The organism is Halodurantibacterium flavum (assembly GCF_042681825.1).
Taxonomy (GTDB): domain Bacteria; phylum Pseudomonadota; class Alphaproteobacteria; order Rhodobacterales; family Rhodobacteraceae; genus Halodurantibacterium; species Halodurantibacterium flavum.
The window spans coordinates 1-49,765 of record NZ_JBHUGH010000035.1 but is presented as its reverse complement, the minus strand read 5'-3'; the positions used below and the strand labels follow the sequence as shown (position 1 = coordinate 49,765).

Genomic DNA, 49,765 nt, shown 5'->3' with positions numbered 1-49,765 from the left:
GTCCATGCGCAAAGCGATGGCAATTTACACACTTTAAGTTTATCAACTATAGTATGTAATTGACGATTGGAGGACTGATGAGGCTCGTGCGCTCGGCACGGACCGAATAGAGAAGCCGTAGTTCTGGAATGCGCGCCGGTCGCGATGGGAGGTGATCATGCATGATCACCGCTCGACAGTCGCGGGCCGCACGCGCGTTGCTGGGTTGGACGCAGGAGACGCTTGCTGACAAGGCCCGAATATCGCTGACTGCCCTGAAGCGCCTCGAGTCCGAGAACCGGCTCGAGGTGTATGAGACAACGCGGGATCAGGTGCGCCGGGCGCTTGAAGCAGCAGGGATTGTTCTCCTGTCCACGGATCGCGGGCAAGGAGTATTGCTGGTTCATGACCAAGACGAGAAGAGATACCGAGAGATCCGTGACGCCTGACCGGCGCCGGCGACATCATCAATCCGCTGCGGCGGCCTGCGCCCTGCGGCGGCCCTCGACATGACATTCGCAGTCGTCCCCTTTGACGACATCGCGCCTGTCGCCGACGAGCTGACCGAATATGATCGCGCGCACGTCAAACTCTACATGCGGCTGCTTGATGCTGACGCCGATGGTGCGGAATGGACCGAAGCCGTCAACATTCTGTTCGGTATCGACCCCGCCCTGGAACCAGTGCGCGCCCGGCAGGTCCATGACAGCCATCTGGCCCGCGCGCGCTGGATGACACAGAGCGGCTATCGCCAGCTGCTCCGCCGTCCGACAGATCGGACCTGACCTCGGCGCCATCGCACCAGTGATGCCCTCAGAGCATCACCCCATGTCTTTGTCCCGGCTTCCATCTCGGTAGATGCGCCGCAATTCTCTCACGCTCCACCTGTGCAGTTTCAACCAGGAGCGGAGCAATGAAGCCGGATACATCCCGCTGGCGAGACCAGGAGCAGTATGAATTCTACGATGCGCTGCCCGTTGAGGGCGTCGCCTGGGAATGCCTGCGCCGTAACGCCTCCTATCAGGCCAGTTTCGATGATCTTGTAGCGCAAGGCGCCGGGCATCTTCCCTTTGCGGATGACGTCCAAAATCGCTGGGGGTTGCGATTTCCCGGCAGACCCCGGCTTTTCCGCGCTCGACCAACCGGTCATCTGGTCGCCTGTTGCCAATCCGGACATGCTGCTGCTCGGGGCAGCGCCCGGTTTTTTTCCGCCTTCTCCGTCCGCCTTATCGGTCGATCTTGCTGATGCCATCTGCGGACCAGAGGGGACATATGGTGTCTGTGACGCCAGAGACGGCGTTCAATATCTGATCCTCGCCGATACCGATGCCAATTCGCAGCCGGCGCTCATCCTGCCCCTTGACGAAAATCTGCCGGATCGGCTCGAAGCCACTCTCAGGCTCTGGCACATGCTGGCCGGGAAACCCGCGCGCCGCGACCCCAGGATGACGCCGTATCAGCGCCGGCGGTTCCGCCTGATGATGCAAGCCGCTGACGGAAACGCCAACCAAGCGACCTATCGTGAGATTGCCATCGCCATCTATGGAGAGGCGCGCGTTCGGGCCGAACCGTGGAAGACATCGGCTTTGCGCGCCTCTGTCATCGCCCTTGTCCGATCTGCCGCCGCGCTGATCGACGGCGGTTATCTGGACCTTTTGCGCCATCGTCGCAAACCCTGACGCTGACGTCTGATCGAGGGTGAGGATTTTACCCCTTCGATCTTCCTCATCCCCCATGCCGCCGCGCCTTCGCCACCGTGCGCATGTCATGCCGTTGATCGTCAGCGGCATCCTGCACAACCACGGAGGCCACCCCATGCGACCTGATCTCGCCGCCTTGCCGCCACGCTACCTGCGCACCAAGGAAGCCGCCGATTTCCTCAGCCTGTCCGCGCGCACGCTGGAAAAGCACAGAACCTACGGAACGGGACCTGCCTATCACAAGCTCGGCGGCCGCGTTGTCTATTCGGTCGAGGATCTCGCGGCCTGGGTTGCGCGCGGATCGGTTACCTCCACGTCGGACCCACGCGGACAGGTTCTCCCGGCCAAACCTCTGCCGCCGACCGCATTCACCTCGCCCAAGCGCATTACGCGCTGAACACGGCGGTCAGCCCTTGATGGCAGCGCAGCACCCATCCGCCTCGGAACGCGGGCAACTCGATCTGTTTCGGGCGCTTCCCGGTGAACTCGCGCCACGAGACGCGCAGGATCTCATGGCCTATCCTTTCTTTTCCCTTTCCAAATCGCACCGTATCCGCCCGATTGACTTTGCACTGGGCAACGTCTCGATCCGTGTCGAAGCTGTTCCCGATCACGGCATGGCGACGATCTGGGATGCCGATATTCTGATCTGGGCGGCCAGTCAGATTGTTGAAGCGCGGGACGCCGGTCTGCGCACATCGCGCCTGATGGCGGCAACGCCCTATGAGATCCTGACATTCACAGGGCGCGGAACCTCCCTGCGGGACTATCAGCGCCTGAAAGCGGCGCTGGACCGCCTGCAATCGACCACGGTTGCGACGTCGATCCGCCAGCGCGCCAACGGACGACGCCATCGCTTTTCGTGGATCAACGAATGGCATGAGCGGACCGATGCCAACGGCCGCCCGGACGGCATCGAGATGATCGTGCCCGACTGGTTCTACAGTGCGGTTCTGGATGACGCCCTGATCCTCACCATCGACCGGGCCTATTTCAATCTGACCGGCGGGCTGGATCGCTGGCTCTATCGCCTGGTGCGCAAGCATGGTGGGCGGCAAAGAAACGGTTGGCGGTTCGACTTCCGTCACCTGCACCAGAAATCGGGCAGTCTCTCGCCGTTCAAGCGCTTCGCCTTCGAGCTGCGCGACATTATCCGCCGCCAACCGCTGCCCGGCTACACCCTGTTCGCCGAGGTCGAAACCGGCGGCCGGATGCTGCTCGCTTTCGAGCCTGTCCCGGCCTGTGGAAAACCTGTGGATAGCCTCGTGCTATCGGGAACCCGGACTATCGTGCCATCAGGAACCGGAGGCTCGTGCTATCGGGAACCCAAACACCTCCTATCCTTCGGTAATAAAAGCGAAAATTGCGCCCTTAACTTAAAGTCTAACACAGAATCTAACTTTGAAGAGCGGCGGCGCGATGTGGAAAAGCTCATCGCGAAGGCTGGTGCGGCCCTCAGATCGGGTGCCCATAAAGGCAAGCTGACGCCCCCAAAGCAGGGATCGCCCGCGTCAACAAGCACGCCTGAACTTCCTCTCGGCAAACCGGGAGGACGGCGATGATTGTTGCGCTCCTCAATCAGAAAGGCGGCGTGGGCAAGACGACGCTGGCGCTGCATCTCGCCGGAGCCTGGGCTGCGCAAGGCAAGCGGGTCATCCTGATCGATGCCGATCCGCAAGGCTCCGCACTCGATTGGTCGGAGCGGCGCAGCCATGAAGGGCTGCCAAGGCTGTTCACCGTCATCGGCCTTGCCCGCGATACCCTGCACAGGGAAGCGCCGGAGCTGGCGCGTGACGCCGATCATGTCGTTATTGATGGTCCGCCCCGTGTCGCTGGCCTGATGCGCTCTGCGCTGCTTGCAGTCGATCTGGTGCTGATCCCGGCGCAGCCATCTCCTTTCGACGGCTGGGCCTCCGCCGAGATGCTGGCGCTTCTGAACGAAGCCCGCATCTATCGCCCTGAACTGGCCTCCCGTTTTCTGCTGAACCGATGCGGTGCGCGCGCCGTCATCGCCCGCGAAACGGCAGAGACACTGGCCGAACATGATCCGCCCTTGCTGGCCACGACGGTCGGCCAGCGTGTCGCCTTCGCCGAAGCCGCACAGACCGGACGGCTGGTCTTGGAGACAGATGGCGGCGAACGGGCCGCACAGGAGGTCACAGCGCTGGCGGCCGAGATCAATGGCCTCGGTGTCGGGAGGATCGTGCCATGACACGTCCGCCCGTCAAATCCGGCTTCGCATCGCGTCCGGGCAATCCCGATAGCTGGGTCAGAGCCGCCGATGCGCCGGCAACCGGCAAGACGGCTACGGAGGCGTTCACCGCCCGCCTGACCATCGACATCGCGCCCGAACTGCGCGGGCGCATCAAGGTTGCCGCTTTCCGGCGTGGCGTCACCGTCGCCGTGATGCTGCGCGAGCTGCTGGTCCGCGAGTTTCCACCCATCGAAGGAGATCAGCCATGACCGGCAAAACCGTGCGCGCTGCGCATGAACATCCGCAGGCGGACGGGCCTGCACCGTTCACCACATTGGTCGAACTGACCTTCCAGAAGAAGAAGGTCGAGCGCTGGATACGCTTTGGCCGCAAGAGCTTTGAGCAGATTATCGACCGCCGCCGCAGTCTGATCGGTTTTGCGCCCGAAAGCATCTTCGCCTTCGTCCGTTGGGCCTCCAACGATTACGGCACCATCGTTTCGCGGCTCGACATCCTGCGCGCTGTCGGGCGTGGCGAACCGTACCAGACCGTGCCCTTCGTTCGTCCTGGCGGCGAGATCCTGCTGCGTATCGACGGCTGGCGACAAGTCCAGCGGGTGCTGGCCCTGATTGATGCCGTGGACGCGCTTGGCGTCGATCCGGCGGATGTTGCGCCGGATCATTGGCGGCACGTCCACAACCGTTTGAGTGCCGGCCAGGAACCCAATCCCTACACCCCGGAGCGCCATGCCGCATGGGTCAGCCGCCGGAGGATTGCACCATGAGCCGCCGTCATATCCTCGCCGTGACAATGATAGCCGTTGGCACGCTTGTCGTCACGGCTGTCGCCGATCTGCCAACCCGGCTGATCTGGAATGCGACCGCCAGCGCGCCCATCGGCCTCTACACGGTTGCTCCCGCCGATGCGCTCGAAATTCCCGAACTCGTCGCCATCATGCCGCCTGAACCGCTGGAGCGGTTCATGGTTGAGCGCGGCTATATCGGGCGCGGCGTGCCGCTGCTGAAGCGTGTCCTCGGCCTGCCGGGACAGCGCGTCTGCCGCCACGGTGCGACCATTGCCGTCGATAATGTCGAGATGGGGGACGCGCTGGAGCGCGACCGCATGGGCCGCGATCTGCCGGTCTGGCAGGGCTGCCGCATCATCGGCGACGGTGAACTCTTCCTCATGAATTGGGACATCCGGGACAGCCTCGACGGCCGTTACTTCGGACCTGTTCCCGCCAGTTCCGTCATCGGCCGGGCGCTTCCGCTCTGGACCGATGAGGAAGGCGATGGCCGCTACGAATGGCGGGCGGTCACGCATTGAACTCACGCCAAATCCACCAACACAGTAGAGTAGAGATGAAGCGCTACGCCCCCTTTCGGAGACAAGTTTCTCCATCCCTCTCCCCGAACCGGACGTGCAAGTTTCCAAGCATCCGGCTCTCCATGCATGGGCGAGAGATCGCCCACGGGTGGGCCTCAGGTGTAGCTGAGGCGGTTGAACGCCTGCCAGAAGTCACGGGTATCATCACGACGCTTGTGCTTCATTTCGGCATTCCATCCGTTCGGTTTCGCAAGTTCCCGGTGCGGGTAGTGCATGGTTCCGCCTTCGCGGAGATACCGCAGGCGCGAGCGCCCGTCGATCCATCGCTTTCGTTCCCCACGGACGTTGAGGGTGAAGCGGAACCGCAGCGTTCGCCACGATGCCTTTCTGTGCTTCTTCCTCAGCCAGCGTCCGACACGCTGCCATATCCACCAGTCGAGCTTGTGGAAGTCCCGGCATGCCCATGTGGCGTACCGGTAGTAATTCCGCCACCCAAGGAGGACAGGGTTGAGCCTGTCGATGAGGTCGGCGAGGGCGTATCCGGTCGGGATCGCCTTCACCAGAACCTTGACCTTGTAGCGCAGGTCATTCAGCTTCCCCTTCGGGATGAAGAGATTGCCGACCCAGCGTCCCGTATGGAACGCCTTGGTCTGTGCCACCCGGTAGCCAAGGAAGTCGAAGCCCTCCCGGACGCCGGTGATGCGGGTCTTTTCCATCGACAGTTCCATGCGAAGCTCCGTTTTCAGGAACTCCGCCAGCGCGAGCTTTTCCGCTTCTGCCTGCTCCCGCGTGCCCGATACGCACACGACGAAGTCGTCCGCATATCGCACCATGTAGAAGACGGGCCGTCCTTTGTTGCGGTCATAGTGCCGCCGGTCGGCCGCATTCTGCGGGCGTTCACGCGGGCGCATGGACCAACGTCCGTATCGCTCGTCGATGGCCGTCAGGTAGATGTTCGACAGCATCGGCGATATGATCCCGCCTTGCGGCGAGCCCGTGACCGGGTGACGGACATTGCCCTCGATCATCACGCCGGCCTTCAGGAAGGCGAGGATCAGCCGCAGTACCTTTCGGTCGCTGACGCGGCGTCGCACCCGCTCCATCAGGACGTGATGGTCGATGGCGTCGAAACAGCCCTTGATGTCGCCTTCGATCACGTAGCTGTAGATGGATGGTCCGCTACGTGTCGGATGAAGGCACTGCTGGATTTTCACCAGCGCATCGTGGGTGTTCCGTCCTTTTCGGAACCCGTAGGAGGTCGGATAGAAATCCGCCTCGAAGATGGGTTCCAGGACCAGCTTCAAAGCCATTTGCACCAGTCGGTCGGTGAGCGTGGGAATGCCGAGCGGGCGGAACTTTCCCGGCTTGCCGGGCTTTGGGATCAACCGTTGCCTGACAGGTTCGGGCCGGTAGGTTCCGCTGCGAAGCGCCTCGCGTATCTCATCGAGGTAGCCTGCTGCGCCGCCGGGACGCTCTTCGACCGTGCGCCGCGTCATCCCGTCCGTGCCCGGCGTCTGGCTGCCGCGATTGCGGGCGAGCCTCTTCCAAGCTTCCGTCAGGGTTCTGCGGTCGCATACGAGATTGAACAGATCAGCGAACACCCGGTCAGGCGTTTCGCTGCTCCACCGATACAACTTGCGCTGCATGTCGAGGACGAACGAGGTATTCACCGCGCCGGGCATGCGCCCACCTCCTGCCTGCAAGCCGTATCCACTGCCGCCCTTCGCCATGTGGACGGTTTTCCCGCCCTCGGACTACTACGGCGGCTCCGCCCCCTGTCACCGCGATCGCCGGTCGCTTCGGTCATCCGACGCCCGAGAGCGCCGGAAGCGATGACAAGGTTCTTGGGTTCCGCAACTGATCTCTCGCCTGTGTTAGGCGCCGACTTTACCCCGTGTGGAATCCGGCCACGGCGCAACGCAAGCACGCGCCGAGGCTGGCATGCGGCACGCCGCATGCCTCCAGTCCGCAGGTCTCCAGAGCGGACCAACACTCCACCGGCCTGTGGCATGCGCCACCGGCCGCTCCGCCCACTTCCGAGTTGGCGGAGGTCATTTTCTGACGAGGCGTCCACCATCGGTTCGGTTTCCCTCGCCATGGCAGGCTCGCACGCCGGACCGCTCACGGGATCGGAAGTTCCCGCCCGTCCGGCTTCAATGGGTTCTGCTGATTTATGGCTCCCCGGAAGCACCCGGTTCGCCTCACCCATCTGCTCATCGCCGCATGTTGCGTCACACGGCGTGCGGGGTCTTCCACCCCGCGAGATCAGTAACGACGCAAAAGTCAAAGCACTCCTTTCTTCAACCTAATACCCAACGCACGGAGACATACCATGCCACAGATCGGTCAATTCGCGCGTGACGCATCCGGCTTCGCCGGTCAGCTCGTCACGCTCACCATGAAGCGCGATCTCGTCATCGTGCCCGCCGAACATTCCGATGCGGAGAATGCGCCGGACTATCGCGTCCATTTCATTGAACATGACGGGCCGGAGGTCGGTGCTGCATGGAAACGCACCGGCGAAAAGGCTGGCGAATATCTCTCGGTACTGCTTGACGATCCCGCCTTGCCGCAGCCGATCCGCGCCAACCTGTTCCGCGATGACGATGCAGGCTCGTCATGGTCGCTACACTGGAGCCGTCCAAAGCCCCGCGAAGATCGGGACTGAGATCATGCGATCCTGCGCCCTCCTTCTCTTCACGGCCCTGCTGACGGCTGGCAGCGGCTCGATGCCGGCCATCGCGCAGATCACGCCGCAACCCGCGCCTGTCACCGTGCATCCCCATGCTGCTTTCATTGCCGAGGCGTCACAGCGCTTCGGCATTCCAGAGCACTGGATTCTGGCCGTGCTGCGCGTGGAAAGCGCGGGCGATATGCGCGCCATCTCATCGGCGGGCGCAATGGGGCTGATGCAGGTCATGCCCGATACCTGGGCGGGCCTGCGCAGCCGCCATGATCTCGGGCGCGATCCTTACGATCCGCGCGATAACATCCTCGCAGGTACGGCGTATCTGCGCGAGATGTGGGACCGCTATGGCAATGTCGCGGCCATGCTCGCCGCCTACAATGCCGGTCCCGGTCGCTATGACGCGCATCTGGCGACGGGCCGCGCTTTGCCCGCAGAGACGCGCGCGTATGTCGCCACGCTCGCGCCGGTTCTCGGGCGTGCGACTGCGCCTGATGTGCCGACGATCGTGCCGCCGCCACCGCCGGATTGGCGCGAAGCTCCGCTCTTCGTTGCGCAATCCAGCGGCAATTCGGCGGCGGCCAATCAGCCGTCGAACGGCGCCCGCGCAACCCTTCCTCTGCGCGTTTCCGTCGATCAGGAGCCGCAGGACGGCGGCATATTCGTGGCCCGTGTGAGCAATGGAGATGCGCCATGAACATGGCGTCTCCACCCGCTTTCGGTCCGCTTCCGGTGTGCAGTCAGGCAAGGGGTCGCCTGGCTGCATTCCCGGCAGGACGGGCAAAAAGGGAAAGAAAGGCGGAGGGCAAGATAAAGGAAACCGGCACCCTGTCAGGCCGGTTTCTGGGCAAGCCCTTGTCTGCACACTGTTTTGGGGCGCGGCGCACGGCACCTTGCTTTTGGGCCTCGCGTGCCGCGATATGGTGCAAAGCCTTAGCTTTGCAGGGTTTTGACCGGCACTCCCGCCGAATATTGACCGACTTGCCGCCTTCACGGCGTGGGGCGCGTTCATGAGCGCCGACGATGAGAACCGCTTTCGCCCCAAGCCAGGTCGGATCAAATCCGACGTGTCGAAGGCGGGTAAGGCGAAGAGCTTTCTGACGCAGGCGAAGAAGCTGGCGCATCAGCATAGCAACAGCCCCGGCAGATCATCGTCATCCGCATCACGGACTTCATCGCGCTCCGCATCCGGTTCTGCCGGAAGGAGTGGGAAGGCGTCGCAGGCTGGCAAAGGTCCGGGCATAAAACGTGGCCGTGGCGCGGCCTTTGTCCGCGCCCGAACCCTGTCGGGCGGTTGGCGTCACAGTGCGGCCGGAGTGCGCCGCGTCGTCGTCAAAACCCGGTACGTCCAGAGCGCGGGGAAGAACGGCAAAGGGGCTGCCCATCTGCGCTACATCCAACGAGACGGGACATCCCGTGATGGCGAGCGCGGTCAGCTTTATTCTGCGACCGAGGACCGGGCCGATGGTGATGCGTTTCTCGACCGCGGCAAGGATGATCGCCACCAGTTCCGCTTCATCGTTTCGCCTGAGGATGCCGCCGATCTTTCCGATCTCACCGAACACACCCGCGATTTGATGAGCCGCATCGAGGCGGATCTCGGAACGAAGCTCGACTGGGTGGCGGTCAATCACCACAATACCGGCCATCCCCATGTCCATGTCATCGTTCGAGGCAAGGACGATCTGGGTGAGAACCTGGTCATCAATGGCGACTATCTCGCCAATGGTATTCGTGAGCGGGCGAGCGAGCTGACCACGCTGGAACTCGGTCCCGTGACCGAGATCGAGCAGAGCCGCAAGCTCTCTGCCGAAATCGATCAGGACCGCTTCACGCGTATCGACCGCGCCATGGCCGAGGAGGCCGACGAACGGTTCCTCGATCTGCGCCATGAACCCGACGACTCGCGCCGCCAGTTCAACCGCACGCTTCGCCTGCGCCGTCTCGCCAAACTGGAGAAGATGGGGCTGGCGACCGAACATGCACCCGGCGTCTGGGAGCTTGGCGCGAAGATGGAACCGGCGTTGCGTGAACTCGGCGAGCGCGGTGACATCATCCGCAACATGCATAGGGCGCTGAAGGCTGATGGGCAGGAACGTGATCCGATGACCTTCCAGCTTCACGATGCAGCACCCGCGGCACCCATCACCGGTCGCGTCGTGGACAAATATCTCACCGACGAGATGGGCGAGAACCTGACCATCGTGGTGGACGGCATCGACGGGCGAACACACCATCTTCCCGGCATTGATTCGGCCCGCGTCGAAGACGCCCGGATTGGCAGCATCGTGGAAGTCGGCCCCGCCGACACGGCACAACGTCCCTCTGATCGGACCATCGCTGCGATCTCCGAGAATGGTATCTACCGACCGAGCCGCCACCTCGAACAGGCAAAGTTCGAAGGGCGTGTGCCGGGCGGTGATTATGAGGGCTATGTCGATGCCCATGTCCGGCGACTGGAGGCGCTGCGCCGCGCCGGGATCGCTGAACGGATCGACGCTGACCAGTGGCGCATCCCCGAGGACTTCGATAGCCGCGCCGCCGCCTATGATGCCGGCCGCAACCGGCAGGCCAGCATCCGTGTCGTCTCGACCTTCGATCTGAAAAAGCAGATCGGCGCCGATGGTGCGACCTGGCTGGACCGGAGACTAGTTACGCCGGACGCTTCGGATATTACCCCGGCAGGGTTTGGGCAGCAGGTGCGCGATGCCATGGATCAGCGCCGTGAACATCATGTCACCCACGGCGATGCGACGCGGCAGCAGAATGGCCGCATCCTCTATCGGCGAGACCTGCTCGCCAACCTGCGCGAGCGGGAAGTGACGCGAGTTGGTGCGGAAATGGTCGAGAGCAAGGGGCTGCCGTTCCGGGCGGCTGCCGATGGCGAGACTATCAGTGGCAAGTTTACCGGAACAATGCAGCTCTCGAGCGGCAAGTTCGCCGTGGTCGAAAAGAGCCATGAGTTCACTCTTGTTCCATGGAGGCCGGTCATCGACCGCCAGCTCGGCCGTGAGGTGATGGGTGTCGTGCAGGGCGGATCGGTATCCTGGCAGTTGGGACGGGGCCGAGGGCTGGGGATATGAGTCTTCGCTGCTCCTGTGCCGCGCGAATTGTTCTCGCGAGGTCGGAATGTGGACGGCTCTTGAGCGAACCTGTCCGATGTGCCGCCGCTGCTATCCGGCAGCGCTGCGGCTTGGCCTTTCCTGTTGCCACTCGCCAAAATGCCTATTCTCTGATCGGCTCCGACTCTTTTGCCGATTGGAGCTTGTATGCGTGGAGGCCGAATACTCTGGGGCCAGATCATTGTCGTGTTCACCATCGTCCTGGTGATGGTCTGGACTTCGACGCAGTGGGTCGCCTTTCGGCTCGGGTTCCAGCCCCTGCTCGGGAATCCATGGTTCGATATCGCGGGATGGCCAGTCTATTATCCTCCGGCCTTTTTCTGGTGGTGGTTTTCCTTCGACGCTTATGCGCCGGGCATTTTCACCGAGGGCGCAATCATCGCCACGTCCGGGGCGGCGCTCGCCATCGCAGCCGCCTTCTTCATGTCGATTATCCGGGCGCGCGAGGCGCGCAACGTCGCCACCTATGGTTCGGCCCGATGGGCCGAGGACAAGGAAATCCGTGCCGCCGGTCTGCTTGATCCCGATGGCGTGGTCCTGGGCAGGCACAGCAAGGACTATCTACGACACGACGGACCTGAGCATGTCCTTTGTTTCGCGCCCACCCGATCGGGCAAGGGTGTCGGCCTCGTTGTGCCGACGCTGCTGACCTGGCCGGGAAGCTGCATCGTCCATGACATCAAAGGCGAGAACTGGAATCTGACGGCCGGCTTCCGGTCCCATCACGGCCGCGTTCTGCTGTTCGATCCGACCAATGTCCATTCCGCAGCTTACAATCCGCTGCTGGAAGTCCGGCAGGGAGAGTGGGAAGTACGCGATGTCCAGAACATCGCGGATATTCTGGTCGATCCCGAAGGCAGCCTCGACAAGCGTAACCATTGGGAAAAGACCAGCCATTCGCTGCTGGTCGGCGCCATCCTGCATGTGCTCTATGCCGAGAAGGACAAGACTCTGGCGGGGGTCGCGAGCTTTCTGTCCGATCCGCGCCGTCCGGTTGAGGCAACCTTGCGCGCCATGATGGACACGCCGCATCTGGGTGAAGCCGGTGTGCATCCCGTCATCGCTTCGTCGGCACGCGAGCTGCTGAACAAATCCGAGAACGAACGCTCCGGCGTGCTGTCCACGGCGATGTCCTTTCTCGGCCTCTACCGAGATCCGGTCGTGGCCCGCGTGACGGCCCGTTGCGACTGGCGCATTGCTGATCTGGTCGGAGCAAAAGAACCCGTCAGCCTCTACCTCGTCGTACCGCCATCGGACATCAATCGCACAAAACCGCTGATCCGCCTCATCCTCAATCAGGTCGGGCGGCGGCTGACCGAGGAGCTGGAAACCTCCGGCAAGCGCCATCGCCTGCTGTTGATGCTGGACGAGTTCCCCGCGCTCGGGCGGTTGGACTTCTTTGAATCGGCGCTCGCCTTCATGGCCGGTTATGGCCTCAAAGCGTTCCTGATCGCGCAGTCGCTCAACCAGATCGAGCGCGCCTATGGGCAGAACAACGCCATTCTCGACAACTGCCATGTGCGTGTCGCCTTTGCTGCCAATGATGAACGTACCGCCAAACGGATCAGTGATGCGCTCGGCACGGCCACGGAAATGCGCGATTCCACCAACTATGCGGGCCATCGCCTCGCGCCATGGCTGGGGCATCTCATGGTGTCGCGGCAGGAAACAGCGCGGCCGCTCCTGACACCGGGCGAGATCATGCAACTCCCGCCCACCGACGAGATCGTCATGGTAGCGGGCGTGCCGCCGATTCGGGCCGCCAAGGCGCGCTACTATGCCGATGCCCGGTTTCAGGAACGGGTGTTGCCGCCGCCCGATCTGCGCAAGCCGTCGGTGAAGATGGTAACATCGGCGCCAGACGACTGGACGAGCCGTGTTGTTGCGGCCGCGGCCGGCCACGGACCCACGTCGAACACATCCGACGACGATCCTGCCAATGCCGGTATCCGTCGTGAGCCGGAGCTTCCCGAACATGAGGAAATCATCCCGCCACCACCGCCGCCATCGCAGGAGTTCGACTTTCTCGATGATGTGCCCGACGTCGATGCCGGCAAAGCCCGTGCCATGCGTCAGCGGATGCGCATGGTCGCGCGGCAGGCGTCACTCGACCCAAATGACGGCATCGAGCTTTGAGAAGGAAGACAGGCATGACGAGTCGCACCCGCATGAATGTCTACTTCTCCCCGGATCTGCTGAAGCAGGTCGAGGGTCTGGCGCTGCGTCGCAATGTTTCAAAATCCGCAGTGATCGAGGCGGCGGTCGCATCCTTCCTGTCCGGTGACACGACCGAACGGCTGGAAGCCGCAATGTCGCGACGCCTGGACAAGCTTGGCCGCCAGTTCGACATGCTGGACGAAGATATCGCCATCCTCGGCGAGACGCTTTCGCTGTTCGTGCAATTCTGGCTCACTATGACGCCGCCGCTGTCAGACAGCGCGAAACAGTCGGCACGTATCAAGGGCAACGAGCGCTTCGAAGGCTTCATGCAGACACTCGGCAAGCGCCTGGCTTCCGGAGACAGGTTCCTGAAAGAGTTGTCGCGGGATATGGATTCGCTTCACGATCTTTCGTCGCAAGGCCAGTCTGAAGCCGATGGAAATCGGCCCTGAAAATTCGATCTATCCGATTTACCGCCCTGCGCCGCCGATGCCCGCACGCGCATAAACATCTGTTGAAACGGCCCTAAATCAGGTTCTTTTAATCGACCCCAATCCGGGGTCCGTCTTTTGCGCGTCCCGCCATGAACGGGGCCGCTATGACCACATCACATCAGAAACCCGAGACGATTGCGCGTGGTGCGCGGATGCTGCGCACCGCACTCGGGGCATCGATTGCCCGGCTTCTGGAAGATCCGGCTGTGGTCGAGGTGATGCTGAATCCCGATGGCCGCATCTGGGTGGATCGGCTCTCCGAAGGTCTGGCCGATACGGGAGAGAGGCTGTCTGCGGCTGATGGCGAGCGGATCGTCCGGTTGGTCGCCCATCATGTTGGCGTCGAAGTTCATACCCGAAGTCCGCGTGTATCGGCCGAACTGCCTGAGACCGGAGAGCGCTTCGAAGGGTTGCTGCCGCCTGTTGTCACGGCGCCGACCTTTGCCATCCGCAAGCCCGCCGTCGCGGTGTTTACGCTCGACGACTATGTAAGCGCCGGAATTATGACCAGCGCTCAGGCCGAGGTGTTGCGCCTGAACGTCGCCACGCGCGCCAATATCCTTGTCGCGGGCGGCACCTCGACCGGAAAAACCACGCTGACCAACGCGCTGCTGGCAGAAGTCGCCAAGACTTCGGATCGCGTCGTGATCATTGAAGACACGCGCGAACTGCAATGCGCCGCGCCTAATCTCGTCGCCATGCGCACCAAGGATGGCGTGGCGACGCTCTCCGATCTGGTGCGCTCCTCGCTGCGCCTGCGTCCTGATCGCATCCCGGTCGGGGAGGTGCGCGGCTCCGAAGCCCTCGATCTCCTTAAAGCATGGGGCACAGGCCATCCGGGCGGGATCGGCACCATCCATGCCGGTTCCGGTATTGGCGCGCTGCGACGCCTCGAACAGCTCATCCAGGAAGCCGTCATCACCGTCCCGCGCGCCCTGATCGCCGAAACCATCGACCTTGTCGCCGTTCTTGCCGGACGTGGATCGTCCCGCCGCCTGGTCGAACTCGCCCGCGTCGATGGGCTGGGTCCGGACGGTGACTACGCCATCACGCATCCCATTACTTTGGCCACCACCCCGAAAGGAAACCCTTCATGATCCGCACGATTTCGCGCGGCTGCCGCATCATGGCAACCGCCGCTGCCACTGTTTCCATCAGCCTGATGCTGGCGCCCGCCGCACACGCATCCGGCTCTTCCATGCCCTGGGAGGCACCGCTTCAGAGCATCCTGCAGTCGATCGAGGGGCCGGTCGCCAAGATCATCGCGGTGATCGTCATCATCGCCACCGGCCTGGCGCTGGCCTTCGGTGACACATCTGGCGGTTTCCGCCGCCTGATCCAGATCGTCTTCGGCCTGTCCATCGCCTTCGCCGCGTCGAGCTTCTTCCTGTCGTTCTTCTCGTTCGGCGGCGGGGCGCTCATCTGATGGCGGGCGGCCTCGAACAGCTCGATGCGGTGCCGGGCTTCTCCATCCCGGTTCACCGGGCGCTGACCGAGCATATCCTGCTCGGCGGCGCACCGCGTTCGATTGCCATCGTCAACGGCACGCTGGCCGGCGCCGTCGGCCTCGGCCTCCGTCTCTGGCTGGTTGGCATCGCCATCTGGGCAGTCGGTCATTTCCTCGCGGTATGGGCTGCCAAACGCGATCCGCTCTTCGTCGAGGTCGGGCGTAGGCATCTGCGCATCCCCGGTCATCTGTCGGTGTGAGGGCGCGGCCATGATGAACCTCACCGAATATCGCCGTACCGCCACCCGCCTCGCGGATTTCTTGCCCTGGGCCGCGCTGGTTGGCTCGGGCGTCGTACTGAACAAGGACGGCAGTTTCCAGAGGACTGCGAAGTTTCGCGGGCCGGATCTGGATTCCGCTGTTGCCGCCGAACTGGTCGCGGTCGCCGGGCGTATCAACAACGCTGTGCGCCGCCTCGGCTCCGGCTGGTCGATCTTTGTTGAGGCACAACGAAGCGAAGCCGCGACCTATCCCGGCAGCCAATTTCCTGATCCGGCCTCCGCTCTGGTCGATGCCGAGCGCAAAGCTGCCTTCGAGGAAGCCGGCACGCATTTCGTGTCAGGCTACTTCCTGACCTTCCTCTGGCTGCCACCCGCCGAAGATGCGGCTCGCGCCGAGACCTGGCTCTACGAGGGCCGTGAGCAATCCGGCGTCAATCCATGGGAGCTGATGCGCGGCTTCATCGACCGCACCGACCGCGTGCTGGCGCTGCTCGACGGCTTCATGCCCGAATGCCACTGGATCGATGACGCGGGCACGCTGACCTATCTCCATTCCACGATTTCCACGAACCGCCATCGCGTCCGCGTGCCCGAGGTGCCGATGCACATCGACGCGCTGCTGGCCGATCAGCCGCTGACCGGCGGGCTGGAGCCACGCCTGGGCTTGTCGCATCTGCGCATCCTGACCATCACAGGCTTTCCGACTGCGACGACGCCCGGCCTGCTCGACGAGATGAACCGGCTGGCTTTTCCCTATCGCTGGTCCACCCGCGCGATCCTGATGGACAAGACCGACGCAACGAAGTTGCTGACCAGGATCAGGCGGCAATGGTTCGCCAAGCGCAAGAGCATCGCCGCGATCCTGAAAGAGGTGATGACCAACGAGCAATCTGCGCTCGTGGACACCGATGCGTCGAACAAGGCGCTCGATGCCGACATGGCCTTGCAGGAACTTGGGGCCGACATGGCAGGCATGGCCTATGTCACGGCGACCGTCACCGTCTGGGATGCCGATCCGCGCATCGCCGACGAGAAGCTGCGACTGGTCGAAAAGATCATTCAGGGCCGCGATTTCACTGCCATGCCGGAAACCGTCAATGCCGTCGATGCCTGGCTCGGCTCGATCCCCGGACATGCCTATGCCAATGTCCGGCAGCCGCCGGTCTCGACGCTCAACCTTGCCCACATGATCCCGCTTTCGGCCGTGTGGGCGGGGCCGGAACGGAACGAACATCTCGGAGCGCCCCCCTTGCTGTACGGCAAGACCGAAGGTTCGACGCCGTTCCGGCTTTCCCTTCATGTCGGTGACGTGGGCCATACCCTCGTCGTCGGCCCCACCGGCGCAGGCAAGTCCGTGCTGCTGGCGCTGATGGCGCTGCAATTCCGCCGCTATGACAGCAGCCAGATATTCGCCTTCGATTTCGGCGGCTCGATCCGGGCATCCGCGCTCGCCATGGGCGGCGATTGGCATGACCTCGGCGGCGGGTTGACCGAGGGATCGGAGGTTTCCGTTTCCCTGCAACCGCTCGCGCGGATTGATGACGCTTATGAGCGGTCATGGGCCGCTGACTGGACTGCCGCCATCCTGATGCGTGAAGGCATGACCATCACGCCGGAGGTGAAGGAGCATATCTGGACGGCTCTGACATCGCTGGCATCCGCACCCGTCGGCGAGCGCACCATCACCGGTCTTGCGGTCCTGTTGCAATCCAATGACCTGAAGCAGGCGCTGCGACCCTATTGCATCGGCGGTGCCTATGGCCGGTTGCTCGATGCCGAGGTTGAACATCTCGGCCACGCCGATGTGCAAGCCTTCGAGATCGAGGGACTTGTCGGAACTGGCGCTGCGCCGGCTGTGCTGGCCTATCTGTTTCATCGGATCGGCGACCGGCTCGACGGTCGGCCGACGCTGCTCATCATCGACGAGGGCTGGCTGGCGCTGGATGACGAGGGGTTCGCCAACCAGCTGCGCGAATGGCTGAAGACGCTCCGCAAAAAAAACGCCAGCGTCATCTTCGCCACGCAGTCACTCTCGGACATCGACGGCAGCAATATCGCGCCTGCCATCATCGAAAGCTGCCCGACACGACTGCTCCTGCCGAACGAACGCGCGATCGAGCCGCAGATCACTGCGATCTATCGGCGCTTCGGTCTCAATGATCGGCAGATCGAGATCCTCGCACGGGCTACGCCCAAGCGGGATTATTACTGCCAGTCGCGCCGCGGCAATCGCCTGTTCGAGTTGGGCCTGTCCGAAGTCAGCCTCGCGCTCTGCGCCGCATCATCCAAAACCGATCAGACCCGGATCGCCGATCTCGTCGCCGAGCATGGGCAGGACGGCTTCCTCGCCGCCTGGCTGCGCGATCGCGGCGTCGAATGGGCGGCCGAGCTGATCCCCGATCTCACCAATCTTGCCGAACAGCCCTAGCCCGCCCAGCCGGTCAGGCCAGATCCAATCCACCCCGACGACATCCACAAAGAGGAGACCTTGCCATGATCCGTATCCCTATTGCCCGTTTTGCCAGTGCGTCCATGCTGGCGTTAACCCTCGCCATGCCGGTTGCATTGTCACCAATGCTGACAAGCCCGGCTCACGCTTTTGGCTTTGGTCGCATCGTCTATGACCCGACCAACTATGCGCAGAACCTGCTCACGGCCGCGCGCACGCTGGAGCAGATCAACAACCAGATCACCTCGCTTCAGAACGAAGCGCAGATGCTCATCAATCAGGCGCGTAACCTGACCAGCCTGCCATATTCCTCGCTCCAGACCTTGCAGCAGAACGTCCAGCGCACCCAGCAGCTTCTGGCCCAGGCTCAGAACATCGCCTTCGACGTGCAGAACGTCGATCAGATGTTCCAACAGAAATACGGCAATGTCTCGCTCTCTGCCACCGACACCCAGCTTGTCGCCGATGCCCGTTCGCGCTGGCAGAACACAGTTGGCGGTTTGCAGGATGCCATGCGTGTACAGGCCGGTGTTGTCGGCAATATCGATACCAACCGCGCCGAGATGTCCGCCTTGGTCGGCCAGAGCCAGAACGCGACGGGCGCCTTGCAGGCCACGCAGGCGGGCAATCAGCTTCTCGCCCTCCAGTCGCAACAGCTTTCCGACCTGATCGCGCTGATGTCGGCCAATGGCCGCTCGGAAGCGCTGATCGAGGCCGAGCGTGCCATCGCCGCCGAACAGGGCCGTGTCCAGCGCGAGCGCTTCCTGACGCCCGGATCGGGCTACCAGCCCGGCAATGCCCGGATGTTCGGCAACGGCAACAACTGACCGGACAGGAGGGGCGCGACATGGACGGCAAGATGCTGGCACGACTGGGCGCGATCATTTTCGTGGCCATCGCCATCACCGCGACGGTGATCGAAATGACACGCGAGGACGAACCAGCACAGCCCCGTGCGGCGCCGGCGCTTCAGGCGCCTGCCGATCCGCTGCGCCAGAGCCTGCGCCACTGCCAGCAGTTAGGCGAGGCCGCCGTGAACGATCCCGGCTGCCTCGCCACCTGGGCCGAGAACCGCGACCGGTTCCTCGGCCGGACGCCGGTGCCCGCCGCTCCGCATCAGAACGGGGGACAGTGAACCATGGGCGGCACCGGCGTCATCGACAACTTTCTGGGTGTTTTCACCAGCTATATCGACAGCGGCTTCGGCCTGCTCGGTGGCGAGGTCGCCTTCATTGCCACCACGCTGATCGTCATCGACGTAACGCTGGCGGCATTGTTCTGGTCCTGGGGTGCGGATGACGACATCATCGCACGCCTCGTCAAGAAGACGCTCTTCGTCGGTGTCTTCGCATACCTGATCGGCAACTGGAACAATCTCGCCCAGATCATCTTCGACAGCTTCGCAGGTCTTGGCCTGAAAGGTTCGGGCACAGGCTTTTCTGCCGCCGATCTGCTTCGGCCCGGCAAGGTGGCGCAGACCGGCCTCGATGCCGGTCGCCCGCTGCTCGAATCCATCTCGGACATGATGGGTTATTGGTCGTTCTTCGAGAACTTCATCCAGATCGCCTGTCTGATGTTCGCCTGGGCGCTGGTGCTGCTGGCCTTCTTCATTCTCGCCGTGCAGCTCTTCGTCACGCTGATCGAGTTCAAGCTGACTACGCTGGCGGGCTTTGTCCTCATTCCCTTTGGCCTATTCGGCAAGACCGCCTTCATGGCCGAGCGCGTGCTCGGCAACGTCGTCTCTTCCGGCATCAAGGTTCTCGTGCTGGCCGTTATCATCGGCATCGGCTCGTCGCTGTTTTCCCAGTTCACCGCAGGTTTTGGTGGCGCAACGCCGACCATCGACGACGCCATGGCGATCGTGCTGGCCGCGCTGTCGCTTCTCGGCCTCGGCATTTTCGGACCCGGCATCGCCTCCGGTCTTGTTTCCGGCGGTCCGCAGCTTGGTGCAGGTGCCGCCGTTGGAACTGGCCTTGCCGCAGGCGGCATGATGCTCGCCGGCGGCGCTGCCGCAGGCATGGCCGCAAAGGGAGGAGCTGCGGCGCTGTCGGGTGGAGTTGCTGCCGTCCGTGGCGGTGCTGCTGCCGCAGGTGCTGCGAGCGCCGCCTATAGTGTCGGATCGCTCGGTCAGTCAGGCGCTGCCGGTGTTGCCTCCGGCCTCGGCGGTGTTGCCCGCGCGGCAGGCTCAGCCGCCGCATCGCCCCTGAAACGGACGGCCTCGAAAGCAGCGGAAAGCGTCAAATCCAGCTTCTCCGATGGCGCGCGCGCCGGGCTCGGCGTCACCGGTGGATCGTCCTCGCAGGGAACAATCGGCGGTGCGAGCGTGGCCGGCGCTACCGCACCCGCCTCGGCACCGGCGGGCGGCCCGCCTGCATGGGCGCAGCAGATGCACCGCCGCCAGGCTCTCAATCACGGCACGACCATGGCCGCCCATGCCGTCCGCTCCGGTGACAGCCACGGCGGCGGCTCTTCCGTCAACATCTCCGAAAGTGACCGCTCATGAACATCTTCAGACGTCCAGCGACCCATTACGGCAAATCGCCCGAACCCGAGACGCCTTACCAGAAAGCCGCACAAGTCTGGGACGAGCGCATCGGCTCGGCTCGCGTGCAGGCCAAGAACTGGCGCTATATGGCCTTCGGCTCGCTGATCCTCTCGGCGGGCTTCGCTGCCGCGCTCGTTCTGCAATCGGCGCGAGGGACCGTCGTGCCCTGGGTGGTGCAGGTCGATAATCTCGGCCAAGCCCAGACCGTCGCCGCAGCCACCGCCGATTACCGTCCGACCGATCCGCAGATCGCCTTCCATCTTGGCCGTTTCATCGAGCAGACGCGCTCGATCCCGGCGGATGCCATCATCGTGCGCCAGAACTGGCTGCGCGCCTATGAGTTCACCACGGATAGGGGAGCGGCCGCGCTCAACGACTATGCCCGCGCCAATGATCCGTTCACCCGTGTCGGCCGCCAGCAGATCGCAGTCGAGGTTTCCAGCGTCATACGCGCCTCGAACGACAGCTTCCGCGTCGCCTGGACCGAGCGTCACTATGAGAACGGGCAGCTTTCCACGACCGAGCGCTGGACCGCGATCCTGACCATCGTGATCCAGACGCCGCGCGATGCCGAGCGTCTGCGCGCCAATCCGCTCGGCATCTACGTCAATGCAATTTCATGGTCGCGGGAGATGAGCCAATGACCATCGCGTCTTCCCGCAATTCCGCCTTGCCGGTTTTCCGTAAACCCGCCTTTGCAGCTTTGTTGCTTTCGGTCACCATGCTGGCAGGCTGCGCCACCAACAAGACGCCGCAGTTCAGCTATGATGCCGATGTGCCAGCGTTGCCCGTCGTGCCGACCGCTGTCACCGATGACCGGCCTCGGCCGCTTCACACGCCGCCGGCCTGGGCGGTCGCACGCGGCGGAACCGCTGCCGGAACACCGGCAGGCCGGGTTGAGAACGCCAATGCCGCCGCCCGCGTCGAGCCGCGCCGCGAGGGTTACTATAACGCCATCCAGATCTATCCCTGGTCGGAAGGCGCGCTCTATCAGGTCTATGCCGCACCGGGCCAGATCACCAATATTGCGCTGGAGCCGGGCGAAAGCCTGACCGGCGCGGGACCGATCGCGGCAGGAGACACCGCCCGCTGGATCATTGGCGATACCGAGAGCGGGAGCGGTACGTCGCGCCGGGTCCATATTCTCGTCAAACCATCCCGATCCGACATCTCAACCAATCTCGTGGTGACGACTGATCGGCGCACCTATATGATCGAGCTGCGCGCCCGCGAGGCGCTCTATATGCCGTCCGTATCCTGGTCTTATCCGGCGCTGCCTGCCGGTCAGCGCCAGACCGTTCCCGCAGCACCCATCATCCCGATCGAGGCGGCACGCAACTATCGTTACGGCCTGACCGGAGATACGCCGCCATGGCGGCCGATTTCCGTCTTCGATGATGGCCGCCGTGTCTATGTCGTTTTCCCGCGCGGCATCGTGCAGGGAGAGATGCCACCGATTTTCGTCATCGGTTCCGAGGGCGAGACCCAGATCGTCAATTCCCGCGTTCACCAGAACATCTTGATCGTTGATCGGCTGTTCGGAGCGGCTGAGTTGCGTCTTGGTAGCGGCAAGCAGCAGCAGATGGTCAGGATCGTTCGCATCGAGCAAAGGCAAGCTGCCCAGCCCGCCAAAACCAGGGAGCAACCGTCATGAGCGAAGAGGCTACCACCAATCCAACGCCGATGCGTCTGCGTGCCGAGTCGCCGCGCGTCACGCGCCTGTCGCGCAAAATGCTGGCCGGTGTTGGCGCCGTCGCGCTCCTCGGCATCGGCGGGGCGCTGATCTATGCGCTCCAGACGCGCGATATGAGCGGAAACGGTGAAGAACTCTATTCGACCGAGAACCGCGCCACGGCAGATGGACTGGCAGGTCTGCCGAAGGATTATACCGGGCCGGTCCTGGGGCCGGCATTGCCGGGCGATCTCGGTGGCCCGATCCTGGATGCCCAGAACAGGGGGCAACCCGTTACGCCGCCCACTATGGTAACACCAACCCGTGATCCTGCCGAGGAGCGACGTCTTGCCGAGGAAGAAGCCGCACGTCTTAGCACCGTGTTCTTCCAGTCGGGGCAGAGATCAGCGACGACGCCTGGCTCCAATATGCCGGGCCTTGCTGGCCTTGACCTTGGTGGCCAGCCCGCAACACAGGACCGCCACACGGCATTTCTGAATGGGCCGGTGGATCGCCAGACCGTTGCCATGGATCGGATCATGGCGCCAGCCTCGCCCTACATCCTTCAGGCAGGGGCCGTAATCCCGGCGGCGATGATTACCGGCATCCGCTCGGACCTTCCCGGCCAGATCACCGCGCAGGTCACGGAAAATGTCTATGACAGCCCGACCGGCAGTCTGCTGCTGATCCCGCAGGGAACGCGCATCATCGGTCAGTATGACGCCGGTGTGCAATTCGGTCAGCGCCGCGTGCTGCTGGTCTGGAACCGCCTGATCCTGCCCAACGGCCGCTCCATCGTGCTGGAGCGCCAGCCCGGTGCGGACGCTTCCGGCTATGCCGGGCTGGAAGATGGCGTTGATTACCACTGGTGGGATCTGATGAAAGCGGCGGGGCTGTCCACGCTGCTCGGCATCGGCACGGAACTGGCGACCGACGACGAGGATCGTCTGATCCGCGCCATCCGCGACGGAGCGCAGGATACCATCAATCAGGCCGGGCAACAGATCGTCCAGCGCCAGTTGCAGGTCGCGCCGACCCTGACGATCCGGCCGGGCTACCCGGTCAGGGTCATCGTTACCCGCGATCTCGTACTCGAACCTTATAGGAACTGACCATGACGAAGCTGAAACTCGGCCCCCTCATCGAAGACAAGCCCGTGAAGGTGACGGTGGAACTGCCGGGGCCGCTGCACCGCGATCTTGCCGCCTATGCAGAAGTGCTGGCTCGCGAAACCGGCCAGCCCGCTGCCGATCCTGTCAGGTTGATTGTGCCGATGCTGGAACGGTTCATTGCGACAGATCGGGGCTTTGCCAGCGCCCGAAGGTTTCGCTCATGAGGTGCCGAGCGAGTCATGGCACGTCGCGGCGATGATTTCCATCAACGTATCGACGGCCTTTCGTGTCGCATCCCATTTGGCGGTCTGATCCATTTTCCGGTTCTGAAGGGTGAGGCTCACCGCGCCGTGTACCGTTGACCAGAACATGAAGCTGTAACGGCCCAGATCCATGCCGGGCAAAAAGCCTTGGTCCTGAGAGCAGCGAAGTCCCGCCAGCAATAGATTTAGTATCTGTCTTCCAGCTTCGCCCGACCATGGATCATCGCTGACTCCGAGCCGTGGCGGCGGTGTGAACATCAGTCGGTACAGCGTGGGGTTTTCGAGGGCAAAGCGGACATAGGCATAGCTGCCATCACGCAAATAGCCGAATGGATTGCCGCGCATCTGCTGGAAGACCGCCAGCTTTTCCCTGTAGAGCTGGTTGAAACCTTCGTCCCGAACGGCGCGCAACAAGGCGCTTTTGTTGCGGAAATGGCCGTAAAGCGCTGGCGCTGTGCAACCGATGGCGTGCGCGACCGCAGTCAGCGGTACGTCGAGGTCGCCACGTTCTGACAGCAGCCGGATCGTTTCGTCGATCGCGCGACGAGCAATATCAAGTTCTTGCTCTTTCCGGGGACGGGCCATTCGGATGCCTGTTGCAACTTGTCGTGAAAACTAAACGACATTTACTTTTTTCGTTGACGGGCCGGAAGTCAAGAAGCAGCATTCGGTAACTGAACGTCGTTTAGTTTGAGGATGTGCGGAGAGCCGATGAACGCACACAGATCGATTTTCGCGTTGATGATGGCGGGGTGCCCGTCAGAAACCGAACGCTGTTTCGGATGATGCACCATGGCTGTGATCGGGAACAATCAGACCTCGCCTGATGATAGCCTCACAAAGGTCGTTGAGGGGAAACCCGGCACATCTGCGGTCCGGCTGAACCAGTTGCGATATTTTGTGGCCGCCGTCGATTATGGGAGTTTTCGCAAGGCTGCTGCCGCGCTTTCTGTGCAGGAATCCTCCATCAGCCGACGAATCCGTGATCTCGAAGATGAACTCGGGGCGTCGCTTTTCATGCGCCATGCTGGCGGGGTGCGGTTGACCGTTGCCGGGCGGGAATTCCTGCGCAACGCTCGCCATGCTCTTCGCCAGATCGACATTGGGGTGACCAAGGTGGCGGCGGTTGGCCGGGCGGAGCAAGGGCTGATCAAGGTCGGGATATTTTCGTCCCTTGCGTCAGGATTTCTGTTCGATCTGTTGCGTGCCTTCGGCACGCGCCACCCGAACGTGCAGGTCGACCTTATTGACGGCAATCCGCCCGAGCACATCGCGGCTGTCCGGAAACTTTGTCTGGACGTCGCATTCATCACGGGAACCGCGGCATGGGATGGCTGTGAGGCGGAGCATTTATGGTGCGAGAAGGTTTTCGTGGTGCTGCCCGATAACCACCCTTTGACGGGCAAGCCGGAACTTGGATGGGGCGATTTGGTCTCCGAGCGGTTCATTGTGAGTGACGTTGCGCCGGGTCAGGAGATCCACGACTATTTGGTTGCTCACCTTGCCGGTCTCGGCCGCCACCTCGATATTCAGTCTCAGCAGGTCGGCCGCGACAATATCCTATCGCTGGTCGCTCTCGGTCGCGGCCTCACTCTGACGAGCGAAGCAACGACCGTCGCCCAGTTTCCAGGGATCACCTACCGGGAACTTGCGGATGAGGTGCTGCCGTTCAGCATGGTCTGGTCCGCGCAAAACGACAATCCGGCGTCTCGGCGGCTGTTGAGCCTGGCACGATCGCTGACAGGGCTGGCCCGGCGAAAATAGGGTTTGACGGCACTGTACGATCACGCCGTAGCATTGGCTGCAATCGACATCGACCGTGTCGGTATCGAAGATGTCGTGGCCCTGCCCACGTCCAGGCTGACCGACTTCGATAGCGCTTTTGCCCCGCCGTGTTTGTGCACGGTGACACGGTGCGCATCCGGCCTTCCTCGGGCTTGACAGTTTGAGGTTTGTTAGAATAGAAAATATACGGACATCACAAGGTGTCCCATATACTTTTTATCCTTTCAAGTGCGGCGGGACGAGCAATGCTGAAATGGGGTGTCGAGAGGCGGTTGGAGTTCATCGAATTCCGCCTGTTCTGGGAGGGGGGTGTCAATCGCTCTGACCTGATCGATACGTTTGGCGTCTCCGTTCCGCAGGCGTCAAAGGACTTGACCCATTATCAGGAGCGTGCGCCGCAGAATGCGGTCTATGACAAAAGCGCTCGCCGCTACGTAGCCGGCCCGGAATTTCAGCCGGTGTTTCTAGACCCGGACCCGGACGCCTATCTCATGCGGCTCCGATCGATGGCGGAAGGTTTCGCCGACGCGGGGGCGAACTGGCTCGCTGCCCCGCCTGACATGGATATCGCTCTGACTTTGCGCCGTAAGGTCGATACCGAAGTTCTGCGTTCAGTTCTGGCGGCAGTGCGGGAGGAAAGGTCGCTGGACCTTCACTACCAATCCATGAACCGCGATCGGCCCGATCCGGCATGGCGGCGTATCACCCCGCATGCCTTCGGCTTTGATGGTCTGCGCTGGCATGTGCGGGCTTGGTGCCATGAGACGGAGCGCTTCAAGGATTTCCTGCTCTCGCGTGTCCTTGGATTCGGCGAGTTCGGCGAGCCAGGTGCTGCTGCGGCACAGGACCGGCTGTGGCAGGAAACCTTCGATATCACCCTTGTGCCGCATCCTGATCTGTCGGTCGGTCAGCAGGCGGTGGTCGCAAAGGATTACAACATGGCGGACGGGCGCGCTGTGCTGACAGTTCGCTACGCCATGCTGTTCTATGTGCTCAAGCGGCTAGGACTCCTTGATGGGGCTAGGCTGCGTGATCCCCGGACCCAGCATATCGTTGCGGCTGACGAAGACGAGGTTGCCGCCGCCCTTGAGCGTGCGCAGCATGAGTTCGATGAGGCTGACACAGCAAGCGGGGCGGTACCTAAATGATGGTGGCCGCAGCGAAATATCGGATGTCCTTTGGCGTGGGCGGGCTGATGCTCAATGAGAGCATCGTGATTGCTCAAGCTTATCAACCCGGTGAGAACTGGGCATCTGCTCGTGAGCGGTTGCTGGCCCAGGGCGCGTCATCCTTACCCAAACTGGCCTCGCAAACCCGCGCGCTTCGTGAAGTGTACGACCGGATAGGCCATCTCTCCGATGCCGAACGTCATTACCTGTCGGTAGAGGCTGACCGCGCCGAGCAGCAGGCGATGATGTGGCTGGCGGTCTGCCGGACCTATCGTTTTGTCCACGAATTCGCAGTCGAGGTGATCAGCGAACGCTACCAATCATGGCGGCTCGACCTGGGCCATGAGGTTTTTGACCGCTTTCTCGCGGAGAAGGCTGAAAGCGATCCCGGCCTCGCCGCTCTTTCAGCTTCAACCTGCGCAAAATTGCGTCAGGTCTTGTTTCGGATACTACGTGAAGTTGGTTTGATAAGCGTCGAGGGTAGAATTCAGCCGATTTGGTTATCGGGGCGCATGAAGCGGCTGATTGAGGAGAGTAATCCGGCGGACTTGCAGGTCTTTCCCGGAAATGGGGGGTAATGGTGGGCACGAAAACTGATCGGCGCGCCCGCGCCGAGCACCTATTCAGGGTAGTTTCCAGCGATCGGTTCTTGCAAAAGCAAGGGCTGGGAAACGAGGTTCCCTTTTTTATCTGCGCTTTTGATGCCGAAGACGGACTGAGCCTGGGCGAGGATCGCGAGGATCTGATCGCCCGGCTGAGCCACGCCGGTGTGCGCGTACTTGATATTGATCTCTATGACCTTTCGATCAGGATCCTCGAAGACCGGGGTATCTTCGAGCAGATCCTTGAGGTTGAAGCCGAAACGGAAAAGGCGGAGCTCAAGGAACTGTTGCAGGGGGTTCTGGACCCGCAGGCACACCTCATTCCAGAGATTGCGCGGCACATCGAAGAAGTCCCGCACGACGTGATCTTCCTGTCAGGCGTAGGCGAGGTTTACCCCTACCTGCGGTCGCACAACGTACTCAACAACCTGCAAAGCACCGCGAAAGATCGCCCGACGGTCATGTTCTTTCCGGGAAAATACACGCACGCGCTGGCGACAGGAGCATCGCTGGAATTGTTCGGCTTACTCCATGACGACAAATACTACCGCGCGTTCAATATCATGAATTACGAGGTCTGACCGATGGCTACTTTTCTGCGTGATATCTTTGCCAAGCCGGTCGACCGTTCGATCGATGGGGTGATCAAGGCTGACGACAAGGCCAGCCTCCTGACCGAGCTCGATGAATATGTCATCACCAATGAGATCGGCGCTCGGCTGGAGCAATTCCTCGACGCCTACAACAATTATGATACCGCGAACGGCGTGTGGATTTCTGGCTTCTTCGGGTCAGGTAAGTCTCACCTGCTGAAGATGCTCGCCCTTCTGCTGGAGAATGACGAGGTCGAAGGGCAGCGTGCCGTCGAAATCTTTGAGCGGAAGCTTGCGGGCAACCCGATGCTGGCGGGGGCTTTGCGCAAGGCAGTGTCGATTCCATCCCGGTCGGTCTTGTTCAATATCGACCAGAAGGCGGATGTGATCTCGAAGGCGGATGTCGATGCGCTTCTCGCCGTCTTCCAGAAGGTCTTTGACGAGATGTGCGGCTACTATGGCAAGCTCCCGCATATCGCGCAGTTCGAGCGTGATCTGGACAGTCGAGGCAAGCTCGATGCCTTCAAGGCGGCCTTTGCGCAATCTTCCGGAAAGCCTTGGGAGCGCGGGCGCGAACAGGCTCTGATGGAAGGCAAGCACATTGCCGCCGCCTTTGCCGAGGTCACGGGCGATGAGGTCAAGGATATTCTTGGCCAGTATCGTAAGGATACGAAGGTTTCGATCGAGGATTTCGCCAATATGGTGAAGTCATGGATCGATGCGCAGGGGCCGAAGTTCCGGCTGAATTTCTTCGTCGATGAGGTGGGGCAGTATATCGCCGACAACGTCAAGCTCATGACGAACCTGCAAACCATTGCCGAAAGCCTGAACACGAAGTGCAAGGGGCAGGCCTGGATTGTCGTCACCGCCCAGCAGGACATGGGTTCGGTCATCGGGGACCTGACGGCGCAGCAAGAAAATGACTTCTCGAAAATCCAGGCGCGCTTTGCCAACCGGATGCCGCTGAACTCTCAGGATGTGGCCGAAGTCATCCAGCGCCGTCTGCTGGCCAAGACCGAGGCTGGTCAGATCACCCTTGGCAATCTTTATGATGCTGAGGAAAACAACCTGCGCACTTTGTTCGATTTCGGCGATAATTCCTTCAAGTTCAGGAACTTCTCCGGAAAAGACCAGTTCGTCGCGAGCTACCCGTTCCCGAACTACCAGTATGACCTATTCCAGCGCGCGATCATGGGCCTCTCGCAACATAACGCGTTTGAGGGCAAGCACAGCTCGGTCGGCGAACGCTCTATGCTGGGGGTGTTTCAGGAGGTGGCCAAAAAGCTGTGCTGCCCTGCCATCCCGGCCCGCTGGCCGATGCTAAGCTGCACCTGTCCTGCCTGATCGCCTGCGCGCAAGAGGTGATGGCGGCCTATGAGGCCCGCAAGAAGGCGCTCGGCCTGATCGACTTTGCTGACATGATCACCGGGGCTGAGCGCCTGCTCCGCACCGACCTCGCCGTGCGGCAAGCGGTGCTGGACGAGATCGACTGCGTCATCATCGACGAATTCCAGGACACCAACCCCGTGCAATTCGCGCTTTTGTGGCAGTTGGGCCAGCACGCGCCGCGCACACTGCTGGTGGGCGATGTCAAACAGTCGATCATGGGGTTTCAGGGCGCCGATCCGCGCCTGTCCACAGCGCTGGCGGCGGCAAATCCCGATGCGACCCAGCCTTTGGACCGCAACTGGCGCTCGACCCCAGCCATTATGCAATTCGTCAATGCGATGGGGGCTGGCCTCTTTGGGCAGGGCTATAACCCGCTGGTGCCGACCCGCGATGCGGTCGCAGGTCCCGCGATCGAGGTGCTGAACGCTACGCAGGGACGGCGCTCACAAAAGTATTCGCAGCCCCCAGAACACATCGCCGAGCGCATCGCCCGTATCCTGACTGATACTGAGACTATCACCGACCGCCACACGAAGGCCGCCCGACCGGCTCGGCCCTCGGATATCGCGCTGTTGGTCTGTCGCCACACCACCGCTGCCCGCTATGCCGAGGAACTGCGCGCGCGCGGCGTTCCGGTGCGGATCGCCGAGGATGGCTGGGCGAAAAGCCCGGTGATTGTTGCCGCCCGCGCCGCGCTGGCCTTTGCCGCCAATCCGGCGGATATCCATGCCGGGCTGCTCTTGCGCACGCTTGGCCCGGACCCGCTGCCCTTGCAGGAGGCGCTATCCGCCCAAATGGAAGGGCGGTTGGTGGATGACCCGGTGCTGATGCGGCTCGCCGCTCTGTCGAACCTTTTGGCCCGCCTGCCGGTGGGTGCGGCCCTTGATCTGGTGTTGGATGCCGCCGGCCTGCGCCTCTGGGCGGAACGTCAGCCTGACGCCGCCCAATCCCGTGCCGATCTTTTGCGGCTAGAGGCTGAGGCGGGTGAGTTCGAAGCCGCGCATCGCGACCTCAAATCCGCCTCGGGGTTCCACGGCGAGACTGCCAAGGTCTTTCTCGGCTGGCTCGACGCCCGTGGGAGCGAGCGCGATTTCGACCGTCATCCCGATCCTTCCGCCAACAGCGCCGAGGCGGTGGAGATCGTCACCTGGCACGCCTCCAAAGGGCGGGAATGGCCGATCACTGTCGTCGCCGAGTTCGACTATGGCATTGAGGAACGTGCGGGGGCCACTGCGACCCGTTTCGATGCCCTGGACCGCATCGACGATATGGCGGTGGTGCTGGGGTCCGCGAGCCTGATCCACACGCCCGGCTTTGCCGCGCCCGAGGCGACCCGCCGTTTCATCGAAGACCGCCGCGCCGATTTTGAAACCAATGCGAAAAACCTTCTCTATGTCGCCCTGACCCGTGCCCGTGACCGGATGGTGCTGGAATGGCCGGGTTTTCTGAAGGACCGCGAAGAAGACGCGCCCGAGGCTACGAACCTGTTTCATATCCTGTCCGATACTTGCGCGCCGCAGATCGGGGCGGGCAGCCTGCGCATCAATGGCGTGGATTGCCCGGCGCTGATCACGCAACTGCCTGAAGAGGCGGGATTTACCGAGTACGCAGGCGGTGCGGCAGCCTCAGCGCTGCGATTCGGTGCCGCTGCGCCGTTGCCCGTGACACCGCTGACGCCCTGGCGGCTGCAGCCCTCGCAAACCCGTAGTGCGGGGGTGCCGCCCGTGTCCCGCCGTATCAACATCGGAGCACCCTGGCCAAAGGCACTGAACGATGCCTACCGCGGCACAGCACTGCATCTGGCGCTGCGCACATACCTGACCCGGCCCGATCTGGCCCCGGCTTTGGCTCTCGCGACCGGGCTTGACGACGCCACTCTTGCGCTAGTGGCCGAGCGCGCCACGGCGCTGAAAGCCTGGCTTGCCGATCAGGGCTATACGGACCTGCGCGCCGAGATTCCGGTGCTTGGCCACACGCCCGAGGGTGCAGAGATCCCCGGTGCCCTCGACCTTCTCGCCATCGGCCCGGCAGGCGCGATGCTGATCGACCATAAATCCGGCGGCGGCGGTGACGGGTTTGGCCCCTATTGGCCACAGCTTTCCAGCTATGCCGGACTGTTGGCCGGACTATACCCGCAGCATCCACTGCAGGGCGTGGCGGTGTTCTGGGTCGATCACGGTTGGCTGGAACTGGCAGATGAGGGCGCGTCAGCGGGAGCTTTCGCACAGGCCAGAGTTAACTGATGCCCTGGGGAATACTTGCGCCCGATACCGTGGTTTCGCAACGGCGCCAGCAGAACCTTGGGCTTGCGGCGGCGGTTCGTCATTTCAATGATCGGGCGGTCCCCGGAATCGGCGGCATGTGGTTTCCCATGCCCATCCTTTGGTCGGTTCTGGCGATCTCTATCGCCGAGGAACTTGGTGTGCCGGCACTGCCTGTCGGCAACGCGGTCGAAGCGCGCGTCATGCTTGAAGTCATCGCGGGCCCGCAGGATCGCCGTGTGCGAGGGGCGAGGAAGATGCAGGGCTTGAAGGATAGCAGTTTCCACAATCTCAGGCGTCGCGGAACTTATGTGGTTCAGCCGATCCGCATGGCGATGGTGCAGCCTCTGGTCGCACTCGGGTTCGTGCAGGGCAGCCGCTACGGCGCGTTCCGCATACATAGCGCTGGCAGAGAGCTGTTGGAGCTGAATGCCCGCTTGCGCGTGCCGTCGGGCAGGATCTTCGCCACAAGGCAACGGTCGTTGTCGGAGACGATCGACTGCGGCACGGCCCCGAAGAAGGCAAAGGCATGGATGTGACCGTCGACCCAGGCCTCAGCCACCGCCGCCGGATAGGCCCGCACATAGCAGCCGTCGCTATGCGGCAGGTCGAGCACAAAGAAGTGCGCCTTCCGCTCCACGCCGCCGATGACGACCATCGCCTCGCCGAAATCGGCCTGCCCATGCCCCGCTGGATGCGACAGCGGCACGAACACTTCCTGGCGTCGCTGTTCCCGCTCGCGCATATAGTCCTTGATGATCGTGTAGCCGCCGGTGAACCCGCATTCGTCGCGGAGACGGTGGAAAACCCGCTTGGCCGTATGGCGCTGCTTGCGCGGCATCTTCAGGTCGTCATCAAGCCAATGATCGATGGTAGAGACAAATGCATCAAGCTTCGGCCGCCGGATGGGTGACCGGCGCTGATAGCCCGGCGGCGTCGAATACGACAGCATCTTGGCCACGCTGTCGCGCGATATGTTGAAATGCTTTGCAGCCTGACGCCTGCTCATCCCTTCCGAGCACGCCAGTCGCACCTTCAAATAAAGTTCCACGGTGTAGATCCCCAAACCCTCCTGCGCTCACTGCAGAAGGAAAATAGGTGGCCGGCTTTTACGCCGCCCGCAGCGGGACTATCCCGCCGCTACCGTGGACTAATTTTGCACCGCCGCTCTCAGGTTTTAATGCATCCACGCTTTCAATAGAGCCCCTTAGACCAAGCGAGCGGCGCCCGCCTCTGCGGCGACCGTGCTGCAGCTCCATTTCACGCCCGGCAGGGAGGAGGCCGCGGTCGCAAGCGGCATCAGGGCCGCAAGGTCCACGCCGGTCTCGACGCCGCAATCACCGAACAAACGCACAACGTCCTCGGTTGCGACATTGCCGCTGGCACCTGGGGCATAGGGACAGCCGCCAAGCCCGCCGATCGCTGAATCGAAGATGCGCACGCCGCGGTCGTAGGCCGCGCGCACATTTGCTGTGCCATGGCCATAAGTGTCGTGTGCATGCATCGCCCAAGCCGAGACCTCCGGATAGGCCGTCATCGCCGCCTCGAATAGCGCCGCTACCTGCGCAGGCGTGCCGCGCCCTGTGGTGTCGCAAAGGCAAACCTCGGCGTCGGGGCAGATCTCCAAGCTTCGGCCCAGAAGCGTGAGGACCGCGGCGGGTTGGGTCATGCCCTCATAGGGACAGTGGAAGGCGGTGGCGAGATTGATCCGCATCCGCACCCCGGCAGGCGCCTCGGCGACGAGCCGGGCGTAATCGGCCAGAGCCTCGTGCGGCGTGGCGCGCACATTGGACCGGCTGTGGCTTTCGGAAACCGATATGGCATAGGACAGGAACCGCGCCCCGGCGTCGATTGCCTTCTGCCCATAGCGGGCATTGGGCACGAGAACCTGCGGCATGGTGGCACCCTGCGCAAGGACATCGGCCAGAACCTCGGCCGCATCGGCAAGCTGTGGAATGGCGCGCGGGCTAACGAAGGAGGTAACCTCCATCCGGCGCAATCCGGCCGCAGTAAGATCGCGGATCATGGCGATCTTGGTCTCGGTCGGGATGAAGGGGCCGATGTTCTGGAACCCGTCGCGCGGCCCGACTTCGACGATCTGGACAGAAGTCATGCAATCACTCCCTGTTTCCGCAATTGGTCGATCTCATCCATCGAATAGCCGGCGATCCCGGAGAGAACCGCATCGGTATCCTGCCCGGCTTCCGGGCCGGTATTTCGGATCGCGCCGGGGCACTCGGGAAAATGCGGCACGATTCCGGGATGGAGCAGAGTGCCGTGGCGCGGATCGCTGACCTCGCGCACCATGCCGCGGTCTCGAAACTGCGGATCGTCGGCGATGTCGGCGGCGGTGTAGATGAGGGTCGAGGGAATGTCGGCCTCGACAAGAATCGCGGCCAGTTGCCTTGCGTCGAACCTACACGAAAAGGCGGAAATGGCCGCGTCGATCTCGTCCGCGTGATCAAGGCGGCCGGCGTTGTTTTGCAACTCGGGCCGCGCCGCCAGATCCTCGCGCCCGATCAGCTTCATGAGACGCTGATAGAGCAGATCGGAATTCGCCGCGATAATCACCCTGCGGCCATCGGCGGAAGCATAGGCATTGCTCGGCGCGGCTGAGGCGATGCGTGACCCGACTGGCTGGCGCACGAGCCCCAGGGCGCCGTATTCGGTCACGATCCCTTCCATCAGGGATAGCACCGCCTCGGTCAGCGCGACATCGACGGTGCAGATGCCGTCGTTCTGCGTGCCTTGCAATGCTCGGTGATTGCGACGGACGAGCCCGGCAAGAACGCCGATTGCCGCATAGAGACCGGCGATCGAATCGCCGATGCTGATGCCGACGCGAGGAGGTGGCAGGTCCGTGGTGCCTGGTGGGTGGTCGGTCAGGTAGCGCAATCCACCGATCGCTTCACCGATGACGCCGAAGGCCGCACGGTCGCGCGTCGGACCAGTTTGACCGTAACCCGAGACATGTGCCACGATAAGACCCGGTCGCAGGTCTTGCAGCCTCTCGTGGTCGAAGCCGAGGCGCGCCAGTCCGCCGGGGCGCAGATTCTCGATCAGCGCGTCTGACCTGGCGATGATCCGCCCGACAGCCTCGATCCCTTCGGGCTGCTTGAGATCGACCACCACCGAGCGCTTGTTGCGGCCGTGCACGCTCCACCACAGCGAGGCGCCGTTGGCCTGCGCACCCCAGCTGCGGACGGGGTCGCCCCCCGGCGGTTCGATCTTGATGATCTCGGCGCCAAGATCCCCGAGAATTCGGCTGGCGAAGGGGGCGGCGATGAAATGGCCGATTTCGACGATGCGGATGCCATCAAGCGGCGGCAGAGGGGCGGATCGGGCGCTCACGTTCGGTCCTTTCGGTTTCATCCGCCTCGGGCGAGGCCGGAATCATATAAGCATGCTTCATATAAGCCCGGACTGCTGCCGGCTCCAGTTCATCGTTCAGCCCCGGACGACGGCGAGTGGTCGCCCGGGGCTGTTCAGGTTCACGGCCGAGACGATGGCGGCGGTATCGATGCCGAAATGACGGTAGAGCTCGGCGATGGTGCCGGTCTGGCCGAAACGCTCGACACCCAGCGGCACGGTCCGGTGCCCCTGGACGGCGCCCAGCCAGGCCAGGGTCGCGGAATGACCATCGATTACCGTGACGATCAGGCAGTGCGGCGGCAGCCGTCCGAGCAGGCGGTCGGCCTGCGACACGCGGCCCGCCGCACGCCGTGCCGCCGTCCATCCGGCGTGCAGCCGGTCGGCAGAGGTCACGGCAAGGACGCCCACGTCGCGCCGCCCCTGGGCGACCTGCGCCGCCGCCGCGATGGCCTCGGGCGCGACGGCGCCCTGATAGGCGATCACGACCTCGGCATTCGGGCCCGGTTCGCGCACCCAGTAGGCGCCGTCGATCACACCATGAGCAAACTGCGGATCGTGGCGGCGCAAGGGTTGTTCCACCGGCCGGGTCGAAAGCCGCAGATAGACCGAGCCGCCGGCGGCATCGGCAAGCCAGGTGCGCGGGTCGGGATCCTGCCCGCCGTGACGCTGGAGATGCTGGAAGGACCAGTCCATGATGATCGACAGTTCATCGACGAAAGCCGGTTCGAAGGCGGCAAGTCCATCCAGGGCCATGCCGATGAGCGGCGTGCCGATCGACTGATGCGCACCGCCCTCGGGCGCGAGTGTCACCCCGGAGGGCGTGCCGACCAGCAGGAAACGCGCATCCTGATAGCAGGCGTGGATCAGCGCATCGAGGCCGCGGGCGACGAAAGGGTCATAGAGCGTGCCGATCGGGATCAGTCTTTCGCCGAAAAGACCTTGCGACAGACCCGCCGCGCCAAGCATGGTCATCAGGTTCATCTCGGCAATGCCGAGTTCGATATGCTGGCCTTCGGGCGAGAAGGCCCATTTCTGCGCCGAAGGGATGCGTTCGTCCCTGAATGTGTCTCCCTCGGCTGTGCGCGCGAAGAGTCCGCGCCGGTTCACCCAACCACCGAGGTTGGTGGAGACCGTCACGTCCGGCGATGTGGTGATCACACGGTCGGCCAGCGGCCCGCCCGACCGTGCCACCTCGTCGAGGATTTTGCCGAAGCCCGCCTGCGTCGAGATCACCGGATCGGCTATGGAGACCAGCGGCGGAACCGGCAGGGCCGGCGCCGTGAAGCGGCGTTGACCCTTCGCGAAGAAGGGAACGCGCGACAGGAATTCGCGCAGGCCCGCTTCGTCCGGAACGCCGGCGAAGGGTTCCCATTCGGCGCCTACCGGCACGGCCATCGCCTGCTGGAACTGGGCGAACTGCGCAGGTGTCATCAGTCCGGCGTGATTGTCCTTGTGCCCGGCAAGCGGCGTGCCCCATCCCTTGATCGTATAGGCGAGGAACACGGTGGGCTGGGGTCCGGTCGCGGCATCAAAGGCTTCGCATAGGCTGGCCAGGCAATGGCCGCCGAGGTTCTCCATCATTGCGGCGAGCTCGGTATCGCTGCGCCGCCCGATCAGGGCCGATACCGGCTCCTGATCGCCGAGATCGTCCAGCAAGCGCTTGCGCCACGCTGCCCCGCCCTGGAACGTCAGCGCGGAATAAAGCGCATTCGGACAGGCGTCGATCCAGTCCCGCAGCTTTTCGCCGCCCGGTTCGGCAAAGGCGGCCCGCTGCAGCGCGCCGTATTTCAACCGCACCACCCGCCATCCGAAGGTGGCGAAACTTGCCTCGATCTGCCCGAAAAGCCCCTCGCGCACCACGCCGTCAAGGCTCTGACGGTTATAGTCGATCACCCACCAGACGTTGCGCAGATCGTGTTTCCAGCCTTCCTGCAACGCCTCGTAGATGTTTCCCTCGTCAAGCTCGGCATCGCCGATCAGCGCCACCATTCGGCCAAGAGGTGCCTTCCGGCCGTGGCATTGCAGATAATCCTGCACGAGACTGGCAAAGATCGTTATCGAGGCACCCAGACCGACCGAGCCGGTCGAGAAATCCACATCGTCTACGTCCTTGGTGCGTGACGGATAACTCTGCACGCCGCCGTAACCGCGAAAGGCCATCAGCCGGTCCCGGGTCTGGGCGCCCATCATATATTGGATCGCGTGAAACACTGGTCCGGCATGAGGCTTGACCGACACCCGATCCTCGGGGCGAAGCACGTGGAAATAGAGCGCCGCAAGGATCGCGGCCATCGAGGCCGAAGAGGCCTGATGCCCACCCACCTTCACCTCGCCTTCGCCCTTGTTGCGCAGATGGTTTGCGTGGTGAATCGTCCAGCAGGACAGCCACAGAAGCCGCCGGTGCAGGGTATCAAGATGCGCAAGATCCGCCGGGCGAAGCGGCAGATTGCCGCCGGCGGCGGGCGAAAGTGCGGGGGCCGTCGTCGTCATCAGCTTAGGCTCCGTCGGGTTGGTTGGGTGGTGCCGCGTCGCGGAAGGCGGGAAGCGCATCGAGCGCATCGAAGATCCGCGCGATCGTCGGCCAGCGGCCGGTATTGATGTCGAAGCGGCGGTTGTTCCAGACCTGCGCGTAGAGGCAGCAATCGGCAAGGCCCGGCGTGTCGCCGTGGCAGAAGCGTCCCGTGCGGCTGTCCTGCGCAAGCATGACTTCGAGCGCCTCGAAGGTGGTTTCCACCCAGTGATGGAACCAGGCCTTCTGCGCCGCCTCGTCGGCGCCGAACTGATCGGCAAGCCGGTTCAGCACGCGCAGATTGTTGAGGGGGTGAATCTCGCAGGCGATCATGTAGGCAAGCGCCCGCACCCTTGCGCGACCGTCGGGATCCTCGGGCAGAAGGCGCGGCCCGGGCTGGGTTTCGTCAAGCCATTCGATGATCGCCAGCGATTGCACGAGCGCGGAGCCGTCCTCGCGTTCGAGCACCGGAACGAGACCAGCCGGGTTCATGGAGAGGAAACCGGCGGTGCGCGTCTCGCCCTTGCGCAGGGCATAGGCGACATAGTCGTATTCGATGCCCTTGAGGTTCAGCGCCGCGCGCAGGCGCGTCGAGGTCGAGGAACGAAAGAAGTTGTGCAGACGAAAGGTCATCGAACGCATCCCTTACGCCCGCGGACCGATGGGAGTGCGGATCTCGCCCAGCCCCTCGATCGAGACCACGCAGATATCGCCCACCTGCATCGCGCCAACGCCCGCCGGTGTGCCGGTCATCACCAGATCCCCGGGGCGCAGTTCCATGGACCGCGACAGGATCGAGACGATCTCGGGCACCGACCAGATGAGGTCCGCCAGATTGGCGCTTTGACGCAGGGTGCCGTTGAGCGTCAGCCGGATCGCGCCGCTTTCGGGGTGTCCGACGGATTCGACCGGATGGATGGGCCCGATCACCGCCGAACGGTCGAAGGCCTTGCCCCAGTCCCAGGGACGGCCCGCCTCGCGCGCGGCAAGCTGGAGGTCTCGCCGCGTGAGGTCGTTGCCGATGGCATAGCCGAAGATGTGATCGTGCGCCCGCTCCTCGGAGATGTTGGCGCCGGCCTTGCCGATGGCGAAGACCAGTTCGGCCTCGTAGTGGAAGTTCTGCGTTTCGGGCGGATAGGGAACGGTTTGCCCGTCCTCGACGACGGCATCGGCTGGCTTGGTGAAGAAGAAAGGGGGATCGCGATCGGGATCCTTGCCCATCTCGCGCGCATGTTCCGCATAATTGCGACCGACGCAATAGATGCGGCGCACCGGGAACCGCTGGTCACGGCCGATGACGGGCAGGCTGACGACGGGCGGCGGCGGGAAACAGTAGGTCATCGGTGCTCTTGTCCTTTCGTGATGATGTGATGCTCGGGATTCGGCTTGGAAGATGTCTTGGCAGGCACTGCCCGCGCCCGGCGCAGGAGCCAGAGCACCACCATGATCCCGAGACCGAGACCGTGGACGATGAGCGTAGAGGTTCCGCCCAACGTCTCAGGCAGCAGAAGAGACAGTCCGGCCATGCCCAAGATTGCGCGCTGAATGCCTTCGATTCCGCCGTTGAACCAGCCGGCGAGGCTGGCGGATACCGCATAGACCCCAAGCACGGCAGCCGCGACGGCTAGCGCAATTTCCGCCGCGCTTCCCTGCATCAGCAGCGGCGGCGAGACGACGAAGAGGAAGGGCACGATGTAGGCTGTCCAGCCCAGGCGCATGGCGACAAATGCGGTCTGCATCGGTGGCGCCTTGGCCAGCGCGGCGGCGAAGAAAGCACCAATGCCAACGGGGGGAGTGACCATCGACATCATGCCGAGATAGAAGATGAAGAAATGCGCGGCGATCGGCGAAACCCCGGCCTCGACCAGCGGCGGGGCGAGAAGAATCGCTAGTAGCAGGTAGACCGCGACCGTCGGCATGCCCATGCCCAACACAAGGCTGGCGAGTGCGGTAAGGATCAGAAGCGACATAAGGTTGTTCTGACCGATCTCGGCCAGAGCGAAGGTGCCGGCAAAGCCCAGGCCAGTGACGTTCAGAACCCCGATGATGAAGCCGGCAGCGGCCGAAATCATCAGGATGTCGGTCATCGCGAAGCCCGTTTCCACCAGCGCATGCCAGATCGTGCGCGGCTTGATGCGCTGGCCGCCGTAGCCGAAGACTGTGCCGCAGATCAGTGCCGCAGCGGCCGCCCAGAGCGCGGCGGTCTCGGGCCGCTGGCCCAGCCAGAACAGCGCGCCCAACATGACCGCAAAGGGCAGGATGAATATTCCGCCGCGGCGAAGCGTCTTGCGCGCCGAGGGCAGGTCTTTCTCGGCGATGGGCGCAATCCCCGTCCTGGCTGCCTCGAGATCGACCTGGAAATAGAGCGCCAGATAGTAGAGAGCGGCCGGGATGATCGCCGCGATCGCGATCTCTGCATAGGTAACGCCGAGGAAATCAGCCATCAGGAAGGCGACGGCGCCCATGACCGGCGGCGCGATCTGTCCGCCGGTCGAGGCTACGGCCTCGATGGCCGCGGCCACTTTGGGGCGGTACCCCGAGCGGGTCATCAGCCTGATGGTGACGACGCCCGTTGCCACGATGTTGGAAACGACGACCCCGGAGATTGTCCCGAACAGCGCCGAGGCGAGGATCGAGATCTTGGCCGCGCCGCCGCGGCGGCGGCCCATCGCGGCCAGCGATATGTCGTTGAAGAAATCACCGCCGCCCGCCCGCATGAGAAGCTGTCCGAACAGCACGAAGGCCACCACGACCGTCACCGCCACATTGAGCGTGAGCCCGAGCATGCCATTGGCATCGAACGCCACATAGGCCAGAAGCCGTTCAGGGGCCACCTGGCGGGTCTGCAGGGCGCCAGACACCAGATGACCGATCAGCCCATAGCCGGTAATGGCCAGCACAAGGAGCGCCAGGGTCCAGCCCACGGCCCGACGCAGACCCTCGAGCACCAGCAGAAACAGGATGGCGGCTATCGCCACGATGTCGCCGGGAACAGACATCATGCGGGCGATGATGTCGGGATAGCGGAAGGAAACGAAGAGGGAGAGGCTCAGGCCCAGGCCGGCAAGCACCCAGTCAAAGGCCTTGCCCTGAATCTTCTTCTCTGTCCCGTCGCCGCCGCGCCTCTCGATGAGGAACACGAGGCCGAGGCTGATCCCGAGAGCGGCAGCAAGCACCTGCTCGGTATAAATATTCAGTCCGAGACGGGTGTGAAGATCGAGCCCGACGGCCACCGCCAGAAGCGAGAGCGAGACAGCCAGCACCTGGAGGACGATATGGCGGACCGCCGCCGACGGAGCTGTGATCTCCTGTGTCAAGCTTTATCCCCTTGAAGGTAAGTTGCCGCGGCTGGATACCTTGCCTTGCAAGGGTCCAACCGCCTCATCACAAACGTGTCAGTTGGAAGGCATCTTGGCGATGCCGCGTTCCGCAAAGAAGGCAACCGCACCCGGATGATATTCGACGCCTGGGTAATCGACGAAGGCAGTCTCGATATTCATCGCTCCGAGAGGAGGATAGGCGGCTGCGATCGCCACGCGGTTGTCGAAAATCGCCGCAAGCAACGCCTTGACCTGCTCATCAGTCACATGGACACCGGCCACAAGGACATTGTCCCATGTCAGCATCATGATCGGTTTTTCGATGCCCGCACGCACCGGCGACGGTGCCACTTCCGAGAAATAATAGGCAGGGCGGTGCTTTCGCACGGCTTCGAGCGCCTCCGCGTCCGAGGCGACTTCGAGGAATCGGATCCCGCCCACCGAGGCATGGACCTCGGCCACCTTCGGGCCTCCCACGGCGAAGAAGGCCGCATCGGTTTGACCCGACACCAATGCATCGGCGCCGCGGATGAGCTCCGGCATCGGCACCCCGATCACTTCATCGTAGCCGATTCCGTCGGCCTCCAGCAGCGCGCTGACGAGCGGACGGTTGAGCGGAAAGGCCTCCCAGCCCGAGGGAACGCGCTTGCCCTTGAGGTCGGACACCCGAATCATTCCCGAATTGGCACGGACGAACAGCCCGACCGCGAAGGGGTTGATCTTCGCCACCACGCGCAGGTTCGGCAGCGGCGCCGAATACTCGCCCGTGCCCGATACAGCGGTGATCACGTCATTGATGTCGTTCAGCGAATACTCGCCAAGCCCGTTGTTGACGGCCTGCATCATCTGGGCGTTTCCGGCATAGGGCTGAACCACAAGGCGGCCACCCTCGGCCTTTCGTGCCTCGGCGGCGATGACCGACGCCATGGTGTTCCACACCGATCCCGTTGGCGGAGTCGTGATCGACTCCACCTGAGCGACGGCAGCGCCAGCTGCGAGGCAAAACGCCACGGCAGCGCCCGCAAGGCGGGCTCCAAACCTCTTGTACATTCGCATCCTCCCTGTGTTGCGACCTCCGTCCAGCGGCCTCCAGTCCCCAAGCCTCTGCACCGGCTTTTTATAGCTGATCCCGACAATATTGGAAGCATGCTTTTTTTATTGCCGTGATTGTCAGCATGCATTAAGAGTCATGATTGAGGCTGTGGTTCGCGAGATACGGGAGGCGAACATGCCGAATCTTGACGCCAACGGGAGGAAATTCAAATGAGTGCCAGCACGAGAGGCGCCTCGGGCGCGTATTCCAATGCTGAAATTCTCGCGATGATCGACGAGAAGGCCGGCGTTTACGACCCGAAGATTTATACGGACGAGGCGCTTTATCACCTCGAGCTCGAACGCATTTTCGCGCGCACCTGGGTCTGCATGGGCCATGAGACCCAGCTTCCTAAGCCGGGTGATTTCATGACCGCATACATCGGTGAGGACCCGGTCGTCGTAGTGCGTCAGAAGGACAGCAGCATCCGTGTCTTCCTGAATCAGTGTCGTCATCGTGGCATGCGCATCTGTCGGGCGGACTCGGGCAACGCCAAATCCTTCACCTGCACCTATCATGGCTGGGCATATAGCCAGGGCGGCGATCTGGTCAGCGTGCCGATGGAGCAAGAGGCATTTGGTGGCTGCCTGAGCAAGAAGGACTGGGGGCCCAAGCAGGCGCGGGTCGAGAGCTACAAAGGCCTGATCTTCGCCAACTGGGACGCTGACGCGCCTTCGCTCGACGAATATCTCGGCGAGGCCAAGTTCTATATGGACCTGATGCTCGACCGTTGCGAAGAGGGCACCGAGGCGCTGCCGGGCATCCAGAAATGGGTCATCCCCTGCAACTGGAAGTTCGCGGCCGAACAGTTCGCTTCAGACGCCTATCATGCGGGAACCACCTCGCATCTGTCCGGCATCATGGCGGGCGTGCCTGAGGATGTAGATCTTTCCCAGGTCGCTCCGCCGACCGAGGGCCTGAACGTCCACATGTCGAACGGTCATGGTTGCGGACTGTTTCTGCGCAACCCAATGTTCTACATGACCATCCTTGGGCCGAAGGTCACCGAATACCTCACGTCTGGGCCTGCTTATGAGGAGGCCACGCGTCGTCTGGGCAAGGGGCGGACGGATGTGAATCTTTGCCACTGCAATATCTTTCCGAATCTGTCGTTCCTGACCGGGATCAACACGGTCCGCATGTGGCAGCCGCGCGGGCCGAACGAGATTGAGGTCTGGACCTTCACGATCGTCGACAAGACTGCGCCTGACGAAATCAAGGAGGAATGGCGCCGCAACGTGTCGCGCACCTTCTCGGCGGGTGGCGTGTTCGAGCAGGACGACGGCGAGAACTGGTGCGACATCCAACAGGTTCTTCGGGGACATGTAGCCCAGCAGCAGAAGTTCAACATCGAGATGGGTCAGCGATCGGTGTCGACCGAGAACCTTGAGGGCTTCCCAGGGCAAAGCTTCGCCTACACCTACAGCGAGGAATCTGCGCGTGGTTTGTACCGCTACTGGACCCAGATCATGACCGCGCCAGACTTGCGTACCTGCATGCAAGCGAGTCAACAGAAGCTGCAAGCGGCAGAATAGCACCAATGGCGGCAGGGAAGGCCGCAACGTGAAATTTCCCGCCCGCCGGATACGGCGGGCAGGTTCTTGCCATGGGAGGAAAACATGCTCGATGAACAATTCAAGACCACCTTTGCAACCAAGCCGAAGGCCGTTTCGCTGGAGCTTCAGCACGAGGTCGAACAGTTCCTGTTCTGGGAGGCCAAGCTTCTAACAGATCGTCGCTATCAGGAGTGGTTCAGTCTTCTGTCGCAGGACATACGTTACTGGATGCCGATCCGCTCGACCAAGATAATGCGTGAGGTTGCACAGGAATACACTGACGAAGACGGATTTGCCCATTTCGACGACAACTGGCACACGATGAAGGGCCGGATCCGCAAGATCATGTCGGATGTAGGTTGGTCCGAGAACCCGGCCTCGCGCGTACGCTATCTGATCAGCAACGTCATGATCGCGCCCGAGGACGAAATGACGCTGAATGTCGTTTCGGCGGTTATGGTCTATCGAACGCGGCAGGAGCGCCAGCTCGATGTCTTTGCCTGCGAGCGCCAGGACGTGTTGCGCCGGGTCGATACCGAACCCGGGTTCGAGATTTCTCGCCGCAAGATCCTGATCGATCAGAGCACGATCCTTTCGAACAATCTCAGCTTCTTCTTTTGACAGGAGTAACAATGACGTGGATGAAGGCCTTCCCGCTGGCGGATTTGCCGGCGGGAGAAATGAGGCAGTTCGACGGCGGGCCAGAGCCCATCCTGATCTGCAACCTGGACGGAGAAGTGCATGCAGTTCAGGATACCTGTACGCACGACACCTGGTCTTTGGCCGACGGTTTTCTCGAGGATGGCGTCGTCGAGTGCAGCCTGCACTTTGCGAAGTTCTGCGTTCGCACAGGCAAAGTGAAGGCGCTGCCTGCTTGCGCGGCCCTCAAGGTGTTCCCAGCAAAGGTCGATGGCGACTTCATCTACGTCGAGTGCTGATATCGAAATCCAGAAACCACAGGGAGGAACGCAATGCAACTCAAGGATCAAGTGGCCCTCGTGACGGGCGGCGGGTCCGGTCTAGGCCGGGCCATTGTCGAACGTTTCGTGCAAGAGGGCGCGCGCGTCGCCATCTTCGACCGCTCGCAGGAGCGTATTGATGAGGTGAGGAAGGTGCTCGGCGACAAGGTCATCGGCGTGGCCGGCGATGTTCGCGAGATGGCCGACAACAAGCGGGCCGTTTCCGAATGCGTCAAGGCCTTCGGCCAGCTCGACACATTCATCGGCAACGCCGGGGTCTGGGACTACTCCAAGTCCATGGTCACGACCGAGGAAGACGCCCTCTCTGCCGCCTTTGACGAGATGTTTGCCATCAACGTCAAGGGCTATGTTCTGGGAGCCAAGGCGGCTCTGCCCGAGCTTTACAAGACCAAAGGGCACATGATCTTCACCGCATCGAACGCGGCTTTCTATCCGGGCGGTGGCGGTGTGCTCTATACGGCGACGAAACATGCCGTGGTGGGCATGATCAAGCAGATGGCGCATGAATTCGCGCCTCATGTGCGCGTGAACGGTGTTGCGCCTGGTGGCATCGGAGGAAGCAACCTCGCCGGTCTCAATTCGCTTTCGCAACAGGGGGCCAAGTTCTCGGACCTGCCGCTTGACGACCTGATGAAACAGATGCTTCCGTTGGAGCGAGCGTTCCACGCGCCTGAGTATGCCGGTGCCTATGTCTTCTTTGCCAACCGCCGCGACAACGCGCCGGGCACCGGCGGCGTGCTGAACTTCGATGGTGGTATCGGCATGCGGGGCTTTGCATCGCCCAACATGGGCGGCGAACTCGTCGAGGCTTTCGGCAAGGCCTGACGGGATCGCGTAGAGGGGCGTTTGAAACCTGTAGCGGTTTCTGGGCCCCCAGCGCGGGGCGTCAAGGATAATTCGATGCACGACCGGCAACGCCTCTTGTCTGCAACAAGCATATCGGCAGATAGGGGCCGGCTTTTTACTGTCCAGCGAGGAAATCATGAACGACATTCAACTCTATATCGACAATGAGGCCCGGAGCGCCACCGGCAACGCCACATTCGAGCGCCGCTCGCCGTTCAGCGGCGAGGTGGTGACCCAGGGCGCAGCGGCCACGCCGCAGGATGCTCTGGCGGCGATCGAATCGGCCGAACGCGCCTTTGCATCCTGGTCGCAGACGGGACCCGGGCAGCGGCGCGCGCTGCTGCTGAAGGCCGCTGATGAGATCGAGAAGCACACCGAAGATTTCGTCATCGCCATGAAGGGCGAGGTCGGGGCAGGCGATCTCTGGGCGCGGTTCAACGTCATGCTTGCGGCGAATGTCTTCCGCGAGGCCGCCGCGATGACCACCCAGGTTCAGGGCAGCACCATCCCCTCGGACAAGCCTGGCACACTGTCGATGACCCTGCGTCAGCCCGTCGGCGTGATCCTGTCGATCGTGCCGTGGAACGGGCCGATCGTGCTGGCGGCGCGGGCCATCGCCTATCCACTGATGTGCGGCAACACGGTTGTCTTCCGTGCATCGGAGACCTCGCCCAAGACCCATGCGCTGGTGGCAGAGTCCGTCTATGCCGCAGGTTTCGCCGCCGGAACGCTTAACTTCGTGACCAACGATCCGAAGGACGCGCCCGAGGTTGTGGAGACGATGATTGCCCATCCGGCAGTTCGGCGCGTCAACTTCACCGGCTCAACGCATGTGGGCCGGATCATCGGCGAGAAATGTGGCCGCCATCTCAAGCGCTGCCTGCTGGAGCTCGGCGACAAGTCGCCGATGGTGGTGCTTGAGGATGCCGATATCGACGGTGCGGTGAATGCCACGATTTTCGGCGCTTTCCTCTATCAGGGCCAGATTTGCATGACGACCGAGCGCGTCATCGTCGATGAGGCCATTGCCGATGCGTTTGTGGACAAGCTCGCTGCGCGCGCGGCCCAGCTGCAGGCAGGTGATCCGCGCAGCCAGTCGGCCTGCGCGCTTGGCCCGGTGGTCAGCCAGGGTGCTGCCGACCGGCTGAACGCCCTGCTCGACGACGCGGTCGCCAAGGGCGCGAAGATACGTTCCGGGGGTCGCGCGGAACGCACACTGATGGCAGCCACCGTGATCGATGGCGTCACGCCAGCTATGCGCATATATTCCGAGGAAGCCTTCGGTCCGATCTTGCAAGTGATACGTGTCAAGGGCGCGGACGAAGCGGTGCAGGTGGCCAACGATACCGAATACGGTCTCTCGGCCGCCGTATTTGGCACCGACATGACGCGTGCGCTCGATGTGGCCATGCGCATCCAGTCCGGTTCGGTGCACATTAACGGCGCGACCGTGGCTAACGAGGCCCAAGCCCCCTATGGTGGGACGAAGTCCAGCGGTTGGGGCAGGTTCGACAGCCAGGCAGTGATCGACGAGTTCACAGAGTTGAAATGGCTGACGATCGAACAGCCGACTCAGCAATATCCGCTGTAAGAGAAGGCCCGAGACCGGGATCCAAGGCAAAGCCCACGGGTTTTCCTCGTGGCCCTCGCGTTTTTGGGCCTATCGCAACGACCTGAATGCGTCCTGTGAGCCAGAACGCCGCCAAGCGGTTCCGAGCGACCGTGAAAATTGACAGCATGCTTAGGATCATCTATGGTCGTCCAAGTTCAATATCGGGAGGAGTCAATGACCGCTAGCAAGACAATCGAAACGTCGCTTGCAGAGCGAGCTCGCGCTATCAATCTTTTCAGCCCGCCGGATGATTATTTCGACGATCCCAGCAAGTATTTCCGACTTCTGCGCGATGGCGATCCGGTTCACCAGCAAGAAGACGGCAGCATTCTTCTGACCCGCTATGACGACGTGCGCCAGATCTGGCGCGACCTGACGGGCCTTGTCTACAAAGGCGAACAGTTCTGCAAGCGTTTCGGCGAGGGCCCGCTGCTCGAGCATCACACCTCGACTATGTTGTTCCGCGACAACCCCGATCACGACCGGCTGCGCAACATCGTCAACCCGTTCTTCTCACAGACGTCCATCCAGTCCCTTTCCGCCTTCACTCAGGAGGTGGTCGACCGTGAAATCAAGAAGGTCAAGGAGATGGGCGAGTTTGATTTCGTGCACGATTTCGCCTTCCGCATTCCAGTTGCGCTGATCTGCAAGGTCATCGGTGTGCCGGTCGAGGACGCCAACTACATCCAGGCCGTGGGTCGCAAGGTGCTGTTCCCGCTCAACCCCAAGGTGCCGCAGGAAGCGATCGACGACGGTCATGCGTCGGTGACCGAGTTTAAGAGTTACCTAGCGCCATTTCTCGGCGAGATCAAGGCGCGCTCCTCGATCGACCCGAGCGAAAGTATCCTCTGCGCCATGGCAGCCGCTCAGCGCGACGGGGTCGAAGTCAGCGACGACGAAATCCTGCACATGTGCATCGTGACGCTGAACGGCGGCCATGAGACCACCACAAACCTCATATCGCAGTCGATCCATTTCCTGATGGAAGACCCCGAAAGTCTGGGGCAACTACGTGACGGCGAGGTCCCTGTCGCTACGGCTCTCGAAGAGCTGATCCGCTTCATCACGCCCCTGCAGCTTCAGGGCCGGCGCACGACGCAGGATGTGGAACTGGAGAGCGGCAACGGCACGATCCAGGCCGGCACCGAGGTGGTGCTGTGCCAGGCCTCAGCGAACCGGGACGAACGTGTGTTCGAGAACCCCAACAAGCTGAACCTGTCACGCCGCCCGAACAATCATGTCGGTTTTGGCGCTGGGATTCATGTTTGCCTGGGTCGGCCGCTGGCCAGAATGGAGGCTTCGATCGCCATTCCCACCGTGCTGAAGGAACTGCCGACCCTGACCCGCAACGGGAAGGCTCGTTTCCAGCGCAACACGCGCTTCAGGGGTCTTGAGAAGTTCCCCGTAAAGCTCGCTTGAACCGCAAAGGCAGGGAGCATCCAAGCGCGCGGCGAAGGTGGCTTCGCCCGAGGAGGCGGGCCGGCACACACCGGCCCGTATGAACAGGACCTATCTTTACAGGAGCAGAAATGAAGATCTGCCGTTTCGACAAAATCCGCATCGGCCTCATCGAAGGCGATGAGGTTGTTGATGTAACCCAAGCCCTCGACCTGTTGCCGCAGATGCGCTACCCGCTGCCGCGGCACGATCCGATGATCGCCCATCTCGACCAGTTGGTGCCGGCTTTCAGCGAGGCTGCAAAGACCGGTGCGCGCAAGCCCGTTTCGACCGTGGCCTTCGATTCGCCGGTCGCCAATCCCGGCAAGCTGGTCGCGGCGCCCGTAAACTACGTCAAGCACCTTGAGGAGGCGCGCGAACAGAAGGAATTGCACCAGAACAACGCCGCCCAAGTCCGCGTCATCCACGAGACGGGCCTCTTTCTCAAGGCCACGAGCAGTCTCATCGGCCCTTCCGAGCCGGTGGCGCTGCGCTTCCCCGACCGCCGGACCGACCACGAGATCGAACTAGCGGTGGTCATCGGCCGCCGCGCCGACCGGGTGCCAGCAGAGAGAGCGCTGGAGCATATCGCGGGTTATACGATTGGGCTCGACATGACGGTGCGCGGCGCTGAGGAACGGAGCATGCGAAAGTCCATAGACAGCTATTCGGTGCTCGGCCCCTGGCTCGTTACCGCAGATGAGATTCCCGATCCGTCGCAACTCGACTTCGAACTCAGGGTCGATGGGGTAAACCGGCAGAAGGCGAATACCCGCGATCTGGTGCTCAGCGTGCCGGAACTGATCGAGATGGCCAGCCGGTTCTACACGCTGGAAGTGGGAGATGTCATCTTCACTGGCACGCCCGAGGGTGTCGGGCAGGTCAGGCCGGGCAGCAGGATCCACGCCTGGGTTGACCGGATCGGGGCAATGGAGATCGGCGTCGTCTGAAACACGACAGCATCCCGGTCGAAGGCGGCCGCTGAATTACTGTGGCGGTCGTCAAAAGTTGTCGGTTTCCAGCGGCTGAGGGATCGAGGCACGCACGTGATTGCTTGATCGCTGGACAAAGGTCGTCAGCGATGTCATGAACTGCCTCTGCTCCTCCGCATCGAGTTGCCCCACGAGCAGCGCCCTCAAATTCTCGATCCGACCAAATCCCTTGGCGACCAACGCCTCCCCCGCAGGGGTCAGGTCGAGCAATTTCTGTCGGCCGTCTGACTCGCTCATCTTGATCCGGACCAGCCCGCGTTTTTCCAACGCGGTAGCTGCGCGTCCGCAACTGGCCCTGTCTATCGCGGCGCGCCGGGCCACCTCGGTGACCGACAGGCCCGGAAAACTGTGCGCTGTTGCCAGCATGATCCAGGTCACCGGTGACAGCTTCAGCCCAGCCATGGCCTCGTCGAAGCAATACAGAAAGATCTGGTAGCTGCGCCGAATCAGATGCGCAGGATGTTCTGTCAGAACCCGATGGAGGTTTTCCGCATCCAAAGTTTCGAGCGGTCGTGGTGCAGTTTGATCTTTCATTGCCTCGATTCCTTCATTGCTTTCGTATGCCGATGGCTTGCCACAGTTCGCCTCCGCCTACGGTTCAGACCGGTTTCAACCAATTAAAGCATGCATGCAAGTGTTTCGCGTCAGTTGGACGCCTCTATTTACCGGCAAGGCTGCTTCTTCGCGGGGCTCTAGGGTCAGGACCCATTGATTGGCTTGATGTCGCCGCCCCTGCGTGATTCAAGCGCTCCGCGCTGACGGGGGGCATGATGAGCAATCTTTTCTGGCTGACGGACGAGCAGATGGAGCGGCTGAAGC

Annotated in this window: 48 protein-coding genes and 2 pseudogenes; 39 read left to right on the top strand and 11 right to left on the bottom strand. The window is 62.6% G+C overall.

The window, feature by feature from the left end:
- The first annotated feature begins 161 nt into the window (after window positions 1-161).
- The 10 genes and pseudogenes from ACFSGJ_RS18530 to ACFSGJ_RS18485 all read left to right on the top strand — a co-directional run bounded on the left by ACFSGJ_RS18530 (window position 162) and on the right by ACFSGJ_RS18485 (window position 5,199).
- Window positions 162-428 carry a helix-turn-helix domain-containing protein gene (locus ACFSGJ_RS18530; protein ID WP_317154079.1) on the top strand — a complete coding sequence of 89 codons (267 nt, stop codon included), beginning with the start codon at window positions 162-164 and terminating at the stop codon, window positions 426-428.
- A gap of 60 nt (window positions 429-488) precedes the next feature.
- Window positions 489-764, top strand: coding sequence for a DNA -binding domain-containing protein (locus ACFSGJ_RS18525; RefSeq protein WP_112830896.1), 276 nt, complete (start codon window positions 489-491; stop codon window positions 762-764).
- A 128-nt stretch (window positions 765-892) separates the two neighbouring features.
- A pseudogene (locus ACFSGJ_RS18520) lies at window positions 893-1,030 on the top strand (transcriptional regulator domain-containing protein); the annotation flags it as partial.
- A 25-nt stretch (window positions 1,031-1,055) separates the two neighbouring features.
- Window positions 1,056-1,658, top strand: a complete 603-nt coding sequence (locus ACFSGJ_RS18515) for a DUF2285 domain-containing protein (protein ID WP_390265326.1) — start codon at window positions 1,056-1,058, stop codon at window positions 1,656-1,658.
- Window positions 1,659-1,794: 136 nt separating this feature from the next.
- Entirely contained in the window at window positions 1,795-2,076 is a 282-nt protein-coding gene (locus ACFSGJ_RS18510; protein ID WP_010336149.1) for a helix-turn-helix transcriptional regulator, read from the top strand.
- A 19-nt stretch (window positions 2,077-2,095) separates the two neighbouring features.
- Entirely contained in the window at window positions 2,096-3,241 is a 1,146-nt protein-coding gene (locus ACFSGJ_RS18505) for a replication initiator protein A (RefSeq protein WP_390265322.1), read from the top strand.
- Window positions 3,238-3,891 (top strand): ParA family partition ATPase, encoded by a 654-nt coding sequence (parA, locus tag ACFSGJ_RS18500; protein ID WP_390265317.1) that lies wholly within the window; start codon window positions 3,238-3,240, stop codon window positions 3,889-3,891. Before ACFSGJ_RS18505 ends, parA begins: the two co-directional genes overlap by 4 nt.
- A complete protein-coding gene (locus ACFSGJ_RS18495) occupies window positions 3,888-4,142 on the top strand; it encodes a hypothetical protein (RefSeq protein WP_066478912.1) in 255 nt (84 codons plus the stop codon). The genes parA and ACFSGJ_RS18495 overlap by 4 nt, the downstream gene beginning before the upstream one ends.
- Entirely contained in the window at window positions 4,139-4,657 is a 519-nt protein-coding gene (locus ACFSGJ_RS18490) for a DUF2840 domain-containing protein (RefSeq protein WP_110780677.1), read from the top strand. Before ACFSGJ_RS18495 ends, ACFSGJ_RS18490 begins: the two co-directional genes overlap by 4 nt.
- The gene (locus tag ACFSGJ_RS18485) at window positions 4,654-5,199 is read left to right on the top strand and encodes a S26 family signal peptidase (RefSeq protein WP_010336154.1); all 546 of its coding nucleotides are present in this window, start codon (window positions 4,654-4,656) and stop codon (window positions 5,197-5,199) included. Before ACFSGJ_RS18490 ends, ACFSGJ_RS18485 begins: the two co-directional genes overlap by 4 nt.
- Before the next feature lie 155 nt (window positions 5,200-5,354).
- Here ACFSGJ_RS18485 and ltrA read toward each other — a convergent pair whose 3' ends face one another.
- Entirely contained in the window at window positions 5,355-6,881 is a 1,527-nt protein-coding gene (gene ltrA / locus ACFSGJ_RS18480; RefSeq protein WP_390265313.1) for a group II intron reverse transcriptase/maturase, read from the bottom strand.
- 650 nt (window positions 6,882-7,531) lie between these two features.
- Between ltrA and ACFSGJ_RS18475 the strand changes: the two genes are divergently transcribed.
- The 16 genes from ACFSGJ_RS18475 (at window position 7,532) to ACFSGJ_RS18400 (ending at window position 23,391) form a co-directional block, all read left to right on the top strand.
- Window positions 7,532-7,867 carry a DUF736 domain-containing protein gene (locus ACFSGJ_RS18475; RefSeq protein ID WP_066478904.1) on the top strand — a complete coding sequence of 112 codons (336 nt, stop codon included), beginning with the start codon at window positions 7,532-7,534 and terminating at the stop codon, window positions 7,865-7,867.
- Window positions 7,868-7,871: 4 nt separating this feature from the next.
- Window positions 7,872-8,582, top strand: a complete 711-nt coding sequence (locus tag ACFSGJ_RS18470) for a lytic transglycosylase domain-containing protein (protein ID WP_390265310.1) — start codon at window positions 7,872-7,874, stop codon at window positions 8,580-8,582.
- A gap of 313 nt (window positions 8,583-8,895) precedes the next feature.
- On the top strand, window positions 8,896-10,968 hold the full coding sequence (locus ACFSGJ_RS18465; RefSeq protein WP_390265307.1) for a relaxase/mobilization nuclease domain-containing protein: 2,073 nt from the start codon (window positions 8,896-8,898) through the stop codon (window positions 10,966-10,968).
- A 186-nt stretch (window positions 10,969-11,154) separates the two neighbouring features.
- Window positions 11,155-13,143, top strand: coding sequence for a conjugal transfer protein TraG (locus ACFSGJ_RS18460; RefSeq protein ID WP_390265305.1), 1,989 nt, complete (start codon window positions 11,155-11,157; stop codon window positions 13,141-13,143).
- A gap of 14 nt (window positions 13,144-13,157) precedes the next feature.
- Complete coding sequence (locus ACFSGJ_RS18455) at window positions 13,158-13,619, top strand: ribbon-helix-helix domain-containing protein (protein ID WP_390265303.1); 462 nt, start codon at window positions 13,158-13,160, stop codon at window positions 13,617-13,619.
- Between the two features lie 194 nt (window positions 13,620-13,813).
- Complete coding sequence (trbB, locus tag ACFSGJ_RS18450) at window positions 13,814-14,758, top strand: P-type conjugative transfer ATPase TrbB (RefSeq protein ID WP_465262145.1); 945 nt, start codon at window positions 13,814-13,816, stop codon at window positions 14,756-14,758.
- Window positions 14,755-15,087, top strand: coding sequence for a TrbC/VirB2 family type IV secretion system protein (locus tag ACFSGJ_RS18445; RefSeq protein WP_009450539.1), 333 nt, complete (start codon window positions 14,755-14,757; stop codon window positions 15,085-15,087). Before trbB ends, ACFSGJ_RS18445 begins: the two co-directional genes overlap by 4 nt.
- A complete protein-coding gene (locus ACFSGJ_RS18440; RefSeq protein ID WP_015740165.1) occupies window positions 15,087-15,368 on the top strand; it encodes a VirB3 family type IV secretion system protein in 282 nt (93 codons plus the stop codon). The genes ACFSGJ_RS18445 and ACFSGJ_RS18440 overlap by 1 nt, the downstream gene beginning before the upstream one ends.
- A gap of 10 nt (window positions 15,369-15,378) precedes the next feature.
- Window positions 15,379-17,817 (top strand): conjugal transfer protein TrbE, encoded by a 2,439-nt coding sequence (trbE, locus tag ACFSGJ_RS18435; protein WP_390265296.1) that lies wholly within the window; start codon window positions 15,379-15,381, stop codon window positions 17,815-17,817.
- A gap of 65 nt (window positions 17,818-17,882) precedes the next feature.
- Window positions 17,883-18,665 (top strand): P-type conjugative transfer protein TrbJ, encoded by a 783-nt coding sequence (gene trbJ, locus ACFSGJ_RS18430; protein ID WP_390265293.1) that lies wholly within the window; start codon window positions 17,883-17,885, stop codon window positions 18,663-18,665.
- Between the two features lie 20 nt (window positions 18,666-18,685).
- Complete coding sequence (gene trbK-alt / locus ACFSGJ_RS18425) at window positions 18,686-18,973, top strand: putative entry exclusion protein TrbK-alt (protein WP_035746321.1); 288 nt, start codon at window positions 18,686-18,688, stop codon at window positions 18,971-18,973.
- 3 nt (window positions 18,974-18,976) lie between these two features.
- Window positions 18,977-20,341 (top strand): P-type conjugative transfer protein TrbL, encoded by a 1,365-nt coding sequence (gene trbL, locus ACFSGJ_RS18420; RefSeq protein ID WP_390265290.1) that lies wholly within the window; start codon window positions 18,977-18,979, stop codon window positions 20,339-20,341.
- Window positions 20,338-21,027: a conjugal transfer protein TrbF gene (gene trbF, locus ACFSGJ_RS18415; RefSeq protein ID WP_020818572.1), complete on the top strand. Its 690-nt coding sequence runs from the start codon at window positions 20,338-20,340 to the stop codon at window positions 21,025-21,027. The genes trbL and trbF overlap by 4 nt, the downstream gene beginning before the upstream one ends.
- A complete protein-coding gene (gene trbG, locus ACFSGJ_RS18410) occupies window positions 21,024-22,037 on the top strand; it encodes a P-type conjugative transfer protein TrbG (RefSeq protein ID WP_113944563.1) in 1,014 nt (337 codons plus the stop codon). The genes trbF and trbG overlap by 4 nt, the downstream gene beginning before the upstream one ends.
- Complete coding sequence (locus ACFSGJ_RS18405) at window positions 22,034-23,167, top strand: TraB/TrbI/VirB10 family type IV secretion system protein (RefSeq protein WP_390265286.1); 1,134 nt, start codon at window positions 22,034-22,036, stop codon at window positions 23,165-23,167. Before trbG ends, ACFSGJ_RS18405 begins: the two co-directional genes overlap by 4 nt.
- 2 nt (window positions 23,168-23,169) lie before the next feature.
- Window positions 23,170-23,391 carry a DUF2274 domain-containing protein gene (locus ACFSGJ_RS18400; protein ID WP_113944565.1) on the top strand — a complete coding sequence of 74 codons (222 nt, stop codon included), beginning with the start codon at window positions 23,170-23,172 and terminating at the stop codon, window positions 23,389-23,391.
- On the opposite strand, the gene ACFSGJ_RS18395 is transcribed toward ACFSGJ_RS18400, so the two are convergent.
- Complete coding sequence (locus ACFSGJ_RS18395) at window positions 23,386-24,015, bottom strand: TetR/AcrR family transcriptional regulator (RefSeq protein WP_390265283.1); 630 nt, start codon at window positions 24,013-24,015, stop codon at window positions 23,386-23,388. The two genes, ACFSGJ_RS18400 and ACFSGJ_RS18395, sit on opposite strands and share 6 nt — an antisense overlap.
- 207 nt (window positions 24,016-24,222) lie before the next feature.
- On the opposite strand from ACFSGJ_RS18395, the gene ACFSGJ_RS18390 reads away from it, so the two are divergent.
- The 6 genes from ACFSGJ_RS18390 to ACFSGJ_RS18365 all read left to right on the top strand — a co-directional run bounded on the left by ACFSGJ_RS18390 (window position 24,223) and on the right by ACFSGJ_RS18365 (window position 31,211).
- On the top strand, window positions 24,223-25,194 hold the full coding sequence (locus ACFSGJ_RS18390; protein WP_075657532.1) for a LysR family transcriptional regulator: 972 nt from the start codon (window positions 24,223-24,225) through the stop codon (window positions 25,192-25,194).
- A 266-nt stretch (window positions 25,195-25,460) separates the two neighbouring features.
- A complete protein-coding gene (locus ACFSGJ_RS18385; protein WP_009450526.1) occupies window positions 25,461-26,363 on the top strand; it encodes a WYL domain-containing protein in 903 nt (300 codons plus the stop codon).
- On the top strand, window positions 26,360-26,962 hold the full coding sequence (locus tag ACFSGJ_RS18380; RefSeq protein WP_069709526.1) for a DUF1819 family protein: 603 nt from the start codon (window positions 26,360-26,362) through the stop codon (window positions 26,960-26,962). The genes ACFSGJ_RS18385 and ACFSGJ_RS18380 overlap by 4 nt, the downstream gene beginning before the upstream one ends.
- Window positions 26,962-27,567, top strand: coding sequence for a DUF1788 domain-containing protein (locus tag ACFSGJ_RS18375; protein WP_010336175.1), 606 nt, complete (start codon window positions 26,962-26,964; stop codon window positions 27,565-27,567). Before ACFSGJ_RS18380 ends, ACFSGJ_RS18375 begins: the two co-directional genes overlap by 1 nt.
- 3 nt (window positions 27,568-27,570) lie before the next feature.
- Window positions 27,571-28,923, top strand: coding sequence for a BREX system P-loop protein BrxC (gene brxC / locus ACFSGJ_RS18370; protein ID WP_390265278.1), 1,353 nt, complete (start codon window positions 27,571-27,573; stop codon window positions 28,921-28,923).
- Window positions 28,866-31,211 (top strand): UvrD-helicase domain-containing protein, encoded by a 2,346-nt coding sequence (locus tag ACFSGJ_RS18365; RefSeq protein ID WP_390265275.1) that lies wholly within the window; start codon window positions 28,866-28,868, stop codon window positions 31,209-31,211. Before brxC ends, ACFSGJ_RS18365 begins: the two co-directional genes overlap by 58 nt.
- 448 nt (window positions 31,212-31,659) lie before the next feature.
- Here ACFSGJ_RS18365 and istA read toward each other — a convergent pair.
- The 8 genes and pseudogenes from istA to ACFSGJ_RS18325 form a co-directional block, all read right to left on the bottom strand.
- Window positions 31,660-32,280: pseudogene (istA, locus tag ACFSGJ_RS18360) on the bottom strand (IS21 family transposase); the annotation flags it as partial.
- Between the two features lie 156 nt (window positions 32,281-32,436).
- Complete coding sequence (locus ACFSGJ_RS18355) at window positions 32,437-33,342, bottom strand: hydroxymethylglutaryl-CoA lyase (protein WP_390265273.1); 906 nt, start codon at window positions 33,340-33,342, stop codon at window positions 32,437-32,439.
- Entirely contained in the window at window positions 33,339-34,580 is a 1,242-nt protein-coding gene (locus ACFSGJ_RS18350; protein ID WP_390265270.1) for a CaiB/BaiF CoA transferase family protein, read from the bottom strand. Before ACFSGJ_RS18350 ends, ACFSGJ_RS18355 begins: the two co-directional genes overlap by 4 nt.
- A 96-nt stretch (window positions 34,581-34,676) precedes the next feature.
- A complete protein-coding gene (locus ACFSGJ_RS18345) occupies window positions 34,677-37,091 on the bottom strand; it encodes a transketolase-like TK C-terminal-containing protein (RefSeq protein WP_390265267.1) in 2,415 nt (804 codons plus the stop codon).
- A 4-nt stretch (window positions 37,092-37,095) separates the two neighbouring features.
- Window positions 37,096-37,743 carry a maleylacetoacetate isomerase gene (gene maiA / locus ACFSGJ_RS18340; protein ID WP_390265264.1) on the bottom strand — a complete coding sequence of 216 codons (648 nt, stop codon included), beginning with the start codon at window positions 37,741-37,743 and terminating at the stop codon, window positions 37,096-37,098.
- Window positions 37,744-37,755: 12 nt separating this feature from the next.
- A complete protein-coding gene (locus ACFSGJ_RS18335) occupies window positions 37,756-38,451 on the bottom strand; it encodes a fumarylacetoacetate hydrolase family protein (RefSeq protein ID WP_390265261.1) in 696 nt (231 codons plus the stop codon).
- Entirely contained in the window at window positions 38,448-40,427 is a 1,980-nt protein-coding gene (locus tag ACFSGJ_RS18330; RefSeq protein WP_390265258.1) for a TRAP transporter permease, read from the bottom strand. Before ACFSGJ_RS18330 ends, ACFSGJ_RS18335 begins: the two co-directional genes overlap by 4 nt.
- Window positions 40,428-40,505: 78 nt before the next feature.
- The gene (locus ACFSGJ_RS18325; RefSeq protein ID WP_390265256.1) at window positions 40,506-41,486 is read right to left on the bottom strand and encodes a TAXI family TRAP transporter solute-binding subunit; all 981 of its coding nucleotides are present in this window, start codon (window positions 41,484-41,486) and stop codon (window positions 40,506-40,508) included.
- Window positions 41,487-41,693: 207 nt separating this feature from the next.
- On the opposite strand from ACFSGJ_RS18325, the gene ACFSGJ_RS18320 reads away from it, so the two are divergent.
- The 7 genes from ACFSGJ_RS18320 (at window position 41,694) to ACFSGJ_RS18290 (ending at window position 48,904) form a co-directional block, all read left to right on the top strand.
- Complete coding sequence (locus ACFSGJ_RS18320) at window positions 41,694-43,058, top strand: aromatic ring-hydroxylating dioxygenase subunit alpha (protein WP_390265253.1); 1,365 nt, start codon at window positions 41,694-41,696, stop codon at window positions 43,056-43,058.
- An 84-nt stretch (window positions 43,059-43,142) separates the two neighbouring features.
- Window positions 43,143-43,700: an aromatic-ring-hydroxylating dioxygenase subunit beta gene (locus ACFSGJ_RS18315; protein ID WP_390265250.1), complete on the top strand. Its 558-nt coding sequence runs from the start codon at window positions 43,143-43,145 to the stop codon at window positions 43,698-43,700.
- Between the two features lie 11 nt (window positions 43,701-43,711).
- The gene (locus ACFSGJ_RS18310) at window positions 43,712-44,017 is read left to right on the top strand and encodes a non-heme iron oxygenase ferredoxin subunit (protein WP_390265247.1); all 306 of its coding nucleotides are present in this window, start codon (window positions 43,712-43,714) and stop codon (window positions 44,015-44,017) included.
- 33 nt (window positions 44,018-44,050) lie between these two features.
- Entirely contained in the window at window positions 44,051-44,884 is an 834-nt protein-coding gene (hcaB, locus tag ACFSGJ_RS18305) for a 3-(cis-5,6-dihydroxycyclohexa-1,3-dien-1-yl)propanoate dehydrogenase (RefSeq protein WP_390265244.1), read from the top strand.
- A 157-nt stretch (window positions 44,885-45,041) separates the two neighbouring features.
- On the top strand, window positions 45,042-46,496 hold the full coding sequence (locus tag ACFSGJ_RS18300) for an aldehyde dehydrogenase (RefSeq protein ID WP_390265241.1): 1,455 nt from the start codon (window positions 45,042-45,044) through the stop codon (window positions 46,494-46,496).
- Window positions 46,497-46,691: 195 nt separating this feature from the next.
- On the top strand, window positions 46,692-47,936 hold the full coding sequence (locus tag ACFSGJ_RS18295) for a cytochrome P450 (protein ID WP_390265238.1): 1,245 nt from the start codon (window positions 46,692-46,694) through the stop codon (window positions 47,934-47,936).
- A gap of 110 nt (window positions 47,937-48,046) precedes the next feature.
- Window positions 48,047-48,904: a fumarylacetoacetate hydrolase family protein gene (locus tag ACFSGJ_RS18290; RefSeq protein ID WP_390265235.1), complete on the top strand. Its 858-nt coding sequence runs from the start codon at window positions 48,047-48,049 to the stop codon at window positions 48,902-48,904.
- A gap of 51 nt (window positions 48,905-48,955) precedes the next feature.
- Here ACFSGJ_RS18290 and ACFSGJ_RS18285 read toward each other — a convergent pair whose 3' ends face one another.
- Window positions 48,956-49,480 carry a MarR family winged helix-turn-helix transcriptional regulator gene (locus ACFSGJ_RS18285; protein WP_390265232.1) on the bottom strand — a complete coding sequence of 175 codons (525 nt, stop codon included), beginning with the start codon at window positions 49,478-49,480 and terminating at the stop codon, window positions 48,956-48,958.
- Window positions 49,481-49,765 lie beyond the last annotated feature (285 nt).

Coding starts and splice junctions, on each gene's coding strand:
- ACFSGJ_RS18530 (WP_317154079.1), top strand. CDS start 162: ATGATCACCGCTCGACAGTCGCGGGCCGCACGCGCGTTGCTGGGTTGG.
- ACFSGJ_RS18525 (WP_112830896.1), top strand. CDS start 489: ATGACATTCGCAGTCGTCCCCTTTGACGACATCGCGCCTGTCGCCGAC.
- ACFSGJ_RS18515 (WP_390265326.1), top strand. CDS start 1,056: ATGACGTCCAAAATCGCTGGGGGTTGCGATTTCCCGGCAGACCCCGGC.
- ACFSGJ_RS18510 (WP_010336149.1), top strand. CDS start 1,795: ATGCGACCTGATCTCGCCGCCTTGCCGCCACGCTACCTGCGCACCAAG.
- ACFSGJ_RS18505 (WP_390265322.1), top strand. CDS start 2,096: ATGGCAGCGCAGCACCCATCCGCCTCGGAACGCGGGCAACTCGATCTG.
- parA (WP_390265317.1), top strand. CDS start 3,238: ATGATTGTTGCGCTCCTCAATCAGAAAGGCGGCGTGGGCAAGACGACG.
- ACFSGJ_RS18495 (WP_066478912.1), top strand. CDS start 3,888: ATGACACGTCCGCCCGTCAAATCCGGCTTCGCATCGCGTCCGGGCAAT.
- ACFSGJ_RS18490 (WP_110780677.1), top strand. CDS start 4,139: ATGACCGGCAAAACCGTGCGCGCTGCGCATGAACATCCGCAGGCGGAC.
- ACFSGJ_RS18485 (WP_010336154.1), top strand. CDS start 4,654: ATGAGCCGCCGTCATATCCTCGCCGTGACAATGATAGCCGTTGGCACG.
- ltrA (WP_390265313.1), bottom strand. CDS start 6,881: ATGCCCGGCGCGGTGAATACCTCGTTCGTCCTCGACATGCAGCGCAAG.
- ACFSGJ_RS18475 (WP_066478904.1), top strand. CDS start 7,532: ATGCCACAGATCGGTCAATTCGCGCGTGACGCATCCGGCTTCGCCGGT.
- ACFSGJ_RS18470 (WP_390265310.1), top strand. CDS start 7,872: ATGCGATCCTGCGCCCTCCTTCTCTTCACGGCCCTGCTGACGGCTGGC.
- ACFSGJ_RS18465 (WP_390265307.1), top strand. CDS start 8,896: ATGAGCGCCGACGATGAGAACCGCTTTCGCCCCAAGCCAGGTCGGATC.
- ACFSGJ_RS18460 (WP_390265305.1), top strand. CDS start 11,155: ATGCGTGGAGGCCGAATACTCTGGGGCCAGATCATTGTCGTGTTCACC.
- ACFSGJ_RS18455 (WP_390265303.1), top strand. CDS start 13,158: ATGACGAGTCGCACCCGCATGAATGTCTACTTCTCCCCGGATCTGCTG.
- trbB (WP_465262145.1), top strand. CDS start 13,814: ATGCTGCGCACCGCACTCGGGGCATCGATTGCCCGGCTTCTGGAAGAT.
- ACFSGJ_RS18445 (WP_009450539.1), top strand. CDS start 14,755: ATGATCCGCACGATTTCGCGCGGCTGCCGCATCATGGCAACCGCCGCT.
- ACFSGJ_RS18440 (WP_015740165.1), top strand. CDS start 15,087: ATGGCGGGCGGCCTCGAACAGCTCGATGCGGTGCCGGGCTTCTCCATC.
- trbE (WP_390265296.1), top strand. CDS start 15,379: ATGATGAACCTCACCGAATATCGCCGTACCGCCACCCGCCTCGCGGAT.
- trbJ (WP_390265293.1), top strand. CDS start 17,883: ATGATCCGTATCCCTATTGCCCGTTTTGCCAGTGCGTCCATGCTGGCG.
- trbK-alt (WP_035746321.1), top strand. CDS start 18,686: ATGGACGGCAAGATGCTGGCACGACTGGGCGCGATCATTTTCGTGGCC.
- trbL (WP_390265290.1), top strand. CDS start 18,977: ATGGGCGGCACCGGCGTCATCGACAACTTTCTGGGTGTTTTCACCAGC.
- trbF (WP_020818572.1), top strand. CDS start 20,338: ATGAACATCTTCAGACGTCCAGCGACCCATTACGGCAAATCGCCCGAA.
- trbG (WP_113944563.1), top strand. CDS start 21,024: ATGACCATCGCGTCTTCCCGCAATTCCGCCTTGCCGGTTTTCCGTAAA.
- ACFSGJ_RS18405 (WP_390265286.1), top strand. CDS start 22,034: ATGAGCGAAGAGGCTACCACCAATCCAACGCCGATGCGTCTGCGTGCC.
- ACFSGJ_RS18400 (WP_113944565.1), top strand. CDS start 23,170: ATGACGAAGCTGAAACTCGGCCCCCTCATCGAAGACAAGCCCGTGAAG.
- ACFSGJ_RS18395 (WP_390265283.1), bottom strand. CDS start 24,015: ATGGCCCGTCCCCGGAAAGAGCAAGAACTTGATATTGCTCGTCGCGCG.
- ACFSGJ_RS18390 (WP_075657532.1), top strand. CDS start 24,223: ATGGCTGTGATCGGGAACAATCAGACCTCGCCTGATGATAGCCTCACA.
- ACFSGJ_RS18385 (WP_009450526.1), top strand. CDS start 25,461: ATGCTGAAATGGGGTGTCGAGAGGCGGTTGGAGTTCATCGAATTCCGC.
- ACFSGJ_RS18380 (WP_069709526.1), top strand. CDS start 26,360: ATGATGGTGGCCGCAGCGAAATATCGGATGTCCTTTGGCGTGGGCGGG.
- ACFSGJ_RS18375 (WP_010336175.1), top strand. CDS start 26,962: ATGGTGGGCACGAAAACTGATCGGCGCGCCCGCGCCGAGCACCTATTC.
- brxC (WP_390265278.1), top strand. CDS start 27,571: ATGGCTACTTTTCTGCGTGATATCTTTGCCAAGCCGGTCGACCGTTCG.
- ACFSGJ_RS18355 (WP_390265273.1), bottom strand. CDS start 33,342: ATGACTTCTGTCCAGATCGTCGAAGTCGGGCCGCGCGACGGGTTCCAG.
- ACFSGJ_RS18345 (WP_390265267.1), bottom strand. CDS start 37,091: ATGACGACGACGGCCCCCGCACTTTCGCCCGCCGCCGGCGGCAATCTG.
- maiA (WP_390265264.1), bottom strand. CDS start 37,743: ATGACCTTTCGTCTGCACAACTTCTTTCGTTCCTCGACCTCGACGCGC.
- ACFSGJ_RS18335 (WP_390265261.1), bottom strand. CDS start 38,451: ATGACCTACTGTTTCCCGCCGCCGCCCGTCGTCAGCCTGCCCGTCATC.
- ACFSGJ_RS18325 (WP_390265256.1), bottom strand. CDS start 41,486: ATGCGAATGTACAAGAGGTTTGGAGCCCGCCTTGCGGGCGCTGCCGTG.
- ACFSGJ_RS18320 (WP_390265253.1), top strand. CDS start 41,694: ATGAGTGCCAGCACGAGAGGCGCCTCGGGCGCGTATTCCAATGCTGAA.
- ACFSGJ_RS18315 (WP_390265250.1), top strand. CDS start 43,143: ATGCTCGATGAACAATTCAAGACCACCTTTGCAACCAAGCCGAAGGCC.
- ACFSGJ_RS18310 (WP_390265247.1), top strand. CDS start 43,712: ATGACGTGGATGAAGGCCTTCCCGCTGGCGGATTTGCCGGCGGGAGAA.
- hcaB (WP_390265244.1), top strand. CDS start 44,051: ATGCAACTCAAGGATCAAGTGGCCCTCGTGACGGGCGGCGGGTCCGGT.
- ACFSGJ_RS18300 (WP_390265241.1), top strand. CDS start 45,042: ATGAACGACATTCAACTCTATATCGACAATGAGGCCCGGAGCGCCACC.
- ACFSGJ_RS18295 (WP_390265238.1), top strand. CDS start 46,692: ATGACCGCTAGCAAGACAATCGAAACGTCGCTTGCAGAGCGAGCTCGC.
- ACFSGJ_RS18290 (WP_390265235.1), top strand. CDS start 48,047: ATGAAGATCTGCCGTTTCGACAAAATCCGCATCGGCCTCATCGAAGGC.
- ACFSGJ_RS18285 (WP_390265232.1), bottom strand. CDS start 49,480: ATGAAAGATCAAACTGCACCACGACCGCTCGAAACTTTGGATGCGGAA.